We start from the raw sequence: 57,385 nt of genomic DNA, 5'->3' as shown, positions 1-57,385 counted from the left end.
TCAACGCCGTTGATTGTAGCGAGTTCGGCCAGGGATTTGCGATCGCGCGCCTAGTTCATCACTCGCTTCTCTCCCCCAGGATGCGTTACCCGCTCTGGGCGATCGCTTGCTTGATGGATCGCTGTGATACCGCTCGGCCAGGATATCTCTAATGATCCAGCCTCGGCCATCAAATCTGCAGCCATAGAACTATCCCAGCAGAATTTCTCCAGCTTCAATTTACTGCGATCGCACCCAGTCCAGGCATGTTTGCATCTGTTCGCGCATCATCGCGGTGTCGGCATGATAGCGGCGACCATGCCCCGGCAGCACCCACTCAAACTCATACGCGGCAAGCTGTTCCATCGATCGCCCCAACTCCGTCCAGGAATACCAGCAATAATTGCGAAAGGCGTAGAGCTGGTGCAGCCGCGCCGACCAGGCGAGATGATCGCCCGTGAATAGAAAGCGATCGCGATAGAGCAAGACGGTGTGTCCCGGAGTGTGTCCCGGCACAGGAATAATCGTGATACCGGGGGCAAACTCAATGGGTTCAGTCCCCCGTAAGGGCTGTTCGATATCGGCGGTACTCGATGTTATGTCAGCAACATGCAAGAGGCGATCGCAGCCAAACTGCTCGTGCCATCGTTCATGATCCGCCACATCATCCCGGTGGGTCAAATACAAATACCGCACTCCACCCAGGGCTTCTAACTGCTTTACCAAGGGCGCGGCGAATCTAGGAGAATCAATCAGGATATTGCCTTCGGGCCGTTGAATGAAATAACTCGCCGCGCCATAGGATTTTTCAGAGTGGTAGCCGCAGTGATACACATTCTCCGCAATGGGGGTAGGTAAACTCGCTTGAGCAGCCTTCATGTCTTTAGGGGGCTCCACCGTCCCTATCGAAGCCGTCGGACAAGAAAGTACGGCTTGCAAGGTGGCCAACCGTTCTGCCTCGGTGAGGGGCTGATGATAAACCGCTGACATGCCAGCATCGCGATGAAACACGCTGGGCACCATCCATCGACAGGTGTCACAGTCAATGCAAGACGTGTCTACATAAATGTCACCGTCAATATTTTGGGGGCGGCGATCTTTGAGGTGGGCCATTTTTCGTCAACGCTCCAGACAGGGCTAATTCTGGTATAGCACCGTGATGCAGCGACTTCAGATGACCCATCCAGCGGGTTATGCCACTGCTGATGTGTCAGACGGATCAGGTCGCTGGGCGATCGCTTTGGCCGATTTTGCCGCTTTGCCAGAGAGAATGCGATCGCCTGACTCGGCCACCTTCAGGACGTCACAACCCGGTGGTGCCGGAAAGGCGCAGGCCAACTTAGCGGCCACACTGGGCGGCGCTTCAAATAGCAGATTCGTAAACCCTTCAGCCTCGTGACGGTTGATCAACTTGGCCTGAAGCTCAAATAATCGTAGCGCCACCAACGGATACACTTGCTGGGGAATGCCTAATAAAGCCCATCCCTTCTTCTCTTTCGCTCGCCGAAAGCGCACAGTTTCCCAAACTGGCGAAGCAAAAGAAACATCAGCCGTGGTTGTGGCGAGACTAATCATAATAGTTTTCGCGTGAACATCTGTTCTACATCAATATTAGTGCGCTTGTACTTTTCTCGCAAGTTTGTCCAGCAGAGTTGAGAAATTTTGATATTGACTAATGCCGTTCACCCGGAGCCATCAGTCGAGGGCTGCGTCCCCTAAGACTGAGTGCGGCGTTTGTCTGTGTTTAGACCACAGTAAATGGGTAGTTTCTGTAACAACCTGTGCAAAGATGGAAAAGCTGTCAAAAAAGACCGTTGATGCCCTCAGGGTAAACGGCGAGCAATTGAGAGGAGGCATAGTTAGCCATGCAGGTTGGCGATCGCGTACGAATCAAAGATTCGGTCATCTTTTATCATCATCCCCTGCACCGCAGCGCCGCCTTTGATGCGCAGGGCATGGAAGGCGAAGTGACCAAGATCTTAAAAGATTGGAAAGGCCGCCCCATCAGCGCTAATTTTCCCGTGGTCGTTAAATTCGCAGTCGAAGGCGCTAAGCGACCTTTTCAAGCGCACCTCCGCAGTGACGAGCTAGAAGCGGTAGATTAGTCCCCTAATGCCCCCATGCACAAGGGCTCTTTGCCTTGGTGCTGGTAGGTGGTGTACAGCGAAGTAACACAAACCCCCCGTTGCCGGTAAATTTTGGCAGCGAGGGGTTTATTTCGTGTTTGGGGTTTTGTGAGCCGTTTATTCCTGACCAGCGGGAGCCAAGCGCTTGCGCAGAGACTCGGCGCGACGTTTAGCCGTCTTGTTATCAGGGTCGTACTTTAGTGATAACTCATACGACTCCAGCGCTTGGGTCGTCAGCTGTTTTCGTTCGTAGCTATGGCCCAAATTGTTCAGAGCTGTGACATAGGTTGGTGCAATGTCTAAAGCTTCTTTATATTGGCGAATTGCGAGGTCATATTGCTCTTGAGCAAAGTAGGCATAGCCCAGTGCATTGCTAATCAAAGCCGCTTGTTCTGATTCTTCTTTGGCTAACAGTTTTAGGGCTTGTTTGAATTGCGTAACCGCCTGAGAATAGAGCTTTTTATCCAGCAGCAGGCTACCCAGTTCGTAGTATTCTCGGGCGTTGCCCTTCTCTTTGCTCAACTTGCTTTGCAAACGATTGAGGGTGCCCTCGACGCGCCGCGTCTTAAACACTTGGCGAATGACCAACACCGCCGCCACACTTAATAAACCGAGCAGCGTTACCAGATAGGTCAACAGCAGATTGGTATCTTCCATGTCTCCGCTTGTGAAAATCAATTCAGGACTAGCATCTTATACCGATTATCTTGACATGCTAAATGCCCTCCTTGAAGAGTTCTCTCTGAAGGTTGGAAATTCTTGACAGAAGTAGGGACGCGGCGGGGGGCCAGGGGGAGCGGTGGCAAGCGGTCGGTGGAGCAAAGGGAGCCCGCCTCCGTCCATCCGTTCGGGGTTATTGGTTTGCTATTGGGAATCGCTCAAGGCAAACCCCAGTAGGTCGCCCGTTCCTCTAGCCAGCCGTCGGCATGCCATTCGTCGATCGTGCCATTTACAAACCGCTGCAAGTCAGCGTACTGATTGCCTTTCGGGAAGGCGATCGCCAACGGTTCCGCCGTCAGCACACTGGGTAACAAACGGTAATTGGGATATTCCTGCACCCAACCAGACAGAACGGTCAGGTCAGCGGCGATCGCCTCCACCTGTCCCGCTGCCGCCATCTCGTATCCTTCTTGATACGAGTCGATACCCACTAAGGTTGCCGTCGGCAGCAGGTAGTTCACATGGGTCACAGCTTCTGATCCGTCGATCAGCGCGATCGTGCCCTGGGCTAAATCTTGCAAATCGCGAATGGCCGGATCGCGCGTAAGAAAGGCGGTACCGTCCAGGTAGTAAGGCGTACTGAAACTGACAACACGCTGGCGCATAGGGGTGATGGCGAGACCAGCGATCGCCAAATCCACCTCATCATTCAGCACCGCCGAGAGCCGTTCCAGGTTCGACACCGGCACCAACTGGACGGCGGTGGGATCGTCAAACAGTTCAACAGCTAGGCGGGTGGCGATGTCGATTTCCAGCCCGACCAGATCTCCACCTTCATCTACAAACCCGAGTGGCCGCCAATTGTCTTTCACGGCTACCACCAAATAGCCTCGTTCTTCAATCGTGGCTAAATCCGCTGAAAACGCAACTGGGGCTGCAAAACCTTGCACCCCCAGTACCAGGCTAAAAATAGAAATCGGTAAGCGCATGTCGTGAGCTGACAAGACTACCTCAAAAGTTTAGGCTTTGCTGGCAATTTCGACGACCTTACCGAACCCTTCCGGGTCTAAAATCGCCATCTGAGCCAACATTTTACGGTTGATCTCAATGTCAGCTTTCTTGAGCTGGCCGATGAGTCGGCTGTAGCTCATGCCGTGCAGACGCGCCGCAGCGTTGATGCGCGTAATCCATAGCCGACGAAAATCACGCTTCCGACGACGGCGATCGCGATAGGCATACCGCAATGCCTTCATGACCTGCTGATTCGCCGTGCGAAAGAGCTTAGAGTGCGATCCACGAAAACCTTTTGCCAACTTGAGCACCTTTTTCCGGCGCTTGCGGGCGACATTACCGCGTTTAACCCGTGCCATTCTGTCTTAGTCCTGAGTATTTACAAGTACCAACTTGGGAAAGTTGGACGATGAGCATGCAAAGCGTGACACCAACTACCGCTAGCCAAAGCGCTAGGAGTAGGGCAGCATCAGCTCAACGTTAGGCGCATCGGCATCAACCACCACTGCTTTCTGAGACAGACGAGCTTTGCGCTTCGTCTTTTTCTTGTCCAGCAGGTGATTGCGAAATGCTTTGCGGCGTACGAACTTGCCACTGCCCGTGCGCTTGAAACGCTTGGCAGCCGCTCGGCGAGTTTTTAGCTTCGGCATGACGACGTTTTCCTATTTTCGACGCAGTCTTACATGATATACCCAGCATCTTGATCTACACAAGGGCATCACGATTACCGTCCTCACTCTCCCTGCGATGAACAGGCAAAAAGTGATACAAACTTATTAAAATCTTGGGGGATGGTATGGCCAAGTCACGCTCAATTTATGTGTGCAACAGTTGTGGGGCGGAGTCGTCGCAGTATTTTGGCAAATGCACCGTCTGCGGCAACTGGAACACGATGGTCGAGCAGGTGACGCAGACCTCAGAACCGGCCCAGATGGGTGCTGTCCGAGGGCGATCGCGCTCCACCAGCGCCACCAAATCGACCAAACAGCCAGAACCCCGTCTCGCCCGCACCCTCAACCAAATTGAAGACCGCCCCCAGCCGCGCCAGCCCTCTGGCTATGAAGAACTGGATCGCGTGCTCGGCGGCGGTATTGTACCGGGTTCCCTCGTGCTGGTGGGGGGCGATCCGGGCATTGGCAAATCCACTTTATTGCTGCAAGTGGCAAACTATTTGGCCCAAAAGATGGGGGTGCTGTACGTTTGTGCCGAGGAATCGGGACAGCAGGTGAAGTTGCGATCGCAGCGCTTGGGCATCGGCAGCTTGGGGCATGAGCTGGAGGACGAAACCGGGGCCGCTCAATCACCCGCCGCCCCTAAAGCGGAAGCAACAGCCGCCAATCAAGGGCTCTATTTACTCCCCGAAGTCGACCTGGAAACGATTTTGATGGAATTGGAGTCGCTGAAGCCGACGGTGGCGGTGATCGATAGTATCCAAGCCCTGTACTATGGGGCGCTGACCTCGGCACCGGGGTCGGTTTCCCAAGTGCGGGAATGTACGTCAGGACTGATGCAGGTCGCCAAGCGCGATGATATTGCTCTCTTCATCGTCGGGCATGTCACCAAGGAAGGGGCGATCGCGGGGCCGAAAGTGCTGGAGCATTTGGTCGATACGGTGCTGTATTTTGAGGGCGATCGCTTTGCCAGTCACCGTCTACTGCGATCGGTCAAAAATCGCTTTGGCGCGACCCATGAGCTGGGCATTTTTGAAATGGTGGAGCAGGGACTGCAAGAAGTCCACAATCCGTCGGAACTATTTTTGGGCAATCGCGATGAAGCCGTGCCTGGGATTGCCACCATCGTGGCTTGTGAAGGGACTCGCCCTTTGGTGGTCGAGCTGCAATCGCTCGTGAGCCCGACCAGCTACAGTTCGCCGCGCCGCTCCACTACGGGCATTGAGTACAACCGGCTGTTGCAAATCCTGGCAGTGCTCGAAAAGCGGGTCGGCATTCCCCTCTCAAAACTGGATGCCTACGTTGCGTCATCCGGGGGGTTAAACGTAGGGGAACCTGCGGCCGATTTGGGAATTGCGTTGGCAGTGGCGGCCAGCTTTCGCGATCGCATTATCGATCCCTACACCGTCATTCTGGGTGAAGTGGGACTGGGCGGCCAGGTGCGCCCCGTGTCGCAATTAGAATTACGCCTGAAAGAAGCGACCAAACTCGGCTTTAAGCGAGCGATCGTTCCCAAAGGGCAGGGAGGATTAGACACACCACTGGAAGTGGTGCCCGTGGCCCGCGTGATGGATGCAATCACGGCGGGTCTAGGCGGTGCTGCTTAACCGAATGGCCAGGGTGCCATGCAGCAGCCCATCACCACTACGGTTGTTCGGTTTGCTCGGTGTTCACTAAGTTTTTAATGTCTTGAATGGTGGGGTCATTGCCCCAAATCTTGGCGGCTTGAAATAGCAAGACCGCCAAGAAAGTTAGACCGACAAATAGCTTGGCGTAGCTGACAAGGTGGCGTAGGGCGGGGTTGGTATAAACACGCATAGCAGAATTCCTCCACAAATACGAATGCAATGGGCTAATAAAAGTTGATAACCACTGGGCGTCCTTGGTAGGCCCGTGGCGCTACCGGGTAGATGATGAACAAGGGTCAAACCGCAGTTAACAGAAGAGCGGTGATTTAGATTGATGATTCATGCCGCTACTTTTTATTATGAAAACTAATGAGTGCCAGTGCGATCGCCGCTCACAATCTTTCACACAAATTTAATGCGGATGGGACTTTACACAAAGGAATTGTGATGTGGGACACAGTCAAGTCCCAAGACAGCGACCAGGTCTAGCGAGTCTGGAAAATATTTTGCACCATTTGCTTATCGCTGCGTCTGACCGCATTGTCGAGTTCTACCACTTCACCAGCCTCCAAACGCCAGCCTAATGCACCCGTATTTTGCTGCGCCTGCGCCAAAGTTTTAGCGCCGGGAATGGGCATGAAACCCTTGCAGATACACCAGTTCAACGCGATTTGGGCCATCGTTTTTTCGCGAAAGATGGCGATCGCGTTCAAGGTGTCCAAAATGGGCTGCACCCCCGGCAGCAATTGGCGAAACACCAATCCCCGTAAACCGCTAGGGAGGTTTCGCCCCACTTCATACTTACCGGTGAGCAGGCCCAATGCCAGGGGACTGTAGGCAATCAGCCGAATTCCTAGCTCATCACAAACGTCCTGAATGCCCAACTCGGTCACGGGATAAGTCGATAGCAAGGAATATTGCACTTGCAGCGTCGTGATGGGAATGCCGCGATCGCGAAAGCGCGGATAGACTTTTTGCAGCCGTTGCGGGCCGAAGTTCGAGAGCCCGATGCCCTGAACTTGGCGTTGTTCAACGAGATCCGCCAAACCGTCGAGCAGCGCCCCCTCTTGCCAGGGGGCATAGTTCGCCGTAGACCAATGCAGTTGCGCCAAATCGACGGATCGTCCCAGCCGCTGGGCCGATGCTGCACAGGCTTTGGACATCGCGCCCCGAGTCAGTCGCCAGGGATAGGCCGCTAATTTAGTCGCGAGGCAGAGGCGATCGCGATTGGCTCCCTCATAAGCGCTGGCAAATTGCCCCAGTAAGGCTTCGCTGCGGCCATTGAGGCGGCCTGTACCGTAGGAATCCCCAGTATCAAACAGCGTCACGCCTTGACTCACGCAATGGTTAAATACCGCCTGCAACTGCTCATCCATATCAGGCGAATAGCCCCACAGCAGGCGATTACCCCAAGCCCAGGTACCACACCCCATCTCTGGTAAGGCGATCGCCAACGCTTGAGCCACTTCTGTCGTTTGCGCCATGGGTTTCATGCTCCCAACAACCTCTCTGGCAAGTAGGATAGGCGATCATCGGCCAGGCTGACTCCGTAGTTGCCCGCTCTAATTAGACTGTCAGGGACATTTAGGAATGAGAATTGAGAATAAGTTGGGATAGCCGAGACGGCTATCCCCAGGCAGGCAAGATGCCTGCTCTAACAATTTTGCCGTTATTTGATCATCATTTCAGAGCCAACCGCGCGGCATTACTACGAGGCTACAGTAGCCTCAGCGCTAGTGGTATGAAAGATGACTGGGCGGGCGATTTAGTGGTCTATTCGTGAACTCTGGTTAGCTGGTGTCGTGGAGTTAAGCGCTATGCTACGCGATTTGAAAATGCTGATTTAGCGACTGGGTCAACAGGTCATGAACCCGAGTTAAAATTGGCTCATCTTGTCGGTAGGCCAGCATTTCGGCCATGCACTGGACAAAGTCCCAGTTAATTGCAGCACCGTCCCGGAGCGTTTTGCTCGCTGCATAGTACGAGACTTCGGCGGGCACATCCAGTTCTTCCGTTTCGCCGGTAATGAGCGTGTGGGCTGGTTTGCCAGAGACCACCTTGCCCCGCAGGGTAATCTGAAACCAAATGATCTCTTCTCCCTGGATATCAACAGTGATGTCGAAATAGGCTTCTTGGCCTTGGTACCACAGTCGTTTGGTCTGAGGGCTCGTGGCTGGAGCTTTCATCAAATTAGTGCTGATCAGGCGTAAAGAGTTGCCCAAGGCCTCTAACTCAAATTTTTGGATTTTCATGGCGAGTTCTGTAGACCGGCAACATCAACAACTTAGCTTTACCTTTGCAATGTGTCTTCCTCCGGAGGCGCAATCTCTAAACTGTCCTCAAACAAACAGTCCGCGAGCCCCAAAACCGGCGATCGCCCCCGGCCATTTAACTGCGTTGCGCTCCCCGTGGACAACTGCACCCCGTTGCAACTTTAGAGCGCCTGCTAACGAAGGAATGGGAATTGAATCAGTTGGGACAGCCATCTCGGCTGTTCACGAGCAGGCACCCATCGCCCCCTTCCCGCAGCAACTCATCCACGTCCCTCACTCAGAAGGTGATTTTCTGGCCGACCCTAATTGCTAGGCGGTGCCATAATCTGCTCGTAATGCGCCCACCAGCGACTCAGTGGATAGTAAATAGCAGGAGCCCAAAGGCTGCTCAGAATAGCGGAACTAAGGGCAATGCGCTGATGCTGGAGCCAAATAGCGGGCACGCCTGGATAAGGCGAGGTGCTGCTCACGAGATGATAAGCCGTGATTTGCAGCGCCATGATGGTCTGGGCAATCACAGTCATGCCAAAAACGATAATCGCGACGGAGACAAAGTCTTCTTGAATGAATCGCTGTTTTTGAATACGGGCAGTGAGAAAGCCCACCAAGGTTAACCCCAGGGTATGGGTGGGGAAATAGCCGGTCAGACCGTCATGCACCAGGCCCAGGATAAAACCCACGATCGCCCCCTCGACGCCGCTGCGCTGCACACTCCAAGCGACTAGCCACATGAGCAACCAACTGGGAGCTACCCCAAACAACACCATGCCAGGTAATCGCATGGGCAACAGCAAAGTACACAGCAAGGCCGAGCCCATGACGAGGCCAATATTAATCCAGCGATAACGACGACGCTGGCCCAGACTAACAGAGCGGCTGATCGTCATGGCGTGCGATCGCCCTCCACCGCATCCGTCCCTTCCCGATTAGGAATCACCTCTTGCAGAGTATCCCGAGTCTCTGGCATGGTGATATCTCTGGGCTCAAAGGGAATGACTTCCACCCATTCGACAATGCCCAGCGGCGCTGTGAGCTCCACCGTCACCTCTGGCGCGGGACTTTTAGCGAGATCAAGGGCGACTACCCGACCAATGGGGATGTCTTGGGGAAACAGCTTGCTGTAGGCGGACGTGGTGACCACATCACCCACTTTCACATCGGGAATTTTGTCGAAGAACTCCATCACCACTTGTTGCCCCATGCTGCCCTGAATGTAACCAGTGGCTCGACTCCGACTAATGCGTGCCCCCACGCGACTGGTGGGGTCGCTGACCAACAAAACCCGGCTGCTATTGGGAGAAACCGCAATCACGCGGCCCACCAAGCCCCCTGGCCCGGTCACGACATCATCGGGGGTGATACCATCCTGTGCGCCCCGGCTAATGATGATTTGCTGCCACCAGTCACCTGCGCTGCGGCCAATGACAGCAGCGGGTGTCCCCTCATCGGCTGGTGAGCTGTCACCTTCGACAATTTGCCGGAGCGATCGGTTTTGACTTTCGAGCTCGACCAAGCGCTGCTGCAACTCTTGGGCATAGCTCGATTGCAACATGGCCTCGCGGGATGGCCCCGGGTGAAACGGGCGGGTGACCCAGCGATACATTTCATAGATCACCGCACCGCCGCTGTCACGCATACTCAGCGCCGCAATCATCACCAAGACCACTAATCCGGCCTTGAGGGCATATTGATTCCACCAGCGCCGCAGGGCAAACATGGCTACTCAACCTATCTTAAATACCAGAACTGCCACTGAAGACACGACCCATCTGACTGAAGTTTTCGAGCACTCGTCCAGTGCCCAACACCACACAGCTGAGCGGATCGGCCGCCACATGGACGACAATCCCTGTTTCATGGCTGAGCAGGGTGTCGAGCCCCTGTAGCAAAGCGCCACCGCCCGCCAACATGATGCCGCGATCGATGATATCAGCCGCGAGTTCCGGGGGGGTGCGTTCCAGCGTTCGCTTGACGGCCTCGACAATGACCGCTAACGGCTCCGCCATGCTCTCGCGAATTTCGCCGGCCTTGACGGTCACCGTACGCGGCAAACCCGACAGCAAGTGGAGTCCGCGCACATCCATGATGAGCTCATTATCGTCAGAGCTCGGATAGGCCGAGCCGATCTTAATTTTGATTTCTTCCGCCGTGCGCTCACCCACCACCAGGTTGTGGACTTTCTTGAGATATTGCGTGATGGAATCGCTCAGTTCGTCCCCCGCAACGCGGACGGACTCACTGAGCACGGTGCCCTGCAAGCTGAGGACGGCCACTTCGGTCGTGCCGCCGCCAATGTCAATGATCAGGTTGCCGGTGGGCTCGGCAACGGGTAACCCCGCCCCGATCGCGGCGGCTACGGGCTCGTCGATCAAGTAGACCGTACGGGCGCCAGCCTGCTGCGCGGCATCCATGACCGCGCGGCGCTCAACGCCAGTCACCCCGCTCGGGATGCCAATCACGATCCGTGGCGAAACGAGGGTGCGACCTTCATGCACTTGCCGAATGAAGTGTTTGAGCATCAATTCAGCCGTATCAAAATCAGCAATGACGCCATCTCGCAGGGGACGTAGTGCCGCCACATTGCCAGGGGTACGACCTAGCATGCGCTTAGCCTCTTCACCCACGGCTAACGGTTTCTTTTGTATCGTATCAATGGCGACCACAGAGGGCTCTTGTAGAACCACTCCCTTGCCTGAAACATACACCAGCGTATTCGCGGTGCCCAGATCAATACCCATGTCTCGGGAGAGTGAAAATCGGTCAAACAAAGCCACGAGACTTAGCTCCCAAACGAACGAAGTGGACGGTTGTATGTAAACTCGCCGAACTTAATGCTAGGCCATAGATGTCCGATTGGGATTTGGAACCACCGCTTGCCAAGACACTAATTCAGGGAACGTCTGTTGCAGGTTGCAATGCAGACGAAGTGGATTCTATTACGTTTCGTATCAATGCGTCTAGCGGGTGATTATCCTCAGTCGAATTAAAACCCTTGCGGTTGCCGGGCGAGGAGTGAACAGACGACTCGGAAAAGTGCGATACGAGATTACCATCCTGACGTTGAAGGTGGTGTTAGCGGGCAGCGATCGCGGGCAGCGACTCACCAGTTCCCGTCCGCCAGTGAGCGATCGCCAGGCTCAGGACGGACTTCCGCTCACCTAAATTTGCGGCACACTAACACTAATGGCAGCATGACCGATGTTGGTCAGGGATTAGAGAACTCGCTAAAGCTTTGGTACATTGAGCGACGAGGCGAGTGCGGTGTGCCGTCGCACCGAGTGGACAAAATCAGGAGACAGTCTGACTATGAGTATCAATTCCGTAACCCTTGTAGGCCGAGCAGGACGTGATCCCGATGTGAAATATTTTGAGTCCGGTAGCGTGGTCTGTAAGTTTTCCCTCGCGGTGGATCGCCGCACCCGCAACTCTGATCAGCCAGACTGGTTCAACCTCGAAATGTGGGGCCGTACGGCTGAGATCGCGGCGAACTATGTGCGCAAAGGGAGCCTGATCGGAGTCAGTGGCAACCTGAAGCTGGATCAGTGGAACGATCGCTCCACCGGGGCCTTACGCACGTCACCAGTGATCCGGGTTGAGCGGTTGGAGCTGTTGGGCTCGAAGCGTGACAACGAAGCCGGTATGTCGGCGAACTACGCCGACGACGAGTTTTAAGCTGCCGTTGCCGAGGACCTGTTTTAGCCCAAGCCTGGCCCCCATACCCTGGATGAGACCGGCCTTGTGAGATGCACCCGGTGCCTGGCCTGGCCGTCCCTACAGCCGCTGCAAGGAGCCCGATCGCTTCAGAGCGGTGAAGTCGGGGTTACCCGTGCAGAGCAACACGGTGCGGAGTTCTTCCAGCAGGCAGGCAGCCAGCAGGGCGACACTCGCTTCGGAGTCATGGGCGGCGAGCAAAAACGGATGGGCCAGTCCCACCAAGTTCGCCCCGAGGGCGATCGCTTTGGCAACCTGCAACCCATTGCGAATGCCCCCTGAGGCAATGAGGGGAATCTCTGGAGCGACCGCCCGAATTTGCGTCACGCAGGTTGCAGTAGGCAGGCCCCAGTCGGCAAAGGTTTGCCCGAGTCGGCGCTGGCGCGGGTCGGCGGCACGACCGCCCTCCACCTTGGCCCAGGAAGTCCCCCCAGCACCTGCCACGTCAATGGCGGCGACTCCCGCGTTTATGAGTTTTTGGGCCATGGCGGCGGAAATGCCGTTGCCCACTTCTTTGGCAATGACCGGCACGGGCAACCGTTGGCACAGCGTTTCAATCTGGTTCAGTAGTCCTTTGAAATGGCGATCGCCCCGCGTTTGCACACTCTCTTGCAGGGGATTCAAATGCAGGATCAGGGCGTCGGCTGCCAGCCCCTCCACTACGCGCTGGCATTCCGCTAAGCCATAGCCATAATTGAGCTGCACCGCCCCCAAATTGGCAAACAGCAAAGCATCAGGGGCATACCGGCGAATGGCAAACGTCTCCATCACATCCGGTGCTTCTACTGCGACCCGCTGAGAACCGACCCCCATGGCGAAGCCAAAGGTTTGGGCGGCGATCGCGAGCCGGGTGTTAATCAGCCGAGCTTGCTCGGTGCCCCCAGTCATAGAAGAGATCAGCAGGGGTGCGCCCAGGGATTTGCCGAAGAAGGTACTCGACACATCCAGTGTGTCCCAGTCCAGTTCTGGCAGGCAACAGTGCTCAAAGCGATAGTTTTCCAAGCCAGTGGTAATTTGCTGGCACTGCACATCCTGCTCTAGGCAGACGCGGATGTGGTCGGCTTTGCGCTGTTGTGTTTCTGGGGCGGCGGCCGCGAAATTATCGGCAACGTCAGGCAAAGGGGAAGCAGTCATAAATCCAAATACACAGCAATGCAACTTCGGCTGGGCGTGATTAGCAGCGGCAGCAGCATGCTGGCGGCCAGAATCAAGCTCTGAAGTAGTGTCCCACAGGATCTTGTCGGGTTTCGCCGCCCAGTTAGAAGTCGAAATAAATATATGAGAGGGTTTCGCTGGGGGCGAATTGCCAAGCAGTGAACAACATGAGCGGCACCAGCAATAACTTGACCGGCCAGTTGAGCTGCAACTTCAACTCGCGCTGTGCGAAGTAAATGAACATCATCACTGCGACCAGTAGCCAGAGCAGGCTCCACAGCTGGGGCGCGGTGAGCCCCAACGACTCAACGTAGACCTTTTGGGCAAATTGCGCATCGCTGTTGACGCCCCACAGCTTTTGCAATGCCAGAGAATATTGGCGCGGTTCGGGCAGGCGGAAGAAAAGCCAGCTAAAGAACACCAAAAATTGCGTCGCGGCCCAGGCGGTGACGACGCCCCAGGGTTGCCGCCAAAACTGCTGTAACGGTTGCCAACCTTGGGCGATCGCGTGATTCAGACGATGCCCGATCAGCGCCAGACCGTGAATGCCGCCCCAAATCACAAACCCCCAGGTATTGCCGTGCCATACGCCCGCGATCAGCATGACAATCATCAGGTTGATCGCCGTTCTGGTGAGCCCCTGGCGCGAGCCCCCCAGGGGAAAGTACAGATAATTGCGCAACCAATCACCCAAGGTGATGTGCCAGCGCCGCCAAAAGTCGGCGATGCTGGTGGTCATGTAAGGGAAGTTGAAATTTTGCGGCAGGTTAATGCCCATGAGCAGCGCACTGCCCCGGGCGACATCCACATAGCCGCTGAAATCGAGATAGAGCTGTAACCCGTAGGCAAAGATCGCCAACCACAGATCCCAGCTCCCGGCTCGTTCCAAATTATCCAAGCTGAGGTTGACGAGGGTACCAATGTGGTCGGCAATGAGCACTTTTTTGACTGCGCCGATGCCGATCAGCCACAACCCTTCCACCGCCCAACTGAAGTTCAGGCTGGGTTGATTGGTCAACTGGCTGGTAAAGCTATGAAAGCGGGTAATCGGCCCGGAGATCAGTTTGGGAAAGTACAGTTTGTAAGCGGCAAATTCCGGCAGGCTATTGGTGGCGGGCGCGCCGCGATACACATCGACCAGGTAGGCAATGCATTCAAAGGTGAAGAAACTCAGCCCCAGGGGAAAGGCGATCGCCAGCCAGCTACCGTCTGCCACTTCAGGATTAAAGCCGTCGGGCACTAACCACTTCAGCCAGGTTTCCACATATTTGAAGCCCAGCAACAGCAAGACATTGAGGGCTACCCCAAAAGTTAGCCAGTAGCGCCGCCGCCGATACCATTGCTGCTCGGCCATCTGCCACTGTTCGTTGGAGACACGCCAGTCGGCGGGCATTTGCAGCACCCGTCCCAACCAAAAGTTAATGGCGACTAGGGCCAACATCAACGGCACATAGTGAACTTGCAGCGAGGTGTAAAACACAATGCTGGCGATCAGCAGCAGCCAAGTCCGCAGCGATCGCTGCTGTAGCGCCCAATACAGCCCGACGACGCTGAGCAAAAATAAGCCATACAGAATCGAAGGTAGGGTCATGGCGTCAGACGATCAGGATTAGCAGCGGATAAATCGAGCGCCCGGGGCCAGGGGATCATGGGATCCTGAGCCAACCGCAACGATACCTGATAAGCGCCATAGCGATTCAAGTGGCTGGGATCAGAGAAATAATCGTAACGGTTCGTCCAGACCTGACCCAGATCGCGGAAGATGAAATCGCTCTCGGTCGCGGAATACCGCAGCATCAGTCGCTGAAAGTCGGCTTCAACATCGCTGCGATACCCGTCCAAATATTCGTCGGTCAGTGGGGTATTCACAAAGATGACGGGAATGTCTCGCTGTTGGGTGTAGTCCAGCAATTGCTCAAAAGCAGCGGTCTGTTGGCCCTGCAACGCAAAGTCTTCGTAGTCGCTATCGTAAGCCCCCGCGACCCGCGCATAGAGCTGGAAATAAGTGGCGGGGTTAAACCGCACATCTAACGCCAGGAAGCCGTCAAAGTCGATCTGGCTACCTTCCGGAATCGCCAAATCGGAGGTGTTGGGACTGGAGGCCACATCCGGCGACAGGGCCACTGAGGTGGTTAAGGGCGTCAGCAGGCGATCGCGCACGAAGGCTTTGAGTTCATCACGCTCTGCGTAAATGGCGGAGCGTTGCCCCAGTTGGTCACTCAGAGTCTTGTCTAAAGCTTGATAGCTGCCTCGTAATGCTTCGCCAATCGCTTGGGGCTCCTCGTCAGCCAGATTGGCTAAGTCATCCGGATCGTCTCCGGCGGCGATCGCTTCAGGATTGCGGCGACCCAGCTCTTGATAGCCTTCAGAAGCTTCAATGGCGTTAAACGTAATATCGGTGCGCCCGCTATTGAACGCCCGTGCGCCGTCGGCCCAGATAATGATGCGCGGCAGTTGATCGGGCTGAAGCACCCGGCGAATCGTTAAGTCCACCACTTGAGCGGTGGCTCCATTGACGCCAAAGTTAAATACCGTCAACTCACCTTGGCCTAAGGCCGCCAACTCACGTTCTAGCGCTGCGGGATCAACCCCGCGCAACGCTCGCGAACTGCCAATCACCAAAACATCGGGCGGGCCAGACTCAGCCAACTGCTGATGATACAGCGCTAGCTTTTCGTCCATTTGTTGGCTGCGGAAGGAGGGATAGGGCGACTGGGCAAGGATATCGGTCGTGGGGGCGAGGGAGCGATCGGGACTCGCAATCAACTGCTCATCATTGAAGATCGAATCGTTTGCCGCAGTCGGCTCATCCGTTTCAGCCAAGGGCAGATCGGGTAGCTGCTGCTCGGCGAGCCAGTCTTGGCGCTCCCACTCATCATCAGTCGGCGGGGTCTCACTGGCCGACGTATTGACCACCGATTCACTGGTTTCGGCGGCACTCGCAGCGTTGCGGGTGTCAGCTATTGGCCCTGGCTGCACCAACTGTCCAAAGATCCAATCCACTTGCAGGGCCAACAAGACGCCGACCGTCGCCCACACCAAGCCAATTTTGACGGCATCCTGGCTGTCTTCGGCAGTGAGGGGGGGCGGCGTGCGCGTCAACTCTTGCTGGGGCACCACGAGTTGAGTGTCGTACAAAAACTGGCGCACGTGGTCGCGGCCGGATTGCCAAGCCGTGTGAATAGCGTGGGCGATCGCGGATGCTTCCGTCTCGGGGGCGTGTTCCTCTTCCTCAGACGGCGACAGCAGATCACCCACATACTGATCCGACACCGCGAACATGGCTTCGGCTTTCGGCACCATGGCGGGCCGGGCCTCAAAGTCTTGGCCAAAGCTCCAGGCCGGGCGCTGTTGTCCGGCGCGCCGACCGTATACCCGCAGCCCTTTGATGTCAGAGAGGTTAACCACCTCCAGGAAATCCAGAATTTGCGGCACCACCTGTCGCCGGGTCGGACAGATGGGCGCATCGGCCATGATGTGGAGCAGCTGATCACGCTGCAACGCCTGAATGCGAATGCCGCCGGTGGCTAGTTGAGCCTCCAGGTCAGGATTCAACAATCGCGTCAACAAATAGGCTAACGCCGCGAGATCCCCCTGCTTGGCCAACTCGGTGGTTGCGATCGCCAGATCAGGATGCTCTAGGGCAGGCAAATTCAGACAGCGTACCCATTCCGGCGTGTCTGACTCGGGAGCCTGACCGTACACCATGAGTCGATGCACCCCCTGGGGGGCGAGAGCTTCCACCAGCGGCGAAATCGCGGTCATGATCGCGGCTTCACTGGGAATCGTGGGCGGTTCCGTGGTGAGGAGCGATCGCACCATACAGTGCAGGCTTTCATCCTTGCGCTCAATCGTGACGACGGCGGCTTGCTCGCTAATCGCGGTGTCGAGTAAGCGGGCGATCGCGCCCTCGTCACCCCAGCGCGCCCATTCCCGCAACATTTCATCAGCGGGGGTCAGATCGATGCGCAGGCTCCAGTCCGGCGTGTCTTCGCCATGGACCTGAATGACGATGGCCGCGTCTTTGAACTGGGTCAGTTCGAGCTGCCGCAGCCGTTCCGTCACGGGTTCCGCAATGAGCAGCGGATCAGGGCTATATGCGGCCTCACACCACACCCAGAGTCGTTGCTGCTCGTCGGCGCTATCCTCAGTGGCCCGATCTGGATCAGTGGCCGCCGCTCGCTGGCCCGGCACCGGACGCGACGCCGCCCGCACACTCACCCAGACCCCCACATCAAGGGAACTCAAGACTTCGCTGAGGTACCAAGCGATCGCGTCAGCATCCCCCTGTTTGGCCAAACTTAAATGCGACAGCACAATGGCGGCGGCGGAGCCATCAGGGACAACGTCGCCCGAGTGGGGGGTGACATCGCTGGCGGCACTCGCGTCCTGTTGCACCGCATCAGCAATTTTCAGCGACGCTCCGGCCTGCTGTTGCAACTGCGCCTGATGGTGCTCTAACCGATTGAGATAAATCGGAGCTGTCCAGTCGGGCTGCGAGTGGCCCCGGCGGCGACTGTAAATGTAGAGCTGATAAACCTGGGGATAAACGGTCGTAATGACCGCAGTGCCGGATGGATGATGCAGCAGGGCATCGACTAATCGAGTCACCGCCCCGGACTGATGCAAGCGATGGGGCGTTTCGGCCAGCACATGCAAAACATTGCCCCTAAGCCGCATTTGGACGCGGGCATTAGACGCTAGCAGTTGAGCAATCCAGTCGTTGAGGGATTGCTCAGCATTCGAAATCGGCGGCGGGGTAAACGGCTTGGCAGTCATAAAACCGGACTACTTTTAAATCGAGCGGTAGCACTAGAAGCAACCCTCAAAATATAGCTGTGAAGGATATCGCAGTCTGCCGAATCTCACCAGTCCATTCACAGAAAAACGCAGATCTTTGCATTCTCCCGAGGGATTGACTCAGTCAAAGATTGGGCGACGGCATTCACCCTCCATAGTTATTCATCTATTCATCCTAAAGGTCGTCCAGCCAACTCACACGGCGATCGCCCACTTTTGGTTACACCTTAGCGTTAGCGATTTTCTTTGTGGGGTCTGCCAGCCATGATGAATTCGATGGTTCGTATAGACCGTCTCAGCGCTGGCTACCAGCAGTTGCTAGGGCCAGAAAACTGCGCCCAAGGCATGCGAGATTGCCGTCACTGGGACGATGCTACGCCCGCTCAGTCATACGACGCAGCCAACGTTAACTAAGTCTTCCACCACCAAGCTAGAAATCCGGTCAACGGCAATTCTCCCCATTGTCAGCCCGTCACCACGAGAGCGGCCTGGCTTTGCATTGAATTTCCTGCCTTGAAATTTTCCTAGCCTTGCAATAAAAAAACGGGCGACCGCTGGTGATCGCCCGTTCTCGTCAACGGCAGAGCATTCATTGCTGCTGCTGGATATTGGCTGCTCGATACTGCTGCTCGATACTGATGTGGCTTGGATATGTCAGCCGCCCCGCTGTGGTCTCATCTAATATTGACGGCTTTGAACCACCTGCTGGGCATAGTAACCCGCGATCGCGGGGTGGCCCGCCTGGGCATACAGTTCGCTCAACCGCTGCCAAATCACAATTTCAGGAGCCACAAACGGTAGCGATTGGTAAATGGCCAGGGCCGCCTCCAGGTAGGCGATCGCCAGATAGAAGTGCCGCGTTTGTTCACATAGGTTAGCCATCTGCATCAGCAGGGCAGCGGCTTCTGGGCGCACGTCTTGATCATCAGTAGTCGAGACCTCATTCAGAACATCGATCGCAGCCTCAAAGCTCCCCAACGCCAACCAGGAGCCGCTCTGTTGAGCGTAGACCCGACCTAAATAATCCAGCGTGAGCGCCAGGCCCAGGCCATCTTCGTCCTGTTGCCACAGCTCTAAGGCCGCCTGCAAGTGGATCTGGGCGGACTTGTATTGTCCTTGTTGATAATGGGCAAGGCCCAAATTATGGTGAACGATCGCCTGGGGCTGTGGTGCTTGCAGCTCGTCCAGCACCGCGATCGCCGCCCGGAACCGCGTCTCAGCCTGGGCAAATTGCTGCTGGTCAAAATAGATTAAGCCCAACCCATTCAAACAACGTCCCATGGCCAAATAATGCCCCGCTTGGGTAGCAAAGCTCAGCACCTGTTGATAAGCCTGGATGGCGGCTTGCCAGGAGCCCTGGTGATGGAGCACGGCAGCGCGATTACAGTGTTCGGCGGTGGCCACGTCCTGCGCAGTCACAGCGCGGTGAGTGCCCTCTGAGGCCGGATTGCCGGTCGCTGGCGACAACGCCGCGATCGCTTGCTCAGCGGCCACAATCCAACCTTGATGACCAATTTGACGTCCCATGCCTAATAACTCCTGAAACGCTCGCTGTGCCCCAGCGCACTGTCCCGCCGTCTGCTGCTGCCAACCTTGAACATAGAGCTGTGCGCAATGGGGCAGGTTAAAGGATTGCCACAATCTGGCGACTGCGGTTGCCCCCTGATGTAATCCGAGCCATGGATACATCGGCACAGCCGGGCGAGGAAAAACGGTGACTTGAGTCTGAGCAGAAGAGAGCAGCATCGGTGGGGGACTCCTTATCGATATCTGCAGTATGCAAGACCGACACCGCTCGGGGGCTTCAGCTTCCAGACAAGTCCTTGGCAGTTTTCGGCAAAGGGCCAAACCGTTCCGCTGCGGGTCGTGCGATCGCGCTCCTCGTGGCAATCTGAACTCGCGGCGGCGGCACGCCCCCCCAAAAAAGTACCGCCACCCACCCACTCCTCTACCCACCCACTCACCCACTCCTCCACCCAGCCAGCCATCAGCCTCACAAATTGCAAGCCTGTCCCTTACATTGAAATGAGAACAGTTGGCTTGTTGCGTTGCGTCACATCTGGTTGCTATGACTCCTACACCTAAAGATTTTCAACAAAATTCCGAGAGTTCTCAGCGGGTGAACAGTACAGGCGTCTCAAGTGTGGTAATAAGCCTGATAACAGGACCATTTTTAGCCACCTTGATGGGGGCTCGCACCCTAGCCGAGGCGCTAGAACAGGTCGGCATTGTCAGCGAAGAAATCTTTCGTGGTGTCCGCTTGCCGAGCCTGCCTGATGTCCCGACAGCCCGCGATCGCGGAATGGACGATACGGATAACGATGATGCCGAAAACTCTTAATTAAATTGGCATCCCTGCTTCAGTTCTGCCGTTTTGCAGCGATACTCTAATAGTCTATGACCTCCACCGTGCCGACTTCTTCTGAGAATATGCCAACTACCCGCGAAGCCACCGTCGAGTCCACTCACAATGTGTCGATTACGCCGCCGGGCTCTGCCTACGGTCTGCGCGTGCAGCAACGCATTAAGGTCGTCGAGGATATTTGGGAAGCGGTGTTGCGCCATGAATGTGGCGACGAGCTATTGACACTCTTGCATCAGTTGCGCAGCATTTGTTCCGTCGAAGGTCAGGCCCCAGCGGCCCGGGCCGCTAGTGTCCAAAAAGTAGTGCAGGTCGTTGAAGATTTAGAGCTGCAAGATGCCATTCGTGCGGCGCGGGCCTTTGCCCTCTATTTCCAGCTGATCAACAGTGTCGAACAGCATTATGAACAGCAGGGGCAGCAGCGGCAGTATCGCGCCACTTATGGCGAGGTTGAACCCGCATCGGCGATCGCGGGGTTAGCCACCATTCGGCCCCATCAAAACAACTCGGGTGCCCCCGCTGAAGAATTACAGCCCGTCCAGCAGACCAAATCCACATTTGACTATCAACTGTTGCCGACGAGCTATCGCGATGCCGGGACCTTTCACTGGCTCTTTCCCGCACTCAAGCAACTCAACGTACCGCCTCAGCTGATTCAGCGCCTGCTAGACAATCTCGACATCCGTCTAGTGTTTACCGCGCACCCCACCGAAATTGTGCGACACACGATTCGCGATAAGCAGCGCCGAATTGCGGCCCTGTTTCGCCAAATGGATCAGGCCGAAGATTCCTTGCCCAGTATGGACGGTGTGTCCAACTGGGAAATTGACACCCTGAAAGAACAACTGACTGAAGAAATTCGCCTCTGGTGGCGCACGGACGAGCTGCACCAGTTCAAGCCATCGGTACTGGATGAGGTCGATTACACGCTGCATTATTTTGACGTCGTGCTATTTAATGCCCTGCCGCAGCTGTATCAACGCATTAAGCGATCGCTCCACAATACTTTCCCCACCTTGCGCCCGCCCCAGCCCCAATTTTGCCGCTTTGGCTCTTGGGTCGGAGCCGATCGCGACGGCAACCCCTCCGTCACCCCAGACATCACCTGGAAAACGGCTTGCTACCAGCGCAACCTCGTCATCGAAAAATACATCGAGGCCCTGGAACACCTCACCAAACTGCTGAGCCTCTCCCTCCACTGGAGCGAAGTGCAGCCCGAGCTCCTCGACTCCCTGGATCAAGACCAGCAAGTCATGCCCGAACTGTACGAGCGCTGGGCCATTCGCTACCGCCAGGAACCCTATCGGCTCAAGTTGGCCTACATGCAGCAGCGGCTCGAAAATACCCTGCTACGTAGCCAGCGACTCTATCAGGGCGACATTCTCAAAGAAGACCAGGGCGACATCACCGAACTGCCCCTTTACCTGTCGGGCGATGACTTTTTGGCTGACCTGCGCCTGATTCAGCGCGACTTAAACGCCACCGGGATGGTCTGTGGTGCGCTAGAACAAATTATTTGCCAGGTAGAGCTATATGGTTTCATCCTGGCCCAGCTTGATTTACGGCAGGAAAGCTCCCGTCATTCCGACTGCATCGACGAAATCACCGCCTATTTGCAAGTTTTACCCAAGTCCTACAACGAACTGTCCGAGGCCGAAAAAACGGCTTGGCTCATTCAAGAATTGCAAACCCGCCGCCCCCTCGTCCCTGCCGAACTACCCTTCTCGGAAACCGTTTGCGAAACCATTGAAACCTTCCGCATGGTGCGCCGCCTGCATCGCGAATTTGGCCCCCAGATTTGCCGCAGCTACATCATCAGCATGAGCCACACCGTCAGCGACCTGCTGGAAGTGTTGCTGTTGGCCAAAGAGGCGGGACTGTTCGACCCCGCTACCTGGGAGTCGAGCATTCAGCCCGTCCCCCTGTTTGAGACAGTCGAAGATTTAAAGCGGGCTCCCTCGGTCATGCGATCGGTGTTTGAACTACCCCTCTATCGCGCCGTCACCCAAGGCGGCAAATCAGATGATCCGGCGGGCGAAACCGCCATGGCGGAAGCCTCCTCGACCCAGCCCATTCAAGAAGTCATGCTGGGCTATTCCGATAGCAACAAAGACTCCGGCTTTCTCAGCAGCAACTGGGAAATTCACAAGGCTCAGCAGGCGCTACAGGCCACCGCCGACGACTTTGGCATCGCCCTGCGGATCTTCCACGGTCGCGGTGGCTCCGTGGGTCGGGGTGGCGGTCCTGCCTATGAGGCGATCTTGGCGCAGCCGGGTGCCAGTCTCAACGGTCGCATCAAAATTACCGAGCAGGGCGAAGTGTTGGCCTCGAAGTACAACTTGCCCGACTTAGCCCTGTACAACCTGGAAACCGTGGCGACAGCAGTTATCCAAGGCAGCTTGCTGCACAGCAGCGTGGATGAAATTGAGCCCTGGAACGAGATTATGGAAGAGTTGGCCGCCAGCTCGCGTCGTCACTATCGCGCGCTGATTTACGAGCAGGCTGATTTTGTTGAATTCTTTCATCAGGTCACCCCGATTCAAGAGATCAGCCAGCTACAGATTAGTTCGCGCCCCGCTCGCCGTAAGGGGAAGAAGACCCTCGATAGTCTGCGGGCAATTCCTTGGGTTTTTAGCTGGACGCAGGCCCGTTTTTTGCTGCCCGCCTGGTACGGGGTGGGCACCGCTTTAACGGACTTCTTAGAAGAAGATCCGGACGAAAACTTGAAGCTACTGCGCTACTTCTACCAAAAGTGGCCCTTCTTTAAAATGGTGATTTCTAAGGTCGAGATGACCCTAGCCAAAGTGGACCTCCAAATTGCTGAGCACTATGTACAAGAGCTGACCCAGCCCGAAGATCAGGAACGCTTCCACGTTTTGTTTGAGCAAATTTCAGAAGAGTTTCGCAAAACCACGGAGATCATTTTGACCATTACGGGCCATCGGCGCTTGCTGGATGGCGATCCTGATTTACAGCGATCCGTGCATCTGCGCAATGGCACGATTGTCCCCTTGGGCTTCATTCAGGTGGCCTTGCTGAAGCGGCTGCGGCATTATCGGAGCGCGATCTCTGGTGTCATCAAGTCTAGATATAGTCGCGAAGAACTCCTACGGGGAGCCTTGCTTACCATTAACGGGATCGCCGCTGGCATGAGGAACACAGGCTGATCCGCTACCTTTGTAACGCTTTGTAACAATTTTCTTGCGGATCTGAATATCTTTGCTTGAATTAAGCCGTGAAGTATCCCTAGATGTGGCTTAAAACCTTTTTGTGCCAAGGGTTTTCACGAATTGGATAAAGCTGTTGTCTGCTCGATCTGTGGGCGAAGGGACTCGCGAGATGGCTTATGTACGGCGACGCTATCCATTGTGTTTACATTGCCTGCCTGAGGAGTGGTGTCGGAAATGAAGCAGATTAAACGTCGATTAATGCAGGCAGCGATCGCCTCTGCGCTCGGTGGCGCGATCGCTGGAGGTGCGGCGCTGGTCGATGCCCGTCCGGCGAATGCTCAAGCGGCATACGGTAGCTATGTCGGCATCGGGGCCGGCTTTGGTCTGACCGAAGAAGCCGAAACTGGCCGAGGCTCGGGGCTCGACATGGTGATCACCGGTCGCTATCGCTTTCTGCGTATGCCCGTCTCTTTGCGCACAACGGCTTTCTTATTTGACAATTTCACTTTGGTGCCGACAGTCTCCTACGACTATCCCATCTCGTGGAACACGGATATTTATCTAGGGGCGGGGGCGTCCTTCCCCATTGGGGATGATGATCAACCGGGGCCTTTGGGTAACCGCACTGCCTTCGTTTTACAGCCAGGCATTGACTACATGTTCCCCAACAGCCGTTGGGCCGCCTTTGGTAGCGCCATTATTGCCTTTAATGGCTATCGCAATGGCGGTAATACAGCCGTTGCTGTACAAACTGGCATTGGCTATCAGTTCTAGTTTTGTGAGCTAAGCAAGCGGCGATCGCCCGCTTGTGACGTTTCCCACTGCAAACTTGGTCAGCGGGCCGTAGCTCATCTACGGCCCGCTTTTTAACGAGCAATTGCGTTCAGTCGTTTACGGTTGGCTGGGGTTGAGGAACTCGGGAGCATTTAACGGTGCCCCCCCATTATCTAAATCGGCCTGGGTCACCGTGTAAGTTAACTCGTAAGCCTTGCTCACCCCCGGCGACAACGAGAATCCCTCGTCAATCGTGCCGCCCAGCAATGGATCGGTCACAATCACGTTGTTCAGCGTTTGATTGCCCGTGTTAGTCACAATCACCTCGTAGTGGATCTTTTCGCCCGCCTTATTCAGCACCCCATCGCCGGCTTTATCCACCTCTAGCACCCGCTTCTCAATGGACAGGGTCGGATTTTGCTGCAAGTCCACTTCGACAAAGTCTTCGGTGGGGGGCACTTGATCCGCCTTGACGATGACCGTGTTATCAATATCACCGTCACCGCCGCCATTGGAATCAATATCTTGCTGAGTCAGCTCATACTGACCCAAAAAGGTTTTGCTTGCATTCGGAGCCAATTGATCGATGGTCTGATTGCCGATCAAAGCATCGTTGACCTGCACATTCGTCAATGTTTGATTTCCCGTATTGGTCACCACAATGGCATAGTCAATGAGGTCGCCGACGGCATTGAGTTGAGCGTCGTTTTTGCGATCGATGCTCGTCGCTTGCTTCTCGACGGTCAGGGCCGGGATTTGGCGAATCGGCACGGCTTCGCCATCGGTTTGGGGCGAGGTTTGATCACTGCTAAAGGTGGCTTCATTGTGAATATAGGCGGACTCACCATCGATATCAGCTTGCGTCACCTTATATTCCCCTTGGAAAAATAACTCCTCGTCCACCGTTAAGGTGACATTATTCGCCGGATTAGCTTTTAATAGCGGATCGGCGATCGCGACCCCGGTCAGTGTCACGTTACCCAAGTTGCTGACCCGCATCGTGTACTTGATTGTGTCCCCCGCCTCATCGACCACCGTGTTGGCAGCGATCGAGCCATCGGGATTGATCACCTCCGTGACGGTCTTATTGAAGCCCAAGACCGGATGACTGGTGACAGGTACATTGGCGCTGGCTCCTTGGGGCGGCGTTTCGCGACTCATCCCCGTCGCCGGGTTGTTCAGGATGCCGTCGGGCTCATCAGGCTTTTTTGTCGGGGTCGGGGGGGGCGATCGCGGCTGCGTCACTTCTGGAGTGCCGGACTTATCTACGGGCTCCTCCGGGGTGGGCGTGGGAGCGTGACCGGACGGCGACGATGCCGGTGCGGAGGCATCTTCTGCTTGGGCATCGCGGCTAGGAGCTGCGTCGATATCCGACGGGGTTGTTTCAGGTGCGTCATCCATCTCCGCTGCGTCACTGCTTTCACCCGTTGCGTCAGTCGCTTCCGCTTCCGTCGGAGCTTCTACTTCCGTCGGATCAGCGTCCATCGTTTCCGATGGGGCGTCATCGGCGGCTGCGTCGTCGCTCTCATCATCTGAGATCGCCTCCGCGTCCTCCTCCGTCGGACTGCCGTCAGGGGTTTCTGGGGTTGCAGCATCAGTGGGCTCCGCGTCCTCGCCACTGTCGGCAGCATCGGGGGTGTCGTCTGCCGCCGCCTCAGTCTCGTTGCTATCGTCGGCTTCCGATGCTTCGGCCTCTCCTGCGGGAGCGGTGTCAGCTTCGATGTCTGTGTCTTCATCATCTGCCGCGCTCTCTGGTACAGACTCCGACGACTCATCCTCAGTATTTTGCACCAGCAGCAGACTCTGACCGCTGTCATATCCTGCTGGCATCGCCGACACCAGACTGGTCTATCCTGGGTTGCCAACAATCCCAGCAATGCTGAGACCGCGCTGCGCTTTCTTGCGCCAGCGGGGCATGAGCTAATACATAAGGAGTCAAAAATCTGTGGGCCATCAGTTGCTTGTGAGCCAGTTGTCAGCGCTCAACTCGGGCCTGATCGAGACTGCTGTAGGCCACTCAACCAAGCTCTAGAGTCGTTCTGTCATAACGGCTGTCGCGTTGCCCCAGGGGCTGAACCATAGTCAAGGCACTCTGCAACCGCTCTCAAAAGCTGGTAGAAACCCTGCCTTATGTATGAATTCTGCACAAAAATGCCCCCTCCGGAAGAACCGATTGATCGATTTGGGCGGGCGGCACCATCCTTACATCTCGTCGGCCTAATCAACCATCAGTTCCGGTTAAGCCCAAACCGGTTACGTTCCCCTCTTGGGAGCTATCCATTAGGCAAAACTCTATCAAAGACTTGTATAGCAAGGTTTCTGGCTTTGAGTTGCAGGGGGTAAAACCTCACCGCCTGCGGCACCTCTCCTTGGCAAGGAGAGGTTTATCAAGGCTGCCGGTTCATCTCCTTGCGTGGGCGTAGCCTGCCCGGAGGGCTTAGGAGAGGTTAGGAGAGGTTCTACAGCCCATAAAACTGTCGCAACCGATCGCTGCAGCCTTGCTCCGACAAGCGATGCACCAGCTTGTGTATAAGGGATAGCTTCCACGGAGAGGCTAATGGGGGTGGGTAAGCCGCTGACCGACCCACCCCGTCCTGCGGACACCCCGCCAATGGCGGGGATTGAGGCTGCGGATAACTCTGAAAGTTCCTCTGCATCCTTTATCTCGAACTCAGGTTAATCAACCGTCACCCGCCAGGCGATACCAAATATCCAGCAGCGATCTAAACAAATGTACTAAATGCGAGTGAGTCGATCTACTATAGGGGCAACGCTGCGGGAGATACCCTATGGAGTTCGGCAAGCCGCTGGGGTCTGTCATTGAAGGCTCACTCATTCGAGGACTGGAGGTGCGACTGCATCCCGACGTATCGGTCGAAGATTTGCGAGTGGGCAAATTTTTAGTGGTGCAGGGGCGGCGATCGCGCTTTTTCTGTATGCTCACCGACGTGGCCCTGGGCACCGCCAGCGCTCGCATTTTGGCCAATCCCCCCGAACCCAGCAACCTGTTTTTGCAAGAAGTGCTCTCTGGCACCGGGACTTACGGCACCGCTAGCCTTAGCCCAATGCTGATGCTCACCCCACAGGACGAAGACTCAATTCCTGGCGGCAAAACTGCGAAATCGACGAAAAAACGCACCAATGGTGCCGCGTCTTATGAAGCGCAGAGCAGCGCTAACGTCGAGTTGCTGCCCGTCAAAACGATTCCCAGCCATTTCAGCCAGGTGTATGACGCCGCCGAACGCGACTTTCGCATCGTTTTCGGCTGGGAAGATGACCTCCATCGCCGCAATTTCGTGATTGGCCAGCCGATTGATATGAGTGTGCCGATCTGTCTGGATTTAGATCGATTTGTCGAGCGCAGCAACGGCATTTTTGGCAAGTCAGGCACGGGCAAATCTTTTCTCACCCGGGTCTTGCTGTCAGGCACGATTCAACGACAGGCCGCCGTTAATCTAATTTTCGACATGCATTCAGAGTACGGCTGGGAAGCCGTTAGCGAAGGTAAGCACTTCAGTACGGTCAAAGGGTTGCGCCAATTGTTTCCTGGTCAAGTGCAGATCTTTACCCTTGATCCAGAAGCGACCAAACGTCGGGGGGTGCGCGATGCTCAGGAGCTCTACATCAGCTTTGATCAGATTGATGTCGAAGATCTGATGCTCGTGCGGGGTGAATTGAATCTGTCGGAAGCCAGCCTGGAAAACGCCATCATTCTCCGCAACGAGTTTGGCAAAAGCTGGATTAATCGCCTGCTGGCGATGACTAATGAAGAGATTCAAGACTTTTGTGAAACCAAGATGGGCAATAAGTCTTCCATTATGGCGCTACAGCGTAAGCTGACTCGGTTAGTGGATCTGAAATATATTCGGGCTGCCTGTCCTCATAACTATGTGGGCCAAGTTTTGGCGGCGATCGATGCGGGCAAGCACGTGATTGTGGAGTTCGGCTCACAGTCGAATTTGCTGTCTTATATGTTGGCGACTAATGTCATCGCCCGCCGCATTCACGCGATTTATGTGCAAAAGGCGGAACGATTTTTGCAAACCAAAAATCCCAGCGATCGCCCCCAACAGCTGATGATTACCATTGAAGAAGCGCACCGCTTTCTCGACCCGGCCACCGCTCGTCAAACCATTTTTGGCACGATCGCCCGAGAGATGCGCAAGTATTTCGTCACTTTGCTAGTGGTCGATCAACGCCCTTCAGGGATTGATAACGAGGTGATGTCGCAAATTGGCACCCGAATCACGGCGCTGCTGAATGATGAGAAGGATATCGACGCCATTTTTACGGGGGTTTCCGGGGCGCAAAGCTTGCGATCGGTTCTCGCCAAGCTGGACTCAAAACAACAAGCACTGATTTTGGGGCACGCGACGCCAATGCCGGTGGTCGTGCGGACCCGCGCCTATGACGCCCAGTTTTACCGCGAGGTCGGGGCTACCGCTTGGGAAGATATGCCCGATGAACCTTTATTTCGCGCCTCAGAAGCGGCGAAAGCTGACCTCGGCTTTTAAGCTGCGGGCACATTGATCGCCGGCGATCGCTGGAGTTTTACAGCAGAGACTTTCATCAAGCTGACCGCGTCCAGAGCTCGGCCAATAGTATTCGACGCTAAAGTCTGGAAAGCTTGATTTGAGTGAGAATTCGGAGCAAAAGGCTGACCACCTTAGGGTAAACTGTTAAGGTTTGTATATCAGACTCTTAAAAGCTTCTGAGCTGCCCATGGCTTCATTCGTGCCATGTCAAAAACGCACTGCCCTGATGCTGTCTTGCCATGGCAACAAAGTATCAGCGGGGTAGTTTGGAGCAGCAATCTAACACAGTCTGATATTTATGCGAGGCTATGAATGACTGCTACATTACCGTCTTCTGCCGGAGCCTTTTCCCCGGTAGTAAATGCTTCTCAGCTACATGAGCTGAAGCTGAGCGACGTTATTCAAACAATTCCTAAATCCTGTTTTGAAAAAGACTGGCGTAAAGCCTGGTTTTCAGTACTCATCACCCTCTTAAGTGTTGCCGCTGGTATCGGTGCAATTGCCCTCGCCCCCTGGTATTTACTACCCTTGGCCTGGGGCTTTACCGGCACTGCTGCCACCGGACTATTTGTAGTTGGCCATGATTGCGGTCACCGCTCCTTTGCGAAGCGTCGTTGGGTCAATAATTGGGTGGGTCACATCATGATGATGCCGCTCCTTTACCCGTTTCACTGCTGGCGAATTCTGCATGATCATCACCACGTTCATACAAATAAGCTGCATGTCGATAATGCTTGGGAGCCGTGGACTGTCGAGGCCTTTCAAGCGACTCCTCAGTGGCTGCAAAAGGGGTATCAGCTGCTTCGAGGTGGTTTTTGGTGGATTGGCTCGATTGCGCATTGGGCCGTTTTGCATTTTCAAGTGAGCAACTTTGCCGAGCGCGATCGCCGAGCGGTGAAAACTTCAATCGCAGTTGTTCTGGTCTTTGCGGCGGTCTTTTTTCCCACGATGTACTTCACGCTTGGGTTGTGGGGCATTGTGAAGTTTTGGCTCATGCCTTGGTTGGGCTACCACTTCTGGATGAGCACCTTCACTATCGTGCATCACACGATTCCTGAAATTCAGTTTCGTCCAGCGGCTCAATGGTCGGCAGTGCCTGCTCAGTTGGCCGGTACCGTGCATTGCACCTATCCCAAATGGGTCGAGGTACTGTGCCATGACATTAACGTGCATGTGCCACACCATTTGTCAGTTGGGATCCCTTCCTACAATTTGCGCCAAGCGCATCAGAGCCTCATGAACAATTGGGGCGAGCATATTTATGTTCGTCAATTTTCTTGGCAGCTGATGACTCAAATTACGCGTCAGTGTCATTTGTATGACGAAGTCGACGCTTATCGCTCCTTTCAAAGCTTGCGGTAAGTGCCACCGGTTTCTCGTTCCAGCGGCGTTGAGAGCATTGATAGCTGACTCAGCGTCGTTGGCATTGTTTGTGCTTTTTTGCTGACCGTGTGACCCACAACGATTAGCTAGCTCTTTAATTCTCCAATGGCTTTAATCTGTGCAATTACAATCTCCTCCTCCCTCAGACCCATCATCGTCCGTGAGCCGTCTTTCAGCGGCCACCAGTGAACTGCCGTTTACGCTGAAGGATTTACGGTCAGCCATCCCTAGTTATTGTTTCGAGCCATCTTTGCCGCGATCGCTCGCGTATTTTTTGCTGGATATTGGCATCATCACGGGTTTATTCGTAGCGGCACCCACCATTCAAGCTTGGTGGGTGTGGCCCCTCTACTGGTTTGCCCAAGGCACCATGTTCTGGGCGTTATTTGTGGTGGGTCATGACTGCGGTCACGGTTCCTTCTCAAAATACAAATGGGTGAATAATTTAGTGGGGCACCTCAGCCACACGCCCATTTTGGTACCCTTTCACGGCTGGCGGATCAGCCATCGCACCCATCATGCCAACACGGGGAACCTAGACACCGATGAAAGCTGGTATCCCGTTAGTGAAATGAAGTATGACGAGATGACCTGGCCCGAAAAGCTCGTCCGCTTCTATCTGCCCTTAATTGCCTATCCGGTGTATCTGTTTCGGCGATCGCCCAGTCGCCCTGGCGGTTCCCACTTCCTACCCGATAGTCCTCTCTTTAAGCCCAGCGAAAAGTGGGATGTCATTACCAGCACGGTTTGGCTACTCGGAATGCTGGCCTTGTTAGCGGTGATCGGCAGCCAAATCGGCTGGCTGGCCTTAGGGGCCTATTATGGAGTGCCTTACGTAATTTTTGTGATGTGGCTTGATTTAGTCACGTACTTGCATCATACGGAAGCGGATATTCCTTGGTATCCCGATGAAGATTGGTTCTTCCTGAAGGGAGCACTTTCCACGATTGATCGTGATTATGGAATTTTCAATCCCATTCATCATGATATTGGCACCCATGTGGCTCACCACATTTTCTTGAGCATTCCCCACTATCACCTACAAGCTGCCACTGAGGCGATTAAGCCCATCTTGGGCGGTTATTATCGCAAGTCAACAGCCCCGATTTGGCAAAGCTTTTGGCGCTCTTATCGCACTTGTCATTTTGTGCCTGATCAAGGATCTCCGGTCTACTACCAGCGAGCTCAGCAGAGATAGCGGCGAAATTCGCGTGACGGCAAAGGCTTCATCTCACCAGGAGCATGGCATTCAAGCCCTCTTGGTGAGAGGTCTTCAGATCAATCTCTTTGAGTGCTTATAGGCCAATCTCTATAATCTCCAGTATCTCAGTGACCGGTTAAGGCGGCCCAACCACGGTGCTGCATTGCTTAAGATCAAAAACAGCACCCCCGACCCAGCTTTTCCAGGGCTACACTGAAACCAGTTCAACCCGCCCCCCAGTGATATTTTATGTTGCAGGGTATTGACTTTAGAGGTGTATTATTGGGGGCAGGATTGACAGTATCATATGCTAGACGCAAGGATTACATAGCTATGCAACAGTTGGATATCACTCCTGCACTCGATTACCAGTCTGAGAGCTACAAAGACGCTTACAGCCGGATTAATGCGATCGTAATTGAGGGTGAGCAAGAGGCATTCGACAACTACTACAAGTTGGCAGAACTCCTCCCCGACGCCAAGGATGATCTCTTGCGTTTGGCTAAGATGGAAAAACGCCATATGAAAGGTTTTCAAGCTTGCGGTAAAAACTTGTCGGTGATTGCTGACATGGAATTTGCTCAAGCTTTCTTTGAGCAGCTGCACGACAACTTTAAGCAAGCCTGGGATGAAGGCAAGATCGTAACTTGTTTGCTGATTCAATCGCTAATCATCGAGACGTTTGCGATTTCGGCTTACAACATCTACATTCCCGTCGCCGATGATTTTGCCCGTAAAATCACTGAAGGTGTCGTCAAAGATGAGTACATGCACCTCAACTTTGGTGAGGAATGGCTTAAGGCTAACTTCGAAGCTTCAAAAACCGAGCTAGAAGAAGCTAACCGCCAAAATCTGCCAATTGTTTGGGCTATGCTCAACCAGGTGGCGGATGATGCCAACGTCTTAGGTATGGAAAAGGAAGCTCTCGTTGAGGATTTCATGATCACCTATGGCGAAGCCCTCGGCAACATCGGCTTCTCGAGTCGCGAAGTGATGAAGCTTTCGGCTCAAGGGTTGGCAACGGTTTAAGACCAGAGTATCCATATCTCTAACTAGAACACTACCGATGGACGGCTGACAAAGCTGTTTAGGTCGTGAGGAGAATGCGGTCGCGCCTTGAACAGGAGGTCGCGATCGCTTTTTTTGCACATATTGTTCAACCTGGCAGTTGAATGAGATTTTTTCGCGGTGGCAAAAAGACCGAGCTTAGTCGCGCTGTGAGACTCGTCACTCTGGATGTCTAAAAAGTTGCTCATACAGATACTGTAAAAAGCGCTCAGCATCGTCCACACTTTCCGACCAGTGATGGACTTTGGCAAGTAAAAATGCTGTATGGTGAGAAAATCTTTAGTTATTGCCTTATTCTTTATTCCCTCACAGGTGGCACGCAGGATTACTGATGTTTGGTCTCATTGGACACTTAACCAGTCTCGATCACGCTCAAGCAGTCGCACGAGACTTAGGCTATCCCGAATATGCTGATCAAGGGCTCGACTTTTGGTGTAGCGCACCACCACAGATTGTTGACAACATCAAAGTCACCAGTGCCACCGGCCAAATCATTGAAGGGCGTTACGTCGAATCCTGTTTTTTGCCAGAAATGCTGGCAGCACGACGCATCAAGACAGCAGCTCGCAAAGTCGTCAACGCGATGGCTCATGCTCAGAAAAACGGTATTGACATCACTGCACTCGGTGGTTTTTCGTCCATTATCTTTGAGAATTTCAATCTGAGCCAGATGCGCCAGGTACGTAATGTCTCGTTGGAATTTGAACGCTTTACTACGGGCAATACCCACACGGCTTACATCATTTGTCGACAAGTTGAGGCCGCTGCCGCTAAGCTGGACATCAATCTTTCCACCGCGACAGTTGCCGTCTGTGGCGCTACGGGAGACATTGGCAGTGCAGTCTGTCGCTGGCTCACGGCTCGAACTGATATTCAAGAGCTGTTACTAGTGGCGCGGAACCAAGAGCGGTTGCAAAGTCTCCAAGCGGAGCTAGGTCGTGGCACCATTGCCGATAGTTTAGAAGCGGCAGTGGCCCAGGCCGATATTGTGGTTTGGGTAGCGAGTATGCCCAAGGGCGTCAATATTGATTCCGAAATTCTCAAACGCCCTTGTCTGATGATTGATGGCGGTTATCCCAAAAACCTCGATAGTCACTTTAACGCTGAAGGCGTTTACGTTCTCAAAGGCGGCATTGTCGAGCATTCTTTGGATATTGACTGGCGCATCATGAACATTGTGAACATGGATGTGCCCGCGCGGCAGTTGTTTGCTTGTTTTGCTGAGGCCATGCTGCTGGAGTTTGAAAAGTGGTACACGAATTTTTCGTGGGGCCGCAACCAAATCACCCTCGAAAAGATGGACATGATTGGCCAATCTTCCGTGCGTCATGGCTTTCGTCCATTGCTCCAGCTCAATTCTCCCTCTCTCGTGTCTGAGGGTTCCTGATGGTGGACACGGGTAAAGCCACTGGGCTGCCATGACTCGTGCTGCAGAATTTTCCGTCGAACTTGCGAATGCTCCTTTTAATGGCACGGGTAACGGCTGACTTGGGCGATCGCGATTCAGTTGAATCCCTCCAGAGAGAAAAACAAGAGCCGCTATGCTTACTGAAAGAGGTTGCCTGATCTGACCGCGCCGATGGCCTTTAGCTGACGCCAGCTTGCAGCGATTCTGACACCGATGTAGTTGAAATTATGCCGACGACCCAACGCAAAACCATTCTGTTAGATTTTGAAAAACCGCTAGTGGAACTGGAAGAGCGCATCGACCAGATTCGTAATCTGGCTGAAGACAACGAAGTCGATGTTTCCACGCAACTCCGGCAGTTAGAGACCCGGGCCGACCAATTGCGGCAAGAAATTTTTGCGAGCCTGACCCCAGCGCAACGGCTACAAGTCGCTCGTCATCCCCGCCGCCCGAGCACGTTGGACTACATCCAAGCGATTAGCGATGAATGGATTGAACTGCACGGCGATCGCGGTTCCGGCAAAGATGACCCGGCTTTGGTGGGGGGTATTGCCCGGTTCGAGGGCCGTCCAGTAGTAATGCTGGGAAATCAAAAGGGCCGCGACACCAAGGATAATGTGGCGCGCAATTTTGGCATGGCCTCGCCGGGGGGCTACCGCAAAGCCATGCGGCTGATGCAACATGCCAATCGCTTTCACATGCCAATTTTTACATTCATTGATACCCCTGGCGCTTTCCCTGGCTATGAAGCCGAAGAGTTGGGGCAAGGAGAAGCGATCGCCTATAACCTCCGCGAAATGTTTGCGCTGGACGTCCCCATTGTCTGTACCGTCATTGGCGAAGGCGGCTCGGGTGGGGCGTTGGGCATTGGTGTGGGCGATCGCCTCATGATGTTGGAACACGCAGTCTACACGGTAGCAAGTCCAGAAGCCTGCGCCGCCATTTTGTGGAAGGATTCTGGCCGCGCCGCCGAAGCCGCCGAAGCCCTCAAAATCACCGCGCAGGATTTAATGAATCTTGGCATCCTGGATGTGCTGCTACCCGAACCACTGGGTGGAGCCCACGCTGACCCCGTAAAAGCCACAGAGATTTTGCGCGAGGCCCTACGAGAAAACCTGGAATCACTGCTGGTATTGTCTCCGGCAGAACGACGAGACTTGCGATATCAAAAATTTCGCCAAGTGGGTGTCTTCGCCGAAACCGCTCACCCCAGCACCGTTTAACCTCCGCCCTAGACCGGGCAGAACAACGTCCATCGCTGAGTAGGAAACGGGCACTGACAACCGCTAGCTCAATGCTCACAGCAGCCGTTCAGTTGTACCGTTATCGTATGGCCTGAGCTAGGCGCAGGTCATGCCCCATGGCTTAGGCACCTGCGATCGATGGCGACACGTTTGATCTGCACAGTATTTTCTGCCCCCGCCAGACGTACTGAGCATTCGTGCCGTGGTCTGGTGGGTATTGACAAAAGACTATCGGCTTTGGGCAGATGGCCTGATATGATCGACGATAGCCAGATGAGAATAAACACAAATAGGGTTTACATTTGTTAACATTGGTTTTGTAGCGGATTCCAGAACTAGCTCTGCTACTCCTCAAAGTGATTATTTGCTAACAGCAAAGCTGGAATGCTGACCCAACGCTCAGCCTCATCGTAAGTATTTTTAACATCAAGTTTATGACTTCTGAAAGCAAACAGCGGGCGCTGATTACCGGTGCAAGCAGCGGTATTGGCCGCGCGACCGCGATCGCCTTGGCCCAGGCTGGTATTGACCTTGCCTTAGTCGCCCGCACGCCGGACAAGCTGCAGGCCTTGCAGCAAGAATTGGCCGAGTTGCCAGTTGCAGTCAAGTATTACAGCATCGACCTGAGCCAAGTTGACACTTTAGCAGCCAACCTAGCCAGCTTGTTAGCAGACTTTGGCGACGTCAACATTCTTGTCAACAACGCTGGCATGGGCTATACCGGCACGCTGGCTGATATGCCCCTAGCCGACTGGCAAACCCTGATCAACCTCAACCTGACGAGCGTTTTGCTCGCGATGCAAGCAGTGGTTCCGGGCATGAGAGCCCAGGGTCAAGGCACCATTATTAACGTTGCTTCCATCGCGGCTCACAATGCATTCCCCAATTGGGGTGCTTATAGCGCTAGCAAAGCTGGGTTAATCACCCTCGGCCGCATTTTAGGGGTTGAGGAAAGCGAACATGGCATTCGCGTCATGACAGTATCGCCTGGGGCGGTTAACACGCCACTTTGGGATACCGAGACGGTACAGGCTGATTTTGAGCGCTCACAAATGCTGACTCCAGCGATCGTGGCTCAAAGCATCTTGCACGCTGTCCAACTGCCAAATTCCGCAGTCATTGACGAAATCACGTTGATGCCCAGCGGAGGTGCCCTTTGATCGGTCAGTTGTTCACGGTCAATCGGCAAAATTTCAACTGCTTGGAGAATTAATTAACAATCCACTATGACTACCGTGTCTTCTAACACCAACAATAATGGTGCCAATTTGTCGAGCTCAACCGCCGACCTCGACCTCCGTCAAAATGGCGTCACGGCGATTCGGCCTGACCGCAGCACGGCTTACGGTGAAAGCACCAATGCCAAGCCCGTTTCTGACGAGAGCTCTGACGAGAGCCAACTGGCAATGATGGATGCCGTGCGGACCATGCTCCTCTCGCTGGGTGAAGACCCTGAGCGCGAAGGTTTACTCAAAACCCCGAAGCGGGTCGCGGAAGCCATGCGTTTTTTGACCAGCGGCTACAGCCAGTCCCTCGATGACTTGGTCAATAACGCCATTTTTGACGAAGGTCATAACGAAATGGTGCTCGTGCGCGACATCACTTTGTTTAGCCTGTGCGAACACCATATGCTGCCGTTCATGGGGCGCGCCCATGTGGCCTATATTCCCAAGCAGCGGGTGGTCGGCCTGAGCAAGCTAGCTCGCATCGTAGAGATGTATTCCCGCCGTCTTCAGGTGCAAGAGCGCTTAACCCGCCAGGTCGCTGAAGCCATTCAAGAAGTCTTAGATCCACAAGGCGTGGCGGTTGTCGTCGAGGCCAGCCATATGTGCATGTCGATGCGCGGCGTGCAAAAGCCTGGTTCTTGGACGGTCACCAGCGCCATGATTGGTTGCTTCCAGGAAGATTCCAAAACTCGTGAGGAGTTTCTCAGCTTAGTGCGCCACCAGCCATCGCTGTTTTAAGTGGAGCTGTGGATGGCGATCGCTCCTGCTTATCTTGGTAGCAGCGATCGCCCCATATTTCAAAATGCTATTGACCTGTACCGGAGGGCATCATCGTGGCCGCTCTAGCTTTTGGGTGGCTGGATTTTTGTCACGATGCCGACAACGTTTGCAAGTGCGATAGCTCTGTGAACAGTCGTTGCGTTTGGTGCAGACATTTATTGCCGGGGCTCAGCTCAACCCCGCTCGATAGGTCGACGCCATCTGGTTGCAGGAGTGCCAAGGCCTCGGAAATATTGTCTGGATTGAGCCCCCCCGCTAAAATCCAGGGTTTGGCAGGACGAAAAGTTTGGAGCGATCGCCAATTGAGCGTTTCTCCCGTCCCCCCTTGGAGATGAGGATGATACGCATCCAGCAACAGGGCATCGACGCAGCTCTCGTAGGGGCGGATGGCGGCGAGATCGGCCTCATCGCGAATGCGAAAGGCTTTGATCAATTTCACATCGGGCAACCGCTGGCGGATTTGCGCGCAGTGAGCGGGGGATTCTTGACCGTGGAGCTGTAGGGTGGTGAGTTTTCCCGTCAGAGCCGCTATTTGCAGGGTCTCTAGGGAGGCATCTACAAACACCCCCACGCGCTCTACCTGGGCAGATTCAGCGGCCACCAGGGCTGCACTGATAGCTTGCATTTGCAAGGGCGTCACATAGCGGGGCGATTGGGGAGCCGCGATGAGGCCGATCGCACTGACCCCTTGGCGAGCGATCGCCACGGCTTGGCCAGGCACCATCAGCCCACAAATCTTTACCCAAAGAGAAGAATCTACACAGGCCATCGTTATCCTGTTAACTCTGTTAAACATTCTGCCGATCTCGATTCTACGGGTCTTTATGATCCAATAGACCAATCATCCTGTCTGTTGGAGGCTGAATCCTTGATTCCTGCTACTTTTTCGGTGTTGGCGCAAGCTGTTCCCACAACCCCCGCTTGGTCTTTCCAGACCGCCATCATCATGATTACTTGCAATCTATTTGTGATTGCGATCGGTCGCTATGCGATCCAAAAACCGGGGGCTGGCCCGGCTCTACCCTTTAGTCTGCCAGGGTTGTTTGAAGGGTTCGGCGTGCCCGAACTACTCGCTACGGCCAGTTTCGGTCATATTTTAGGGGCGGGCATGATTTTGGGCTTAGGCAACGCTGGGCTGTTATAACTGCCATCCCGCAGGCCCGGTTGTGTTGGATTAATGCGCTCTTGTCGGATATTTCGCCAAGACAGCCGGGTCGTCGCCACCAATCTGCAGGAAACCTCCCGTTAAAATACAGGAGACAGAACCTCTTGTAAGGCTTCAGTCTTGGCAGGTCCGTTCTATTTATTGTTTACGCTCGGCTAAATATTATGCAGTCTGGATGGCGTGTCGGCTCCATTTTAGGAATTCCTCTCTACCTCGACACTTCGTGGTTCGTGATTGTGTTGCTGGTGACTTTTGTGTACGGCAGCAATCCGACCTGGCAGCAAAACTGGGGCAATGGAGCTTGGCTTGTGGGCCTCAGCATGGCGCTCTTGCTGTTTGGCTCAGTCTTGTTACATGAGCTGGGCCACAGCTTGGTGGCGAAATCGCAAGGCATCAAAGTCAATTCCATTACGCTGTTTCTCTTTGGCGGCATTGCGGCGATTGACCAAGAATCAAAAACGCCGGGGCAAGCCTTTCAAGTGGCGATCGCCGGGCCAGCAGTAAGCCTGGGGCTCTACATGCTACTGACGCTAAGCGTCAACCTTTTGGCGCTGCCCGCTCCCATGGCCGTTCTATTTGCCAACGTGGCCCAAATCAACCTCGTCTTAACGGTGTTTAATCTGATTCCGGGATTGCCGTTGGACGGTGGGCAGGTGCTGAAAGCCGCTGTTTGGAAGGCCACTGATAGTCGCATCAAAGGGGTGCGCTGGGCCGCGAGAACGGGGCAAATCCTGGGATGGACGGCTGTCGGTGGCGGCTTGCTCGCTTATCTAGCTCAGCCTAGTCTCGACCTCATTTGGATTGTTCTAATTGGTGGATTTGCCATTCGTAATGCTTCAAACTACGGACGAGTTGCGGATTTGCAAGAGACGCTATCAGAGCTGACCGCTGCTGATGCCATGGCCCGCGATTTTCGCGTGCTGGATGCTAATCTATCGCTCCGCGAGTTTGCCGATGAATATCTGTTGCAGTCAACTCAGGCACCGGTCTATCTAGCGGCGTCTGACGGTCGCTATCGGGGCGTCGTCAAAATCGAAGACGTTCGCGATGTGGAGCGTAGCCAATGGGAGCAACAAACGCTCATGGACATTGCCCGCCCGCTAACAACGGTGACCAATGTGCGCGAAACGACGTCTCTGGCGGAAGTCATTATGCTGCTGGAGCAGCAAGAGCTGTCGCGGCTCTTGGTGTTGACCCCGGCTGATGCGGTGGCCGGCGTGATTGATCGGGGCGAAGTTGTGCGCGCCTTAGGCAAAAAGATGAATCTCAGCATCTCGGATAACGCGATTCAGCGCATCAAAGACGAGGGGGAATATCCGCCGGGGTTAAAGCTGCCCGCTTTGGCGAAGAGCTTGCAGGAATAGCAAAGGCAGTCGATCGCTCAGCAATGGCAGCAAGTTCCTGATCACTTAAGGGCTGGGGCGTGAAGGCGACTTGTAGCCGTTTAGTCAACTCCTGCTGAATGACCGCTTGGAGCTGCATCAAAAACTCATCGCTGGGCTGCTCTGGAATAGCGGTAGGGGGAGTCGGCTCAGCGATCGGCGGATGTCCAAACACCTGTCGAGCCAAGTCAAGATTGGGCCACAGACGGATGGAGCCATGTTGCAAAACATAGCGATCGCGCCTTAACTGAGCACTCCCAATCAATTTATATCCATCGTCTGTCACTAAATCAGCCGACGTCGCCAGCGCAAAGCAATTAGCTTGATGACGATAGCTACTGCCAGCCGTGCCGTAGTGCAGGGGCACGTCGAACTGCCGCCAAGCCGCAATCAGCGCCTCACAAATGGTTTGATAGGCCGCTTGGCGGTTACCGCTGATCGGTAACGCGATCGCATAGGTCAGGTCGCCCTGATGCAACACGGCTCGCCCCCCGGTGGGACGCCGCACCAACTCCACGGGCTGCCCTTGCCAGGTTAAATGCGCCCACGGCTCGGGCCATTGCCGCTGGTGATAGCCAAGAGAAACTGCTACCGCCGACCAGCCGTAGAACCGCAGCATTGGCGCTTGTCCATGAGTTACAAGCTGGTCTAGCATCCAACTATCGATCGCCATCTGGCCTGCGCCAGGAACCGCTGGTGCCGCAATACTGCGTCCCTGCAAACTCATGGGTTTAGAGCGATGTCAAAAGGCGTTAACAACTGTAGTTTCGGCATCCTAAGCGCCGTATTCAGCCTGTAGCGCTTCATCATTATCGTCGGCAATGGTAGCCACAATCGTCATCAAGCGAGATATTTCGCCCGGTGAAATATCCGCGAGCGGCCGACTGGCTAACACCACAACTTGGTTACCGAGAATACCAAAGCAAGATTCAAACGTTTCGCCACAGTTCATCTCTAAAATGTGGCGCATGAGACCAGGTTCATCCTTAGCAGGCAGAGTTAGCACTGGCGACCAGACAGTCAAAATATCTTCATCGCTACTGCCTGTGAGCTGCACGAAAACCTCAACACTGCCGTACTGAAATTTCCACAAAATGCCCTGGTCGCTACGGCTGACCATCGCACTTTCGTCTTGTTCAAGACTGCTAATGACCGTCTCAATGACGTCTACGTGATTAGCGGTGACGGGAGATCCATCCTCCTCCGGCAAGGTCGTCAAAGTTTCCAGTCCAGGCGATGTCGCTGTCATTGTCAATGTCGTCTCTACACTGCTGCTCCAAATCTAACCGCTGTTTGACCCAGCGCAAAGAGATTGAAGGAAATTTCTTAATTTACTGCGGCCAACCACAATGCTTGCTCGCGGTCGAAGAACACGCAGCGATCGCTGACGTCAGCGATCGCTGCGCCATCCCAAGCCTTAAAACGGAATGTCGTCGTAATCGACATCTGCCGCAGCATCAGGGGTGGCTGCTGCCGTCGGTGCAGCTTGGGCAGCAGAGGGGCTGGGAGCCGCTATCGCTGCTGGTGACGGCGTGTCCGCATTCGGCATGGGGGCAGGCTGTCCAATCACTGTAGTGCCTAAATCAGTCAAACGATAAACCCGCTGCGCCGTCATCTCCGCCCGCTTTTCTTTAAAGCCTTCGGGACGATCAACGGTGTTCATTGCCAGACGACCTTCCAATAGGACGCGCTCGCCCACCTGGTAGCGCTCTTGCATTTCTTGTGCCAGATTGCCCCATCCGATGACCTTGAGCGGCTGCGCCGGGTCATCATCCCGTAAACCGGGGAAAGCGACCGTCATTTCCGCGATCGCGGTCTGATTATCTTGGGTATAGCGCAACTGGGGGGCTGAGATAATTTCAGCCATCAGTAAACAATGGTTCATGATGCCGTCTCCTGAGGAACTTGGTGCATCCCTTGTTCTTGATCGATAAAGGCCAAGACCTTCTGACGATATTCATTCAGCTTTTCATCAACCCATTCGCGATCTTCACTATTGACGTAAATATGTACGAGCGGCTCTCCGGCATCCGGCAGCACTAAGATCCAGCCGTCACTGTTTGGATCTAATACCTTGACGCCGTCTACCAGCTCTAGCTGATCAGCAGGATGCGTTTCCACCATGTGACGCATCAACGCGCCCTTGGAAGTCCAAGGACAGCGGAGGGTTTGAATGCGGTGAGAGATCCGGGGCAACTCAGCCCAAATTTGGCCCAGCGTATGCTCTTGAATGGTCAGCATCTCGATGATCTTGGCAATGCAGAACATGGCATCAAACCCCGGATGCATTTGCGGGAAGATGAAGCCCATGTCGCTGCTACCGCCCAACACCACATTGTCGTTTTCCTGACAGGCTTCCATCAACGCCGTCGGATTGACCTTGGTACGAATGACATTGCCGTCATGACGCCGCGCAATATGCTCAATCGCGCCGGTGGCATGGACGGGTACGACGACCGTACCGCGAGGATTGGCCGTCAGCACCATGTGGGTTACCAAGGCGGTCAACGCTTCGCCCCGAATGGGGGTGCCCACTTCATCCACTAATACAAATTGCTCACCGTGGGCCGATACTTGCACCCCAAAGGTTGCCTGAAGAGCCTGCACGACTTGCCCTAACTGTCCTAGCATGGCTTCTCGGTCAGTGGCCGAAGGAGCGACTTGACTCAGACTGGCATTTAAGACCACCGCATCACAGTCAAACTTGGCTAATAGGCGCGGCAGCACCGCCCCCGAGACCGCGTAAGCGTAGTCGATGACCACTTTGGAGTTGCTATTGCGTAGGGCTTCAACGTTCAGGTGCTCTTCAAAGGCGGTGGTGTAAGCATCGAGAACGCGGCTGGGATAGGTGACCGTGCCAATTTCTTGAATGGGCGATCGCCGCAAATCTTCCTTGAAATAAGCCCCCTCGATCTTCTTCTCTTTGCCCTTGGGAATATCGATACCGTTCTCGTCAAAGAACTCGATGAGAATATGATCCTGTCGATCAGGGTGGATGCGGACATGAATGCCCCCAATCACGCCCAAGGAAGGGATGACGGCCCGCGCCAGCGGAATGGCCGTCGCTTCCAGATTTTGGATATTGATCCCCACTGACATCAGGCCAGAAATTAGCGATCGCGACACCATGCGCGAAATGCTGCGCTGGTCACGTGACACCGTGATGTTAGAGCCTGACGGCAAAGTAGACCCGTATGCAGCCCCCAGTTTGACTGCAAATTCAGGAGTGATATCGATGTTGGCCAGCCCTGATACTCCGCGCTGACCAAATAGATTACGTTGCGCCATATTGCCCCAAATTAAATTGATATTTAAAGTTGCCCCAGATTCGATTTGTTTGTTTGGCCACACCCTCACCCGAGGGCTAATTTGGGCCTCCTCACCGACATTTGTTAAGGCCCCGATCACAGCGCCCTCCAGGATCTGAGCCCGGCGATCAACTCGTGCCCCGCGCGAAATGACACAAGCCTGCAAAAACGCTTCTTCGCCCACAATGGCTCCATTCCAGACCACCGTACGCTCTAACTGGGCATCATTACCGATGGTGACATTGTCGCCAATAATCGTACATGGCTTCAGCTTGACCCGAGCCCCGATACGGCAGTTGTCGCCAATCATGAGTGGGGGGTGCAACTCAGCCGTCGGATCAATTTCCGTGTCCTGACCAATGCGAATACCGGGAGAGGTTTCGGGATAGTAATCGAGATCGACGTCTACTTTCTTATTGAGGGCGTCGTACTGCGCTTCCCGGTAAGCATCGAGGTGACCCACATCGCACCAGTAGCCCTGGGCCACGTACCCAAACATGGGTTCTCCCTTTTCGAGCAAGAGCGGGAAGAGATCTTCAGAAAAGTCAGTTTTCTGATTTGCTGGCAGGTAGTCTAAGACCTCCGGCTCCAAGATGTAGGTGCCAGTGTTGACCGTATCAGAGAAGATTTCACTCGTGGAGGGCTTTTCCAAAAACCGCTGAATGCGATTGTCTTCATCTGTGATGACGACCCCAAACTCGACTGGATTAGGCACATGGGCGAGCACCAAGGTCGCTTTTGACCCATTGGCTTTGTGGAACCGGAGCGCCTCTTGCAAGTCAAAGTCGGTGATCCCGTCACCACTAATCACAAAGAATGTATCGTCCAATAGTTCCGCAATATTTTTGACGCAGCCCGCAGTACCCAGCGGCTGATCTTCTTCCACGGCGTAGGTCATGCGCACCCCAAAATCACTGCCGTCTTGGAAGTAATCCCGCATGACATCGGGGAGAAAATAAAGCGTCGCGATGACCTCATCAACGCCGTTGCGCTTGAGGAGATTGATGATGTGCTCGGCGATCGGGCGATTCATCACGGGCACCATCGGCTTAGGCAGATCACAGGTAAGCGGTCGCAAACGAGTTCCCGAACCGCCGGCCATTAATACTGCACGCATTGGATCCTCCTCATGTTTAAAGGAATTGTCTTCGACGACTAAATTTAGTCCTGTCACTGAATTGTCAAGGCCAATCCCTAAGTGACCTAGCCAATTGGTACCAGATCACAGCCTCAACGTATCTGCTGTCGTTATCGTCTATCGGGATAGGGAAATCCACATCTATCGAATAGCATAAACAGGCATTGAGTGCAGTTTTGTCGTTAATAAGTGACGCTAAACCACCAGTGGCATCGGCCTAGCTCGTGGTTAGGTAGATCGCACTGATGCTGTAATTGCCGACAAAGCAGGTGTCGGCATCATTCACTCATAACAAAATCACATCTCAGCCACGACAGGCGTGTCGCTGCTATTTTAAAGGGTGATGTCACATATCCCCTTATTAAGGTTGAGTTAAGGTCATGGGAAATTTATTGGTGCTGGCCCTAGCGATCGCATATGGCACTGGTGCCTGGCGCTTTTGGAGCGGCTTTCGGAAAACGAACTTCAGTGAAAATAAAGTGGGTTTAACGCTGCTGTGGCCGATCTATTTCATTGCAAACAAGTCTTACCGCCAGAATTTTAATAAGGCGCTCAAAGGCTAGGATGTGGAAGCTCAACCTGAAAGGTTTCCATATTTATGGTTGCAACTGGTTTGTCTGAACGTCTGGATGCGGTGGCCGAACGGTACAACCGTGAGTTTCGGGGTGAGTCAGTTGAGGTGCCCGAGGCAGTGGAAGCCCTGCCGCTATTCAAAGATTGGGTCGCGGGCAAGCTCTCGACCCGGCTGGCATCGCCCTTTTGGGAAATGGCGAAACCCAAGAAATTGCATCACTGCCTGGACTTGGGCGCGGGGGGTAGCTTTTTGTTTTATCCCTGCTGGCGCGACTGGGATGCGCGGTTTTACGGCCAGGACATCAGCGGGGCCATTTGCGATTTAGTCAATGCGCGGGGTTCACAGCTCAATTCCAAACTCTTTAAGGGGATGCGCCAAGCCGCCGCCCATCAGCTGGATGTGTATGAGCCGGGGCAGTTTGATCTGGCGATCGCCACCGGGGTGAGCTGCTACTACGAATGGAACTATTGGGACATGGTGTTATCGGCGGTAAAAAAAGTGCTGAAGCCGGGCAGTCCTTTTATTTTTGACGTGATCGATCCAGATCTGCCCTTAGCGGAAGATTGGGCCATTTTAGAGATGTATCTCGGGGCTGAGGTGGAGCTGATGCCCGTGGCTGATTGGAAACGCCACCTGAAAGCGGCAGGCGTCACGATCAAAAAAGAACAGCCTGGGGAGTTATTTCACTTATTTAAGGTGGTGCTGAGCTAATGCCTCAGCTCTGGCTAATTGGGGGCACCCAAGAAAGCCGCCAATTGGTGCAGCAGTTAGTGCAGGCATTCCCTTTAGCGCCATCTTCAGCACCCACCTGCATCGTCACGGTGACCACAGAGCCCGCCCGATCGCTCTATCCCCCGTCCCGCCAGTTGGTCGTCGAGGTAGGGCAACTCACCCCGGATCAGGCCGATCGCTGGCTGCGGGCTAAGGCGATTACCGCCATCCTCGATCTTTCCCATCCCTTTGCAACGGCAATTTCCCAGTTAGCGATCGCCCTCGCCCAGCGGCATCAGCTGCCCTATCTCCGCTATGAGCGCGCCCCGGTCGAGCGGCCCGTCACCCCTTGGCGAGATCGACAGCAACGACCGGGACTGGTGCGGGTACCCAACTTACCGACCTTGCTGACCCCCGAATATTTGGCTCGCGATCGCACCCTTCTGACCCTGGGCTATCGCCAGTTAGCCGTTTTTGCGCCGTGGCAATCGCGAGCGACCTTATTTGCCCGCATTTTGCCATCCCCCATCGCCCTCAAGACCGCCTTGGACTGTGGCTTTACCCCTAATCGCCTGATCGCCTTGCGCCCACCCATCAGTGCCGAACTGGAAACCGCCCTGTGGCGACACTGGCAAATTACACAAGTGGTGGCAAAGGCGTCGGGGCATCCCGGGGGGCAAGACCACAAACAAATCCTCGCGGCTGATCTCGGGGTACGGCTACTCCAAATTCAGCGCCCGGCGATCGCTTATCCCGCCCAGACTGATGATCTGGATACGGCACTCCAGTTTGCTTTGCGTTACTGTGGCTAGTGGTGTGAGGGGTAGTCAGTCACCACCCCTAGTTAGAAACTCTGTTTACCAATCGTTAAAACTTACGAAATCAGGGAGCGCCAATGCAGCCCGAGAATGCTGGTTTTGCCGCTCGAAACAAGTTTGCTAAAGCGGCGTAAATCGCCGTCGTGACGTGTTCGGGGATTCGGGCGATCGCTTTTAACGAGTAGTGCTATGCTTAATCCCCAACAAGCTCACGTAGAGAAATAGTGGGTGTGAAGTCGTTGTACTTCCGGAGTTTTTATGACAGCTCTGCCTATGCCATCCGGTTCATCTTCCGATGCCTCTGAGACCAATTCGTCGTCACCAGAGGCCACACCCGCATTTGCGATGAAAGAGCTGGTCACCCGTCTCCAACGTGAACAGTTCAAAATTCAAGATCTCCTCAGCTCACTGGGATTTGCGCTGCGGAGTTTGAACAACCTCAATCAGTTTTTAGAACTGATTCCGATGATTGCCAGCCGGGTGACTGATGCCAGTGGCGGCGCGTTGGTACTGTTTCGTCCGGATGGTCAGGTGCGGCTGGAGCGGTTGCACTGCCAAAGTGATGATAATTGTCAAGATGTCAAAATGGCGCTAGAGGCGGCAACTCGTCAGGTCACCGCGTCTTTTTCGCCAGCAGGAAGTGCGATCGAAATTGCTCGCACGGCGATGCTGGCCCTCGATCGCCACGTTCATCACTACCTGGGCGGTGATTTTCAAATTTTTGGCACCGCCATCATCGTGAAAAATGTGGAGCGGGGACGGCTGTACGTCTTTAGCCGCGAGGTTGACTATGCCTGGTCTGAGACCCGACAAAAACTCGTGCGGCTAGTGGCTGATCAGACGGCAGTCGCGATCGAAAACGAAGAGTTGACCGTCGCGCTGCGCAAAAAAGAACGCATGGGCCGCGAGTTGGAAATTGGCGCTGAGATTCAGCTACAGTTATTGCCCCGCACCTTTCCCAGTATTGATGGTATTGACCTAGCGGCGCAATGCCGCACCGCGAACAAAGTCGGCGGCGACTATTACGACTTTATTCCCACCACTTATGACCAGATTCGTCATCCCGACATCCAATCTTCGGCGTTAGCGCCGTGGAGTTTTGCGATCGGCGATGTCATGGGGAAAGGGGTGCCCGCCGGGTTGATTATGACGATGCTGCGAGGCATGCTGCGAGCCGAGGTGCTCCATAGTTTTTCCCCCGCCAAAATCCTGCATCACTTAAATCACGTCATGCATACGGACTTGGAGAATTCCAGTCGTTTCGTGACGTTGTTTTACGGCGAATACGAACCGAAGACGCGCACCCTGTCTTACAGCAATGCCGCCCATAATCCACCTTTGCTGTGGCGGGCTGCCACCAACACCGTGACGCGATTAGATACGGTGGGGATGCTGCTAGGCCTTGATATCGATACCCACTACTACGAAGAGCAGGTAGAACTGCAACCAGGCGACACGATTTTGTATTACACGGATGGATTTACCGACGCCGCCAACTCTAAGGGCGAGCGCATGGATGAAGATAACTTGATCAATGCGTTAAAGTGGGCCTGTCGCAACCAACAGTCTGCGCACGATATTTTGGCGTATCTGTTTGAAATGTTGCAGCGTTTTATGGGCCATGGTCGACACACTGAGGATGATGTCACTCTAGTGGTCATGCGGCTCAAACCGGAACTGCAACTCAATCTATTTAGCCAAGAAGCTGCTTCCGCTTCCTAGGGGATAGGCCGCGTCACACCGCTTAATGCTTTCCGGGGCTTTTGATGTGACTTCATCACAACTCAGATGACGACACGCGTTATTTCGGGTGGGGTGTGGTTCAATGCTTAGCATCAGTGATGAGAGGTTTGATGATGCATTCAGAGTCATTGTGGCAGGCAGTAAGTCAAAGTGGTTGGCGACAACCGGAAGCTCAATTGGACGGGGCTGTGGTTCAATCAGCGATCGCCCGTCAAGACACACAACCGATCCTCGCTCAACAGTTTGACCAAGATATTTTGGGCGACTTAGGCAACGTGTTCAGTACGTTTATCGAATCGGGACAGATTTGGGCATTGCTGGTTGGGTTTGTGCTGGGATATATGCTGCGGAGCGTTACAACTTACAAATAGACATGTCATGCTGGTGAGATGCCAATCGAGAAACAAGGTGTGTTGTTGTGAGTTCCGCTACTCCTAAAAAAACCTGGAGCCAGAGATTTGAGTCAGCGCTGCATCCAGCGATCGCTGCATTTAATGCCAGTATTTCGTTTGATATCGAGTTATTGGAATATGACTTGTTGGGGTCGGAAGCTCACGCCAAAATGCTTGCCAAAACGGGCATTATCACCACAGCTGAAGCCGAGCAACTGGTCAATGGGTTGGAGCAAATTCGCCAAGAATATCGCGAAGGCCAATTTCTCCCCACCATTGATGATGAAGATGTGCACTTTGCCGTCGAGCATCGCCTGATCGAGCTTGTGGGCGATGTGGGCAAAAAGCTGCACACGGCGCGATCGCGGAACGATCAGGTGGGCACCGACATCCGGCTGTATTTGCGCGATCAGATTGATACCATTCGCGGGCAGTTGCGGGCGTTTCAGCAAGCTTTGTTAGATCAAGCTGACCGCCATGTGGAAACGATCATTCCCGGCTACACCCATTTACAACGCGCCCAACCGCTGAGTTTGGCCCATCACCTGCTGGCCTATGTGGAAATGGCTCAACGCGACTGGGAGCGTTTAGGCGATATTCGCCATCGCGTCAACGTGTCACCGTTGGGATGTGGGGCACTGGCGGGCACCCCCTTCCCTATCGATCGCGCCTACTCAGCTGAGCTGCTGCGGTTTGAAGGGGTGTATCGCAACAGTTTAGATGGGGTGAGCGATCGCGATTTTGCGATCGAATTCACCGCTGCCGCCAGCCTCATTAATGTGCATCTTTCCCGATTAGCGGAAGAGGTGATTCTCTGGGCTTCGTCAGAATTTGGATTTATCAAGTTGACCGATACTTGCTCCACCGGATCGAGCATCATGCCGCAGAAAAAAAATCCCGATGTGCCCGAACTCGTGCGCGGCAAAACGGGTCGCGTATTCGGCCATTTACAAAGTCTGCTGGTGATGATGAAGGGCTTGCCCATGGCCTATAACAAAGACCTGCAAGAAGATAAGGAACCGCTGTTTGACACCGTGCGTACGGTACAGGGATGCCTGCAAGCGATGACCATTTTGCTGCAAGAAGGATTGGAATTTCAGACCGATCGCTTGGCGCAAACCGTCACCACAGATTTTTCTAATGCGACGGATGTGGCGGACTACCTGGCGACCAAGGGCGTCCCCTTCCGCGAGGCGTACAACCTAGTAGGCAAAGTAGTGCGGCAATGTCTCGCCAATCAAAAACTGCTGAAAGACCTCAGTCTGGAAGAATGGCAAGCCCTGCACCCAGCTTTTGAGGAAGATATCTATGCGGCGATCGCGCCCCAGCAAGTCGTCGCCGCCCGCAACAGCTATGGCGGCACGGGCTTTGGGCAAGTTCGCATGGCGCTGAGTGAAGCGAAAAAACGCTTGCTCGTGGCGGAGTAGCGGCGTAATTGGGTAGCAGGAATCAAGATGGACGGCTCAGCCGTTGAGAACATCACCTGAGGCACACGGCTGCAATAACTATCCCGACGCCTAACCGGGCAAGGGACCATCCCAACACTCAGCCACCCTGCTACCCTCACACCCTGCCATCCTCAAACGCCCCTCTCCGCTCCCCTTGCACCCTGATATGCTCTTGTTCTCCTAACCTGACTCTTTCTTTTCTATGACGATTTCTCTCTGCATGATTGTCAAAGACGAAGCGGCAAATTTGCCCCGTTGTCTGGAAAGTGTGAAGGACTGCGTGGATGAGATGCTGATTTGGGATACGGGGTCACAGGATGGCACGATCGCGATCGCCCAATCTTTCGGCGCAACGGTCAACACAACGGAGTGGGCGAATGATTTCGCGGCGGCGCGGAACCAGTCTATTGCCCCGGCCACCAGCGACTGGATTTTGGTTTTGGATGCGGACGAGACTTTGACCGAAGCGGGCCGTGAGTTGCTGCAACAGCTCCGCACGGGGGAATCGCTGGCGGATCGACCGGTGGACTCGATCGTGGCGATCAACCTCATGCGCTACGAGGTGAATGCCGATCAGTCGCCCTATTCCGAAGTGTCTCGCCTGTTTCGCAATCACGTCGGCTTGACATTTGAGCGCCCTTATCACGAAACCATTGATGATAGTGTGTTGCGCTTGATGCAGGCCGCACCCGATTGGCAGGTCGTGTTGTGGCCCCAGGCCGCGATCGCCCACACTGGGTACGGAGCTGACGCGATCGCCCAGCGCGACAAATTTACCCGCGCCGCCCAAATTATGTCCGCCTATTTGGCCGAGCATCCCCAAGATGCGTACATCTGCAATAAATTGGGAGCGTTATTCGTCAGCGTGGGCCACACCGAACGGGGACGGTTGTTGCTAGAACGCGGATTGGCTGCCCAACCGACCGACGCTTCCACCTTGTACGAACTGCACTATCACCTGGGATTGGCCTATCGCGATGCCCGACTGACCGCGATCGCCATCGACCATTATCAAAAAGCCTTGGCGCAAGACGTGCCAGCGATGCTCAAGGTCGGTGCTTTGATTAACTTGGGCAGTCTTTATCAAACGGCTAAAAACGACAAAGGCGCGATCGCCGTCTACGAGCAAGCGATCGCCGCCACCCCCGACTTTGCCCTGCCCTACTTCAACCTCGGCATTGCCAGGCGGTCATTAGGCGATCTCCCAGGGGCAGTAGCGGCTTATGAGCAAGCGATCGCCCGCGACCCCAACTACGCTGCCGCCCATCAAAATCTAGCCGTGGCCCTGTTTAAGCTCAGCAAACTACCCGAGAGTATTGAAGCTTTTCAACGCGCGATCGCCCTCTATCGCCAGTCTGACCCGGCCCAAGCCGATCGCCTGCTGGACAAGATCAGCGCTCTCGGCATCAAAATGTAGTGCCGCCCAGTGGCCGCACCCCCCATTACGCAACGTTAAGCCAGCACGGATCGCGATCGGTGTCACCCTCTGAATCGCCAGTTTGCTAGCACCGTCATCTGACCCTCATTTGCTAGCAACGCCTTCAGAAGAGATGGCTTCTGAAGCAAACTATGACCCGGATCACCAGCCAGTCGTGATACAAACAACGACAAAGGTTGACGATCACCACTCATCCACAACCGATTTTCTCTCCAGACCGATTGTTTACCTCGATAGCACGACAGTGCCAGGCCTCTCGCCGATTTCTCACTTGACCAGCCCCCTAATCAAGAGAATCTGCCATGTTTAATTTCGATCCGGTCGGTAATTTTTTTAGAGACAACATCATTAATCCGATTCAGGACAACGTTTTTGACCCCGTCCAGAATTTGGTCGAAGCCGCCCAGGATGCGATCGCAGACACCCTGTTTGATCCACTCTTGGATGCCATCGGGTTCGATCAGTTGCTCAGCCAATACGCCCCGCCTAGATTGGTGGATGCCGACGGCGCAACGGTCGATGCCGCCACCACCCCCTTGGAGGGTGATGTGGTGGTGCTGATTCACGGCTGGCAGTCCAGCCATGAAACCTTCAACAGCTTGTACGCCACCATTGGCAGTAAATATGCCGACAAGCACGTCTTGGGATTAGATTGGTCAGAACTCGCGGATCTCCCCGGCGATTTGTTCGAGTTCACCGGCTTTCAGGCCCGACCTGACAACACGGCCAGAGCCATCTCTTATGTGGCGGAAACCATTACGACCCAACTCCAGACCCTGTTTGATGTCACGGGTGGCGAGCTGACGGTCATCGGTCACAGCTTGGGTTCTCTCGTCGCGTCAGAGATTGGCCGCCTGTACGGAGCCATGAGTGATCCACTGGAGCAGTTGGTGGCATTGGATCCTGCCGCTTTTGCCAAAACCTATGACCTGGATGGCCGAGGTAAGGGGCAATTCGCCACCAGTTTTTTCCCGTTTCCAGGCAATCCCTTTACGCCCATTAACAAGCGCACGGTTAAGGATTTTAATACGGTTGCCCGAGAGTCGCTGGCGCTCGTCGTGATGGAAGAGCTGAACCCCATTGGCGGTCTAGCGGGCGACAACGACTTTGCTACGACGGCGCATGATTCCTTTTTGGTAGATTTGCCTTTCTCCGCTGGGGCGGCGGAAAAACACAACGCCGTCATCTCCGTGTTTGACTCGGCACTGGCGGCTAACTATTTCAGCCTGGATCGTGATGATTTTGGGATTCCGCCCCACACGGATAATCTGTACAACAACTTTGGCTCCACCTTTGGACGGTTTTTGCCAGGGATAAATTTGCCCGGTCATGAGGGCATCATCACCGCCGACTTGGCTGGCACCATTACCCAATACCAGCCGCAGCCCACGCCCATCGCCGCACCGCAGATTCTCCGTAGTGTGGTCGAGGGCAGCTTGACCGATGAGGACTCGACTCCGGCTAATCCACAGGTGGCTTCGGGACAAGACGCGCCTGCTGGGGAGGAGTCTAGTCAGCCACTCCCGTCTACTGATGAATTGATCGATTTGACGGGCATGGATGGCGCATTAGCCGTGGGGGTCACCCTAGAACGAGAAGCCGCATTTGATAATTTGCTCCAGTTCTACGCCACGGATGCCGTCGGAGCGATCGCGGGCATTCTGCCGGGCGAGGCGGGCTATGAAGATGCCGTGCGGCAAAATCTGCTGGCGCAACCCATCCTGTCGGTGGAAAATGGAGCCACGAGTCAGGCCACCATCGTCTTGGCGGGGGGCACCTTTTATGCGCCAGCGCTGCTGATTCAAGGCAATCCAGCCAACTTGGTTACCCTGGATGATGGTATCTTGGGCAGCGATCGCATGCAACGCGATGGCAACGTCTGGAAATTTGAAGATGCTTCAGACTTTGACTTTAATGACCTGGTGCTCACTGTGACCGCGATCGACCGAGTGATCGCCGTCAGCGCGTAGACGATACTAGCGTTGTGGCCGGAGCGATCGCGCCCCCCAGATGCGGACATCTATAACGCGGGGGCAACATGACCTCGCGTTTGGCCCTAGCGTGAACCTGAAAGACGAACCTGTCCGGCTCAACAGTCCAGGTGGGTGACTAAAACTCGATGTTGTCGGGCGTGCGGGGGAAGGGGATGACATCGCGGATGTTGCCCATACCCGTCATGAACTGTACCAACCGCTCAAAGCCGAGGCCAAAACCGGCGTGGGGCACGGTGCCGTAGCGGCGCAAATCCAGATACCACCAATAGGTATCGCGCGGCAGCCCCGCTTCGTCGATGCGAGCTTCGAGAATGTCGAGGCGTTCTTCCCGCTGGGAACCACCAATAATTTCGCCCACCTTGGGCGCGAGTACATCCATCGCCGCCACCGTTTTCTGATCATCGTTGAGCCGCATGTAAAAGGCTTTGATAGCGGCGGGATAGTCGGTGACAATGACGGGCTTTTGGAATAGTTCTTCGGCTAAGTAGCGCTCATGTTCAGACTGGAGATCGATGCCCCATTCCACCGGGAACTCAAACTGTTTATCAGCTTTAAGCAACTGGTCAACGGCCTCGGTGTAGGTGATGCGGGCAAATTCGTTGTTGATGATGTTGTCCGCGGTCGCCAACACGGAGTCGTCGATGCGCTGATTGAAGAAGGCCATGTCGTCTTCGCAGGCATTCAACACCGCTTTGAAGATGTATTTAAGAAAGTCTTCCGCCAGGTCGGCGTTGCCCATTAGGTCGCAAAAGGCCATCTCTGGCTCAATCATCCAAAACTCCGCCAGGTGCCGGGACGTGTTGGAATTTTCGGCGCGAAAGGTGGGACCAAAGGTGTAGACGTTGGTGAAGGCCATTGCCATAATCTCTGCCTCCAGCTGACCACTGACGGTGAGGTAAGCAGATTTACCAAAGAAATCCTGCTCCACATCGACCGCGTTGCCCTTGGTCAAGGGTGGTTGGTTCAGGTTCAGACTGGTGACGGTGAACATTTCCCCCGCCCCTTCGCAGTCGCTGGCAGTCAGGATCGGGGTGTGGATCCACATAAAGCCGCGATCGCGGAAAAAATCGTGGACGGCTTGGGCCGCCGCATTCCGTACGCGAAAGACGGCGCTCAAGGTGTTGGTGCGCGCTCGCAAATGACCCAGCGTGCGCAAAAATTCAAAGCTGTGCCGTTTCTTTTGCAGCGGATAAGACTCATCAGCGCCGCCAAACACTGTAATTTGCTCAGCTTTGATTTCGATGCGCTGCCCCTTCGCGGGGGATTCCACCACGGTGCCCTGAATCTCAACGGAGGCTCCGGTGGCCAGCTGACCGACTAGATTGTCATAGTCCGCCAGGTCAGACTCCGCCACAATCTGCACCCCACTCATGCAGGAGCCATCGTTGACGTTGATAAAGCACAGGGTCTTTTGGGCGCGTTTGGTGCGTACCCACCCTTGAATGGTAGTAGAGTCGCCCGGTTGTCCCGATTTGAGCAAATCAGTGATGCGAGTGGCAGCCATAGTCGATGGGGTGAACGTAGGAGTGAAGGATACGTTAACAGTTTAGAGCCACCGCAGCGTCGTGCTGAAGGCTAGGGGCAAAGGAAACGACGGGGCAGGGAAGATTAGCCGTTCGGTTGAGGGTCGGAGAGATGAGAAATCTCGTGCAGGCGTAATCCTGCAATGGGATTGCAGGACGGGTGGGTTAGCGGTTGGCGATCGCGTGCAAAATCCAGCCGATGATGACCCCGATGCCGCCAAAGCGCACCGCCTGCCAAAAGGGTTCACGTAGCGATCGCCAATCAAACAGATGGCTTTCCAGTTGCAGTTCCAGATCCTGTAAGCGCTCCTGCAATTGCTTCAGGTCTTCGGCGCTCAGGCCAGATACTTTCAACTGTTCTTCGACCTGCGCTTGTTGAGCTTGCAGCTCTCGCACCCGCTCAAACCGCTGTCGTAACATCTCAACGGAGGTTTCGAGCTGCGTCAGGGCTGCGTCAAATCCCTGCCAGTCATGATCTGGCGATGGCAATGACACCATCCCCCGGTGGGCCCGGCGATCGCGTCGTTGTTGGTGACGCAGACGCCTCAATCGGCGATTCATATGCACAATGGAAGATGAAGAACGTCGCGCTCATCATACCGAACATTTACTGGCAGCCCACGATGAATTCTCCCCACCCATCCGCCGCACGACAGACCCTGAGCGAGCTAGAGCTTGCCCAACAGCTGGCATCTCAACTCGCGATCAAGCCCAACGATTGGCATCGCCTTAATCGCAACCGCAAAGTCAGGGCACAAGAACAAGCTGCCGCCGCCCTCGTTTACTTACTTAAAGATCAGCCCAATGAGGCCCTCAGTCGGTTACAACAAGCCGTCGGTTGGCTAGATCAGAGCTTGACTGCACCACCGTGCCCGAGCCATGGCGAAAAGCGCACTTCAGCAAACTAGCGGCATGCCAAACCAGCGATGAATGCGTTTAGAAAGGTGCAGTTCGCGGCCGCCTTGACTCCACTGCACCTCGTCAAAGATTTGGTTGAGGATATACAGCCCGCGACCACATTCGTCCACCGCGATCGCATCAGCGCTGACCTTATCAGCCCGATCCAAGCAACAGCACTCGAAGTCGAAGCCGCCGCCCTGGTCTTGAATAATCCACCGATATTGGCCCCCAGAAGTCTTGTAGCGTACTGAGATGACCTTCAGCGGGTCAAGGTGATTACCATGCTTGACCGCATTGACCAAAGCCTCTTGCAACCCCAGACGAACTTCTGGTTGCCACCGTTGCGGTACTTTATCCATTAATCGATCCAATACTGGACATAGATAAAGCGTCGAAACAAAGCTCAAACTACCCCAAGGCGATTGAACTGAGGGCTGGAAAAGCGCTACCACTGGATATCCTCCAGAGAAATAACAAAACTTTACAGACAAACGAAACTGAGGCCGTCAAAACTGCTGTTTATATCAAGCAAACGACCCGAAGTTAAGGTATCCAAAATGCCTAAAAAGCCTGTAGAACTTACGTTTGATTTAAAGTGAGTTCTGAGATTTATTAAATTCTTTTCACATTATATCAAGAGAATCCCGGACAACGGCCAATCGGTAAGGGGATGAAATCACTTTCCTGACGGAAAATACGTATCCTTATCTGGAGAGATTGCTTGTAACATCGTTGCCCGCATGACCAAAATGAGTTCGAATTTGGTCATGGCCCTCCCCATCGGCCTGATTTTGCTGAGGCTCACTGGGGGGCAGCGAGAACCCGATGCCAAGATCACTCGGGCAGGTGGTGTTTGGCGGCATCCGCCACCGTAGCGGATGTATCTTGACTCAGTTGGGCTAAGGCGGCTTTGACTTCCGGGGTGTCAAATTGGCCGAGGGCTTGGGCGACTCGATGCCGCACCTGCCAATCATCGGCTTGCACATAGGACAATAAAAGCGGCACGGCGCGTGGGTCGCCCAGTTCGCCTAGGGAGCCAATTGCGGCGGTGGAAACAAGCGTAATGTCTGATTCCAACGCTTGAGTCAATAAATCAAACGAACGGGGATCGCCGAGTTCACCGAGCGCGGCCACAATGCTAAATTTCAGCAGCCATTCATCGGTTGTGTGGTAAACCGACTGGAGTTCTTCAAACGCTTCGGTCAGTTTAAGGCCGCCTAGGGCATCGGCTGCCGCTGACTGCACATCGGCTTCCGGATCGTTGAGCAGCAAGTGGCGCAATAACTTGGCAGTTTCCTGACGGTTTTGATCGCCGAGGGTGTCGAGTTGGCTCACCGCCGCGTAACGCACTCGTGCATTGTCGTCCTGGCTAGCCTGCATGATCAACTGGTACCCAGCGGCGGGATCAAGCTCACGCGCTTGGTTGACGCCGCGTAGGCGATCGCCCAAGTCAGACGATTCAATCAGTTGTTTAATGCTGTCGGGGGTGGGGCTCATGGCGGTTCCTCAGTCACTCAGGGCGGTTGGATGGGGATCACGATCGCCTATTTTATCCTGCCATGTCCGTCGCCACATCTTGATAGCTTTCCGCCAGCGCCCGCACAATATCCCCTTGGGTCAAGATGCCGACCAAGGCTCCTTGGTCATCCACCACGGGCAAGCGGGTAACTTTTTTATGGTGCATGA

At 54.7% G+C, this 57,385-nt stretch carries 54 protein-coding genes (1 of these 54 running past the window's edge); 27 read left to right on the top strand and 27 right to left on the bottom strand.

Going from position 1 to position 57,385, the window contains the following annotated elements:
- Window positions 1–219: 219 nt before the first annotated feature.
- Both JUK32_RS16925 and JUK32_RS16920 read right to left on the bottom strand, forming a co-directional pair.
- Complete coding sequence (locus JUK32_RS16925) at window positions 220–1,092, bottom strand: MBL fold metallo-hydrolase (protein ID WP_204140039.1); 873 nt, start codon at window positions 1,090–1,092, stop codon at window positions 220–222.
- A gap of 78 nt (window positions 1,093–1,170) precedes the next feature.
- Entirely contained in the window at window positions 1,171–1,554 is a 384-nt protein-coding gene (locus JUK32_RS16920; RefSeq protein WP_204140038.1) for a hypothetical protein, read from the bottom strand.
- Window positions 1,555–1,844: 290 nt separating this feature from the next.
- Between JUK32_RS16920 and JUK32_RS16915 the strand changes: the two genes are divergently transcribed.
- On the top strand, window positions 1,845–2,084 hold the full coding sequence (locus JUK32_RS16915) for a ferredoxin-thioredoxin reductase variable chain (RefSeq protein ID WP_204140037.1): 240 nt from the start codon (window positions 1,845–1,847) through the stop codon (window positions 2,082–2,084).
- Window positions 2,085–2,222: 138 nt separating this feature from the next.
- On the opposite strand, the gene JUK32_RS16910 is transcribed toward JUK32_RS16915, so the two are convergent.
- From JUK32_RS16910 to rpmI, 4 genes are all read right to left on the bottom strand, one after another.
- On the bottom strand, window positions 2,223–2,762 hold the full coding sequence (locus tag JUK32_RS16910) for a tetratricopeptide repeat protein (RefSeq protein ID WP_204140036.1): 540 nt from the start codon (window positions 2,760–2,762) through the stop codon (window positions 2,223–2,225).
- Window positions 2,763–2,983: 221 nt separating this feature from the next.
- Window positions 2,984–3,769: a transporter substrate-binding domain-containing protein gene (locus JUK32_RS16905; RefSeq protein WP_239112753.1), complete on the bottom strand. Its 786-nt coding sequence runs from the start codon at window positions 3,767–3,769 to the stop codon at window positions 2,984–2,986.
- Window positions 3,770–3,784: 15 nt separating this feature from the next.
- Complete coding sequence (gene rplT, locus JUK32_RS16900; RefSeq protein ID WP_039725952.1) at window positions 3,785–4,135, bottom strand: 50S ribosomal protein L20; 351 nt, start codon at window positions 4,133–4,135, stop codon at window positions 3,785–3,787.
- 93 nt (window positions 4,136–4,228) lie between these two features.
- On the bottom strand, window positions 4,229–4,426 hold the full coding sequence (rpmI, locus tag JUK32_RS16895; RefSeq protein ID WP_039725953.1) for a 50S ribosomal protein L35: 198 nt from the start codon (window positions 4,424–4,426) through the stop codon (window positions 4,229–4,231).
- 146 nt (window positions 4,427–4,572) lie between these two features.
- Between rpmI and radA the strand changes: the two genes are divergently transcribed.
- Window positions 4,573–6,054 carry a DNA repair protein RadA gene (gene radA, locus JUK32_RS16890; protein WP_204140035.1) on the top strand — a complete coding sequence of 494 codons (1,482 nt, stop codon included), beginning with the start codon at window positions 4,573–4,575 and terminating at the stop codon, window positions 6,052–6,054.
- Between the two features lie 37 nt (window positions 6,055–6,091).
- Here radA and JUK32_RS16885 read toward each other — a convergent pair whose 3' ends face one another.
- Entirely contained in the window at window positions 6,092–6,265 is a 174-nt protein-coding gene (locus JUK32_RS16885) for a hypothetical protein (RefSeq protein WP_204140034.1), read from the bottom strand.
- 295 nt (window positions 6,266–6,560) lie between these two features.
- A complete protein-coding gene (locus tag JUK32_RS16880) occupies window positions 6,561–7,568 on the bottom strand; it encodes an aldo/keto reductase (RefSeq protein WP_375541576.1) in 1,008 nt (335 codons plus the stop codon).
- Between the two features lie 152 nt (window positions 7,569–7,720).
- On the opposite strand from JUK32_RS16880, the gene JUK32_RS16875 reads away from it, so the two are divergent.
- A complete protein-coding gene (locus tag JUK32_RS16875) occupies window positions 7,721–7,858 on the top strand; it encodes a hypothetical protein (RefSeq protein WP_204140032.1) in 138 nt (45 codons plus the stop codon).
- Between the two features lie 37 nt (window positions 7,859–7,895).
- On the opposite strand, the gene JUK32_RS16870 is transcribed toward JUK32_RS16875, so the two are convergent.
- The 4 genes from JUK32_RS16870 to JUK32_RS16855 all read right to left on the bottom strand — a co-directional run bounded on the left by JUK32_RS16870 (window position 7,896) and on the right by JUK32_RS16855 (window position 11,086).
- Window positions 7,896–8,327: a hypothetical protein gene (locus tag JUK32_RS16870; RefSeq protein WP_204140031.1), complete on the bottom strand. Its 432-nt coding sequence runs from the start codon at window positions 8,325–8,327 to the stop codon at window positions 7,896–7,898.
- A 323-nt stretch (window positions 8,328–8,650) separates the two neighbouring features.
- On the bottom strand, window positions 8,651–9,235 hold the full coding sequence (gene mreD / locus JUK32_RS16865; RefSeq protein WP_204140030.1) for a rod shape-determining protein MreD: 585 nt from the start codon (window positions 9,233–9,235) through the stop codon (window positions 8,651–8,653).
- Entirely contained in the window at window positions 9,232–10,065 is an 834-nt protein-coding gene (mreC, locus tag JUK32_RS16860) for a rod shape-determining protein MreC (RefSeq protein WP_204140029.1), read from the bottom strand. Before mreC ends, mreD begins: the two co-directional genes overlap by 4 nt.
- Window positions 10,066–10,081: 16 nt before the next feature.
- Window positions 10,082–11,086, bottom strand: coding sequence for a rod shape-determining protein (locus JUK32_RS16855; RefSeq protein ID WP_204140028.1), 1,005 nt, complete (start codon window positions 11,084–11,086; stop codon window positions 10,082–10,084).
- Between the two features lie 295 nt (window positions 11,087–11,381).
- Between JUK32_RS16855 and JUK32_RS28065 the strand changes: the two genes are divergently transcribed.
- Window positions 11,382–11,510 (top strand): hypothetical protein, encoded by a 129-nt coding sequence (locus JUK32_RS28065; protein WP_255538279.1) that lies wholly within the window; start codon window positions 11,382–11,384, stop codon window positions 11,508–11,510.
- A 144-nt stretch (window positions 11,511–11,654) separates the two neighbouring features.
- Entirely contained in the window at window positions 11,655–12,020 is a 366-nt protein-coding gene (locus JUK32_RS16850; protein WP_204140027.1) for a single-stranded DNA-binding protein, read from the top strand.
- Between the two features lie 99 nt (window positions 12,021–12,119).
- On the opposite strand, the gene fni is transcribed toward JUK32_RS16850, so the two are convergent.
- From fni to JUK32_RS16830, 4 genes are all read right to left on the bottom strand, one after another.
- The gene (fni, locus tag JUK32_RS16845; RefSeq protein ID WP_204140026.1) at window positions 12,120–13,193 is read right to left on the bottom strand and encodes a type 2 isopentenyl-diphosphate Delta-isomerase; all 1,074 of its coding nucleotides are present in this window, start codon (window positions 13,191–13,193) and stop codon (window positions 12,120–12,122) included.
- 124 nt (window positions 13,194–13,317) lie between these two features.
- Window positions 13,318–14,805 (bottom strand): MBOAT family protein, encoded by a 1,488-nt coding sequence (locus JUK32_RS16840; protein WP_204140025.1) that lies wholly within the window; start codon window positions 14,803–14,805, stop codon window positions 13,318–13,320.
- A complete protein-coding gene (locus tag JUK32_RS16835; RefSeq protein ID WP_204140024.1) occupies window positions 14,802–17,993 on the bottom strand; it encodes a hypothetical protein in 3,192 nt (1,063 codons plus the stop codon). The genes JUK32_RS16840 and JUK32_RS16835 overlap by 4 nt, the downstream gene beginning before the upstream one ends.
- A 699-nt stretch (window positions 17,994–18,692) precedes the next feature.
- On the bottom strand, window positions 18,693–19,760 hold the full coding sequence (locus JUK32_RS16830) for a tetratricopeptide repeat protein (RefSeq protein ID WP_204140023.1): 1,068 nt from the start codon (window positions 19,758–19,760) through the stop codon (window positions 18,693–18,695).
- Between the two features lie 322 nt (window positions 19,761–20,082).
- Between JUK32_RS16830 and JUK32_RS16825 the strand changes: the two genes are divergently transcribed.
- From JUK32_RS16825 to JUK32_RS16815, 3 genes are all read left to right on the top strand, one after another.
- A complete protein-coding gene (locus tag JUK32_RS16825; RefSeq protein ID WP_204140022.1) occupies window positions 20,083–20,355 on the top strand; it encodes a hypothetical protein in 273 nt (90 codons plus the stop codon).
- 89 nt (window positions 20,356–20,444) lie between these two features.
- On the top strand, window positions 20,445–23,543 hold the full coding sequence (gene ppc, locus JUK32_RS16820) for a phosphoenolpyruvate carboxylase (RefSeq protein ID WP_375541577.1): 3,099 nt from the start codon (window positions 20,445–20,447) through the stop codon (window positions 23,541–23,543).
- 237 nt (window positions 23,544–23,780) lie between these two features.
- A complete protein-coding gene (locus JUK32_RS16815; protein WP_239112752.1) occupies window positions 23,781–24,320 on the top strand; it encodes a porin family protein in 540 nt (179 codons plus the stop codon).
- A 117-nt stretch (window positions 24,321–24,437) separates the two neighbouring features.
- On the opposite strand, the gene JUK32_RS16810 is transcribed toward JUK32_RS16815, so the two are convergent.
- Window positions 24,438–26,150: a DUF11 domain-containing protein gene (locus tag JUK32_RS16810; RefSeq protein WP_204140020.1), complete on the bottom strand. Its 1,713-nt coding sequence runs from the start codon at window positions 26,148–26,150 to the stop codon at window positions 24,438–24,440.
- 959 nt (window positions 26,151–27,109) lie between these two features.
- On the opposite strand from JUK32_RS16810, the gene JUK32_RS16805 reads away from it, so the two are divergent.
- The 8 genes from JUK32_RS16805 to folE all read left to right on the top strand — a co-directional run bounded on the left by JUK32_RS16805 (window position 27,110) and on the right by folE (window position 37,123).
- The gene (locus JUK32_RS16805; protein WP_204140019.1) at window positions 27,110–28,834 is read left to right on the top strand and encodes an ATP-binding protein; all 1,725 of its coding nucleotides are present in this window, start codon (window positions 27,110–27,112) and stop codon (window positions 28,832–28,834) included.
- Between the two features lie 333 nt (window positions 28,835–29,167).
- Window positions 29,168–30,217: a fatty acid desaturase gene (locus JUK32_RS16800; RefSeq protein WP_204140018.1), complete on the top strand. Its 1,050-nt coding sequence runs from the start codon at window positions 29,168–29,170 to the stop codon at window positions 30,215–30,217.
- Window positions 30,218–30,398: 181 nt separating this feature from the next.
- Complete coding sequence (locus JUK32_RS16795) at window positions 30,399–31,436, top strand: fatty acid desaturase (RefSeq protein ID WP_309224567.1); 1,038 nt, start codon at window positions 30,399–30,401, stop codon at window positions 31,434–31,436.
- A gap of 336 nt (window positions 31,437–31,772) precedes the next feature.
- On the top strand, window positions 31,773–32,468 hold the full coding sequence (locus tag JUK32_RS16790; RefSeq protein WP_239112751.1) for an aldehyde oxygenase (deformylating): 696 nt from the start codon (window positions 31,773–31,775) through the stop codon (window positions 32,466–32,468).
- 370 nt (window positions 32,469–32,838) lie between these two features.
- On the top strand, window positions 32,839–33,894 hold the full coding sequence (locus tag JUK32_RS16785) for a long-chain acyl-[acyl-carrier-protein] reductase (RefSeq protein WP_204140015.1): 1,056 nt from the start codon (window positions 32,839–32,841) through the stop codon (window positions 33,892–33,894).
- Between the two features lie 248 nt (window positions 33,895–34,142).
- Window positions 34,143–35,138: an acetyl-CoA carboxylase carboxyltransferase subunit alpha gene (locus JUK32_RS16780; RefSeq protein WP_204140014.1), complete on the top strand. Its 996-nt coding sequence runs from the start codon at window positions 34,143–34,145 to the stop codon at window positions 35,136–35,138.
- 455 nt (window positions 35,139–35,593) lie between these two features.
- Entirely contained in the window at window positions 35,594–36,319 is a 726-nt protein-coding gene (locus JUK32_RS16775; protein ID WP_204140013.1) for an SDR family oxidoreductase, read from the top strand.
- 66 nt (window positions 36,320–36,385) lie between these two features.
- Window positions 36,386–37,123 carry a GTP cyclohydrolase I FolE gene (gene folE, locus JUK32_RS16770; protein ID WP_204140012.1) on the top strand — a complete coding sequence of 246 codons (738 nt, stop codon included), beginning with the start codon at window positions 36,386–36,388 and terminating at the stop codon, window positions 37,121–37,123.
- Window positions 37,124–37,253: 130 nt separating this feature from the next.
- On the opposite strand, the gene JUK32_RS16765 is transcribed toward folE, so the two are convergent.
- Entirely contained in the window at window positions 37,254–37,934 is a 681-nt protein-coding gene (locus JUK32_RS16765; RefSeq protein ID WP_204140011.1) for a phosphoribosylanthranilate isomerase, read from the bottom strand.
- Window positions 37,935–38,033: 99 nt separating this feature from the next.
- Here JUK32_RS16765 and psaK point away from each other — a divergent pair, with 99 nt between their 5' ends.
- Window positions 38,034–38,309 (top strand): photosystem I reaction center subunit PsaK, encoded by a 276-nt coding sequence (gene psaK / locus JUK32_RS16760; protein WP_204140010.1) that lies wholly within the window; start codon window positions 38,034–38,036, stop codon window positions 38,307–38,309.
- A 185-nt stretch (window positions 38,310–38,494) separates the two neighbouring features.
- The gene (locus JUK32_RS16755; protein WP_204140009.1) at window positions 38,495–39,694 is read left to right on the top strand and encodes a site-2 protease family protein; all 1,200 of its coding nucleotides are present in this window, start codon (window positions 38,495–38,497) and stop codon (window positions 39,692–39,694) included.
- Here JUK32_RS16755 and JUK32_RS16750 read toward each other — a convergent pair.
- The 4 genes from JUK32_RS16750 to JUK32_RS16735 all read right to left on the bottom strand — a co-directional run bounded on the left by JUK32_RS16750 (window position 39,627) and on the right by JUK32_RS16735 (window position 44,137).
- On the bottom strand, window positions 39,627–40,439 hold the full coding sequence (locus tag JUK32_RS16750) for a biotin/lipoate A/B protein ligase family protein (RefSeq protein WP_239112750.1): 813 nt from the start codon (window positions 40,437–40,439) through the stop codon (window positions 39,627–39,629). The two genes, JUK32_RS16755 and JUK32_RS16750, sit on opposite strands and share 68 nt — an antisense overlap.
- A gap of 48 nt (window positions 40,440–40,487) precedes the next feature.
- Entirely contained in the window at window positions 40,488–40,961 is a 474-nt protein-coding gene (locus JUK32_RS16745) for a YbjN domain-containing protein (RefSeq protein WP_204140008.1), read from the bottom strand.
- A 168-nt stretch (window positions 40,962–41,129) separates the two neighbouring features.
- Window positions 41,130–41,597 carry a single-stranded DNA-binding protein gene (locus tag JUK32_RS16740; RefSeq protein WP_204140007.1) on the bottom strand — a complete coding sequence of 156 codons (468 nt, stop codon included), beginning with the start codon at window positions 41,595–41,597 and terminating at the stop codon, window positions 41,130–41,132.
- Entirely contained in the window at window positions 41,594–44,137 is a 2,544-nt protein-coding gene (locus JUK32_RS16735) for a mannose-1-phosphate guanyltransferase (protein ID WP_204140006.1), read from the bottom strand. Before JUK32_RS16735 ends, JUK32_RS16740 begins: the two co-directional genes overlap by 4 nt.
- 401 nt (window positions 44,138–44,538) lie before the next feature.
- Here JUK32_RS16735 and JUK32_RS16730 point away from each other — a divergent pair, with 401 nt between their 5' ends.
- From JUK32_RS16730 to JUK32_RS16695, 8 genes are all read left to right on the top strand, one after another.
- The gene (locus JUK32_RS16730) at window positions 44,539–44,721 is read left to right on the top strand and encodes a hypothetical protein (protein ID WP_204140005.1); all 183 of its coding nucleotides are present in this window, start codon (window positions 44,539–44,541) and stop codon (window positions 44,719–44,721) included.
- Between the two features lie 35 nt (window positions 44,722–44,756).
- Window positions 44,757–45,443, top strand: coding sequence for a class I SAM-dependent methyltransferase (locus JUK32_RS16725; protein ID WP_204140004.1), 687 nt, complete (start codon window positions 44,757–44,759; stop codon window positions 45,441–45,443).
- Window positions 45,443–46,255 carry a cobalt-precorrin-6A reductase gene (locus tag JUK32_RS16720; protein ID WP_204140003.1) on the top strand — a complete coding sequence of 271 codons (813 nt, stop codon included), beginning with the start codon at window positions 45,443–45,445 and terminating at the stop codon, window positions 46,253–46,255. The genes JUK32_RS16725 and JUK32_RS16720 overlap by 1 nt, the downstream gene beginning before the upstream one ends.
- A gap of 264 nt (window positions 46,256–46,519) precedes the next feature.
- Window positions 46,520–47,983, top strand: a complete 1,464-nt coding sequence (locus tag JUK32_RS16715; RefSeq protein WP_204140002.1) for a PP2C family protein-serine/threonine phosphatase — start codon at window positions 46,520–46,522, stop codon at window positions 47,981–47,983.
- A gap of 134 nt (window positions 47,984–48,117) precedes the next feature.
- Window positions 48,118–48,375, top strand: a complete 258-nt coding sequence (locus JUK32_RS16710; protein ID WP_204140001.1) for a hypothetical protein — start codon at window positions 48,118–48,120, stop codon at window positions 48,373–48,375.
- A 47-nt stretch (window positions 48,376–48,422) separates the two neighbouring features.
- Complete coding sequence (gene argH / locus JUK32_RS16705) at window positions 48,423–49,823, top strand: argininosuccinate lyase (RefSeq protein WP_204140000.1); 1,401 nt, start codon at window positions 48,423–48,425, stop codon at window positions 49,821–49,823.
- A 223-nt stretch (window positions 49,824–50,046) separates the two neighbouring features.
- Entirely contained in the window at window positions 50,047–51,261 is a 1,215-nt protein-coding gene (locus JUK32_RS16700; protein WP_204139999.1) for a tetratricopeptide repeat protein, read from the top strand.
- A 323-nt stretch (window positions 51,262–51,584) separates the two neighbouring features.
- Entirely contained in the window at window positions 51,585–53,252 is a 1,668-nt protein-coding gene (locus JUK32_RS16695; RefSeq protein ID WP_204139998.1) for an alpha/beta fold hydrolase, read from the top strand.
- 139 nt (window positions 53,253–53,391) lie between these two features.
- On the opposite strand, the gene asnS is transcribed toward JUK32_RS16695, so the two are convergent.
- Both asnS and JUK32_RS16685 read right to left on the bottom strand, forming a co-directional pair.
- Window positions 53,392–54,780, bottom strand: coding sequence for an asparagine--tRNA ligase (asnS, locus tag JUK32_RS16690; RefSeq protein WP_204139997.1), 1,389 nt, complete (start codon window positions 54,778–54,780; stop codon window positions 53,392–53,394).
- A 184-nt stretch (window positions 54,781–54,964) separates the two neighbouring features.
- Window positions 54,965–55,348, bottom strand: coding sequence for a hypothetical protein (locus tag JUK32_RS16685; RefSeq protein ID WP_204139996.1), 384 nt, complete (start codon window positions 55,346–55,348; stop codon window positions 54,965–54,967).
- Window positions 55,349–55,422: 74 nt separating this feature from the next.
- Between JUK32_RS16685 and JUK32_RS16680 the strand changes: the two genes are divergently transcribed.
- On the top strand, window positions 55,423–55,707 hold the full coding sequence (locus tag JUK32_RS16680) for a DUF6439 family protein (protein WP_204139995.1): 285 nt from the start codon (window positions 55,423–55,425) through the stop codon (window positions 55,705–55,707).
- Here JUK32_RS16680 and JUK32_RS16675 read toward each other — a convergent pair.
- The 3 genes from JUK32_RS16675 to JUK32_RS16665 all read right to left on the bottom strand — a co-directional run.
- Window positions 55,696–56,058, bottom strand: coding sequence for an ATP-binding protein (locus JUK32_RS16675; RefSeq protein ID WP_204139994.1), 363 nt, complete (start codon window positions 56,056–56,058; stop codon window positions 55,696–55,698). The genes JUK32_RS16680 and JUK32_RS16675 overlap by 12 nt on opposite strands.
- A 475-nt stretch (window positions 56,059–56,533) precedes the next feature.
- Window positions 56,534–57,196, bottom strand: coding sequence for a phycobilisome degradation protein NblB (nblB, locus tag JUK32_RS16670; protein ID WP_204139993.1), 663 nt, complete (start codon window positions 57,194–57,196; stop codon window positions 56,534–56,536).
- Window positions 57,197–57,248: 52 nt separating this feature from the next.
- On the bottom strand, window positions 57,249–57,385 hold the 3' end of the coding sequence (locus tag JUK32_RS16665; RefSeq protein WP_204139992.1) for a CBS domain-containing protein. Its footprint extends 355 nt past the window's final position; 137 of the gene's 492 nt are visible here — the last part of the coding sequence; the start codon falls outside the window, past its right edge; its stop codon occupies window positions 57,249–57,251.

Origin of the sequence: Halomicronema sp. CCY15110 (assembly GCF_016888165.1) — a bacterium.
Taxonomy (GTDB): Bacteria; Cyanobacteriota; Cyanobacteriia; order Phormidesmidales; family Phormidesmidaceae; genus Halomicronema.
Note: the sequence above shows the minus strand (reverse complement) of the source record. Positions and strands in the feature narration are given on the sequence as shown.

Excerpts from the sequence above, each read along its gene's own strand:
- JUK32_RS16925 (WP_204140039.1), bottom strand. The coding sequence starts at position 1,092 with ATGGCCCACCTCAAAGATCGCCGCCCCCAAAATATTGACGGTGACATT.
- ppc (WP_375541577.1), top strand. The coding sequence starts at position 20,445 with ATGCCAACTACCCGCGAAGCCACCGTCGAGTCCACTCACAATGTGTCG.
- JUK32_RS16830 (WP_204140023.1), bottom strand. The coding sequence starts at position 19,760 with ATGCTGCTCTCTTCTGCTCAGACTCAAGTCACCGTTTTTCCTCGCCCG.
- JUK32_RS16835 (WP_204140024.1), bottom strand. The coding sequence starts at position 17,993 with ATGACTGCCAAGCCGTTTACCCCGCCGCCGATTTCGAATGCTGAGCAA.
- JUK32_RS16825 (WP_204140022.1), top strand. The coding sequence starts at position 20,083 with ATGACTCCTACACCTAAAGATTTTCAACAAAATTCCGAGAGTTCTCAG.
- JUK32_RS16775 (WP_204140013.1), top strand. The coding sequence starts at position 35,594 with ATGACTTCTGAAAGCAAACAGCGGGCGCTGATTACCGGTGCAAGCAGC.
- JUK32_RS16805 (WP_204140019.1), top strand. The coding sequence starts at position 27,110 with ATGGAGTTCGGCAAGCCGCTGGGGTCTGTCATTGAAGGCTCACTCATT.
- rpmI (WP_039725953.1), bottom strand. The coding sequence starts at position 4,426 with ATGCCGAAGCTAAAAACTCGCCGAGCGGCTGCCAAGCGTTTCAAGCGC.
- JUK32_RS16700 (WP_204139999.1), top strand. The coding sequence starts at position 50,047 with ATGACGATTTCTCTCTGCATGATTGTCAAAGACGAAGCGGCAAATTTG.
- JUK32_RS16870 (WP_204140031.1), bottom strand. The coding sequence starts at position 8,327 with ATGAAAATCCAAAAATTTGAGTTAGAGGCCTTGGGCAACTCTTTACGC.
- fni (WP_204140026.1), bottom strand. The coding sequence starts at position 13,193 with ATGACTGCTTCCCCTTTGCCTGACGTTGCCGATAATTTCGCGGCCGCC.
- JUK32_RS16885 (WP_204140034.1), bottom strand. The coding sequence starts at position 6,265 with ATGCGTGTTTATACCAACCCCGCCCTACGCCACCTTGTCAGCTACGCC.
- JUK32_RS16810 (WP_204140020.1), bottom strand. The coding sequence starts at position 26,150 with ATGCCAGCAGGATATGACAGCGGTCAGAGTCTGCTGCTGGTGCAAAAT.
- radA (WP_204140035.1), top strand. The coding sequence starts at position 4,573 with ATGGCCAAGTCACGCTCAATTTATGTGTGCAACAGTTGTGGGGCGGAG.
- JUK32_RS16715 (WP_204140002.1), top strand. The coding sequence starts at position 46,520 with ATGACAGCTCTGCCTATGCCATCCGGTTCATCTTCCGATGCCTCTGAG.
- folE (WP_204140012.1), top strand. The coding sequence starts at position 36,386 with ATGACTACCGTGTCTTCTAACACCAACAATAATGGTGCCAATTTGTCG.
- mreC (WP_204140029.1), bottom strand. The coding sequence starts at position 10,065 with ATGTTTGCCCTGCGGCGCTGGTGGAATCAATATGCCCTCAAGGCCGGA.
- JUK32_RS16910 (WP_204140036.1), bottom strand. The coding sequence starts at position 2,762 with ATGGAAGATACCAATCTGCTGTTGACCTATCTGGTAACGCTGCTCGGT.
- mreD (WP_204140030.1), bottom strand. The coding sequence starts at position 9,235 with ATGACGATCAGCCGCTCTGTTAGTCTGGGCCAGCGTCGTCGTTATCGC.
- JUK32_RS16800 (WP_204140018.1), top strand. The coding sequence starts at position 29,168 with ATGACTGCTACATTACCGTCTTCTGCCGGAGCCTTTTCCCCGGTAGTA.
- JUK32_RS16785 (WP_204140015.1), top strand. The coding sequence starts at position 32,839 with ATGTTTGGTCTCATTGGACACTTAACCAGTCTCGATCACGCTCAAGCA.
- JUK32_RS16740 (WP_204140007.1), bottom strand. The coding sequence starts at position 41,597 with ATGAACCATTGTTTACTGATGGCTGAAATTATCTCAGCCCCCCAGTTG.
- JUK32_RS16765 (WP_204140011.1), bottom strand. The coding sequence starts at position 37,934 with ATGGCCTGTGTAGATTCTTCTCTTTGGGTAAAGATTTGTGGGCTGATG.
- rplT (WP_039725952.1), bottom strand. The coding sequence starts at position 4,135 with ATGGCACGGGTTAAACGCGGTAATGTCGCCCGCAAGCGCCGGAAAAAG.
- JUK32_RS16730 (WP_204140005.1), top strand. The coding sequence starts at position 44,539 with ATGGGAAATTTATTGGTGCTGGCCCTAGCGATCGCATATGGCACTGGT.
- JUK32_RS16915 (WP_204140037.1), top strand. The coding sequence starts at position 1,845 with ATGCAGGTTGGCGATCGCGTACGAATCAAAGATTCGGTCATCTTTTAT.
- JUK32_RS16750 (WP_239112750.1), bottom strand. The coding sequence starts at position 40,439 with ATGAGTTTGCAGGGACGCAGTATTGCGGCACCAGCGGTTCCTGGCGCA.
- JUK32_RS16815 (WP_239112752.1), top strand. The coding sequence starts at position 23,781 with ATGAAGCAGATTAAACGTCGATTAATGCAGGCAGCGATCGCCTCTGCG.
- JUK32_RS16755 (WP_204140009.1), top strand. The coding sequence starts at position 38,495 with ATGCAGTCTGGATGGCGTGTCGGCTCCATTTTAGGAATTCCTCTCTAC.
- asnS (WP_204139997.1), bottom strand. The coding sequence starts at position 54,780 with ATGGCTGCCACTCGCATCACTGATTTGCTCAAATCGGGACAACCGGGC.
- JUK32_RS16790 (WP_239112751.1), top strand. The coding sequence starts at position 31,773 with ATGCAACAGTTGGATATCACTCCTGCACTCGATTACCAGTCTGAGAGC.
- JUK32_RS16735 (WP_204140006.1), bottom strand. The coding sequence starts at position 44,137 with ATGCGTGCAGTATTAATGGCCGGCGGTTCGGGAACTCGTTTGCGACCG.
- JUK32_RS16780 (WP_204140014.1), top strand. The coding sequence starts at position 34,143 with ATGCCGACGACCCAACGCAAAACCATTCTGTTAGATTTTGAAAAACCG.
- JUK32_RS16880 (WP_375541576.1), bottom strand. The coding sequence starts at position 7,568 with ATGAAACCCATGGCGCAAACGACAGAAGTGGCTCAAGCGTTGGCGATC.
- JUK32_RS16725 (WP_204140004.1), top strand. The coding sequence starts at position 44,757 with ATGGTTGCAACTGGTTTGTCTGAACGTCTGGATGCGGTGGCCGAACGG.
- JUK32_RS16680 (WP_204139995.1), top strand. The coding sequence starts at position 55,423 with ATGAATTCTCCCCACCCATCCGCCGCACGACAGACCCTGAGCGAGCTA.
- JUK32_RS16710 (WP_204140001.1), top strand. The coding sequence starts at position 48,118 with ATGCATTCAGAGTCATTGTGGCAGGCAGTAAGTCAAAGTGGTTGGCGA.
- nblB (WP_204139993.1), bottom strand. The coding sequence starts at position 57,196 with ATGAGCCCCACCCCCGACAGCATTAAACAACTGATTGAATCGTCTGAC.
- JUK32_RS16875 (WP_204140032.1), top strand. The coding sequence starts at position 7,721 with ATGCCTGCTCTAACAATTTTGCCGTTATTTGATCATCATTTCAGAGCC.
- JUK32_RS16695 (WP_204139998.1), top strand. The coding sequence starts at position 51,585 with ATGTTTAATTTCGATCCGGTCGGTAATTTTTTTAGAGACAACATCATT.
- JUK32_RS16855 (WP_204140028.1), bottom strand. The coding sequence starts at position 11,086 with ATGGGTATTGATCTGGGCACCGCGAATACGCTGGTGTATGTTTCAGGC.
- JUK32_RS16720 (WP_204140003.1), top strand. The coding sequence starts at position 45,443 with ATGCCTCAGCTCTGGCTAATTGGGGGCACCCAAGAAAGCCGCCAATTG.
- JUK32_RS16675 (WP_204139994.1), bottom strand. The coding sequence starts at position 56,058 with ATGGATAAAGTACCGCAACGGTGGCAACCAGAAGTTCGTCTGGGGTTG.
- JUK32_RS16850 (WP_204140027.1), top strand. The coding sequence starts at position 11,655 with ATGAGTATCAATTCCGTAACCCTTGTAGGCCGAGCAGGACGTGATCCC.
- JUK32_RS16920 (WP_204140038.1), bottom strand. The coding sequence starts at position 1,554 with ATGATTAGTCTCGCCACAACCACGGCTGATGTTTCTTTTGCTTCGCCA.
- JUK32_RS16745 (WP_204140008.1), bottom strand. The coding sequence starts at position 40,961 with ATGACAGCGACATCGCCTGGACTGGAAACTTTGACGACCTTGCCGGAG.
- JUK32_RS16840 (WP_204140025.1), bottom strand. The coding sequence starts at position 14,805 with ATGACCCTACCTTCGATTCTGTATGGCTTATTTTTGCTCAGCGTCGTC.